Raw genomic sequence first — 46,404 nt, 5'->3', positions numbered from 1 at the left:
TCCGCAAAGTCTCGCCTGGCCCGCGGCGCCCTGCATGCGCTCCCCCAGAGGGGGGACCCCCAGCGGCGTTGTCGTCGGTCACCATGGCTCCGCCATGGCTCCCTCCTCCGCCTTGCGATCGCACGCACCGGACACCGCTACCCCCGCCCTCCGGGCGGACGCCGATACTTTGCGGACACTCCCTAGGGGGCGTCTCGCCGATCATGCCGGGCTGATCGACAAGACACCCCCAGGACCCGCCCCGGGCTCCCGGCCCCGCCCGGCTCAGTAGTAGCCCTTCCGCCCGTCGAGCAGTTCCCGCATCGCGTCCAGGTGCCCGGCGTGCCGCGCGGTCTCCTCGACCATGTGGATCAGCATCCACCGCAGGTTCGCCCTGGCGGACCGGAAGTCCGGATGGCGGCCGGTCTCGTCCAGGGCGTGGGCCGCGACGATCTCGTTCGAGACCGCGCACTGCCGCTCGTACTCCTCCACGAGGCGTGCGAGCGGCACCCCCTCGACCTTCATGTCGAGGTCTTCGTCGTCCGCGAACTGCGGCCCGACGGCGGGGCCGCCTAGGAAGAGCACCTCGAACCAGGTGTGCTCCACCCACCGCAGGTGCGACAGGACACCGGCCACCGTCATGTGGGGCGAGTGCGGCAGGACGGCCCGGTGCGCGTCCTGTTCGGCCAGTCCCTCGCACTTCCACCGGACGATCGAGCGCTGAAGGTCGAGCCACCCGACGAGCTGTGTCCGCTCGTCCGCCTCGAAGGGGGGTCTGTCACGGGGAATGGTCATGCGCGCGGACGCTAGCGGGGCGGCCCCTGCGGGCGCACCCGGTTTTCCCGGCGCGTGTCCCGGCGCGAGAGGCGGGCCACGCCGAGCAGGACCAGACCGCATCCGGCGACCAGGACCCAGCCCGGGCGGGACGCCTCCGCCAGTCCCTGCGGGGCGACGCCCGCGACGAGGCCGCCGGCGAGGGCGATGCCGAGCGCGGCGCCGAACTGGCGGGCGGTGGACGTGATCGCCCCGGCCACGCCGGCCCGGGCGGGCGGCAGGCCGCTCACCGCCGTGTTGGTGAGCGGGGCGTTCGCGAAGCCGAAGCCGGTCCCGATCAGCGCGTAGGCGAGCAGGAGGAGCGCGACGCCCGTGTCCCGGTCGAGCCCGACCAGGCACAGCCCGCCCGCCGTGAGGAAGCCGCCGGCCAGCAGGAGGGGCGGGCGCGGCCCGCCACGTCCCACCAGCCGACCGGACAGCGGGGCGCAGACCGTCGCCCCGAGGGCCATCGGAAGGGTGGCCAGACCGGCCGCCAGCGGTGTCCAGCCCCGCGTGTGCTGGAGGTAGAAGGTGTTGAGCAGCAGCGTCATGTTCAGGGCGACGAAGACCGCCACCGCGCCCAGGACGGCGCCGGTGAAGGCCGGGCTGCGGTAGAGCCGGGGGTCCATCAGCGGTTCCGGCCGGCGCGACTCGACCCGGACGAACCAGACCGCCGCCGCGCCGGCGACCGCGTAGGCGCCGAGGGCCGGCGGGGACGTCCAGCCGATGCGCGGTCCCTCGATGAGCACGCCCACCGACACCGCGATGACCAGGGTGAGCAGGGCCTGGCCCGGCAGGTCCAGCCGCTGCGCCCGGGGGGCGCGGGACTCGGGGACGAACACGGCGGTGAGCACCAGCGCGGCGACGACGACCGGCGCGTTGATCCAGAACAGCGACCGCCAGCCGAACGCGGCGATCAGGGCGCCGCCCGCCACGGGCCCGGCGGCCATGCTGAGGCCGAAGACCGAGGCCCACACGCCGATCGCCCGTGCCCGCTCCTTCGCGTCGGGCATCGCGTTCACCACGATGGCGAGGGCCACCGGGCTGAGCATCGAGGCCCCGACGCCCTGCACGGCCCGGGCGGCGACCAGCACCCCCGCCGAGGGGGCGAGCGCGCAGGCCAGCGAGGCCGCGCCGAAGACGACGAGCCCGGTGCGGAACACCCGCCGGCGGCCGAACCGGTCCGCCAGCGCGCCGGCGGAGATCAGCAGCCCGGCCAGGACGAGGGTGTACGCGTCCACGGTCCATTCGAGCCCGAGGGTCCCGATGTCCAGGGCGCGGCCGATCTCCGGCAGGCCCACGTTGACAATGGTGGTGTCCAGGCCCACGAGGAACATGCTCAGGCAGCAGACGGCCAGGACCGTCCAGCGCCTCCGCGCGCTCAACACGGGCCCCGGCTGCGGGTTTCGGGTCGTCAGGGTCACGGTCTGCCTCTCGGTTCCACGGTGCGTCCGGCCCGGCCATGCTCGGTCCGGCGGGCATCCGGAGCGCAGCGGTTTTGCGGGAACTGCAAAACTGGGGCCATGGACGCGGAACTGCGGCAGACGCTCGACGCCATCGGCCCCCGGCTGCGGACCCTCCGCCGGGACCGGGGACTGACCCTGGAGGGCCTCGCCGCCGCGACCGGCATCTCCGTGAGCACCCTGTCCCGCCTGGAGTCCGGCAAGCGGCGCCCCACCCTGGAGCTGCTGATCCCGCTCGCCCGAGCGCACCGCGTCGCCCTCGACCAACTGGTGGCCGCCCCGGCCAGCGGCGACCCCCGGGTGCACCTCAAGCCCCTGAGCAAGGGCCACGGCAACGTCCTGGTGCCCCTGACGCAGTACCCGGGCCGGGTGCAGGTCTTCAAGCAGGTGCTGTCACCGCGCGAACCGAAGCTGGTGCGGCACGACGGCTACGAGTGGCTGTACGTCCTCGCCGGCGAGCTGCGCCTTATCCTCGGCACCACGGAATGCACGCTGCGCCCCGGCGAGGTCGCCGAGTTCGACACCCGGGAACCCCACTGGTTCGGCCCGGCGAACGGCACCGCGGTCGAGATCCTCCACCTCTTCGGCCCCCGCGGCGACCAGGCCGTCGTCCGCGCCAGGCCCCCGGCCCGGGGCGCCCACGACTGACGGGCTCCGGCCTGCCGGGACGTCCGCGGGCCGCCCCTGCGCGCTCACCCGTGGACTCCGCCCGGCGTCTCTGCTGATGCCCGGGCCTTCCCCCCCCATGCCGGCCCCGGAGGCGGTCGAAGGCCCCTACTCTGGCGGTGACGAAGCTGCAGAGAGGGGCAAGGCCGTGCCGTCTGACGCTACCCCGGACCCGTACGAGGACCCCGTCCGTTTCGGGCAGAGGGTCCAGATCCTCCGGACGCGCCGGGGGATGACGCGCGAACAGCTCGCCGGACTCCTCGGACACCATCCTTCATGGGTCAAGAAGGTGGAGACCGGCAAGATGAAGATGCCTCGGCTGCCCGAGATCCTGCGCATCGCCGAGACCCTCCGTGTCCGTCGACTGAGCGACCTGGTGGGCGACATCGGCGACCGGGAAGTGCAACTCTTCGTGGGCCCGGGGCATGCGAAGCTGCCCGCCGTCGCGGCAGCGATCAATGCCGTACGGCTGCGCGACGATCGGCCCGCGCCCCGTACGGAGCATGTGCGGGCCCGTCTGGCGAGGGCATGGTCGGCACGCCACTGCGCGCCCAACCACCGGCAGGTGCTGGGGGATGTGCTCCCCGACCTCATTCGCGACGCTCAAGTGGCGGTGCGCCGGGCCGAGTCGGCCGCCGACCGGCGGGCGGCACAGGCGGTCCTGTCGGAGGTGTACTCCCTGGCCCAGTTCTTCCTGGCCTACCAGCCGGACGCGGCCCTGCTGTGGCGCGTCGCGGATCGCGGCATGGTGGCCGCCCAGGAGTCGGAGGACCCGCACGCCATCGGCGTCGCGGCGTGGCTGGCCGCACAGGCGCACCGCGACTCGGGCCCCGGTCACTTCGACGCGGCCGACGAGGTCACGCGCGAGACGCTGGCCTTCCTGGAGCCCCTCCTGCCCGAGGCGGCCGTGGAGGTGCGTGCCATCGCGGGCGCCCTCACCTTCGAGGCCGGGTACACCGCGGCTCGCCGCGCCGACACCGGGACCGCATGGGGCTGGTGGGACCGGGCGAAGCGCATGGCCGACAGTCTGCCGGCCGGGTATTCCCACCCGGTCACGTCGTTCGGGCCGGCCATCATGGGAGCCCACGCGGTGACGGTGGCCGTGGAACTCCGTACGGGTGGTGAGTCCGTGCGTCAGGCGGCCCGCGCCGAGGCGAGTGCGATCCCGTCCCGGCCGCGTCGAGCACGACACCGCATCGAGCAGGCGCGGGCGTACCACCTGGACGGTCAGGCGCAGACGGCGCTGTCCACCTTGGAACAGGCCTACGAAGCCGCGCCGGAAACCATCCGCTACAACGGCTACGCGCGCCGGATCGTGCTTGAGGAAACCGAGTCCCGCCTGCCGGAACGGCGGGAGCGGGCCGCGCGGTTGGCGGTGCGCATCGGCATGCTCGCGGCCTGAGCAAGGGGCCGGAAGTCGGCCCATGTTCCGAGTCGCACCCTCCTACCGTCGGGGCGAGCCCGATTCCACCCGACGCCGGGGAGTGACCGTGATGACGATCAAGGTGTACGTGGTACGCCCCGACGGTACGACGCGCGTCGTCCGACGGGCGCGCGAAGTGCGGCCCACCGGTGCTCCACCGCCGGTCTTCGCCTCGTACCCGCCCTGCCGGTGCCGCCGGTGCGACAGTCCGGCACCCGTTCGGTGAGCGTCGGTTGCGCCTCGTACCACCACGACCGACGGCGGAAAGCACGGCGGCGAGCCGTCCGACAAGCCGTGGACTCCGCCGCCCACCCCGCCCTCACCCGACGGCTCCGGCCCGAGCAGGACCACCGACGGGAGCTGATGTGTCGACCGCTCAGGCAGACGGGCATGCCGGACTCGTGGAAGCCCTGTACGCGCGGGGCCTGCTCGACGAGACCTGGCGGGCCGTCTGGCACGCCGTCCCCCGCGAACCCTTCATCCCCCGCCGGGCATGGCGGCAGACCCCGACCGCGTGTGTGCCCCTCACCAGCGAGGCCGACCGGCTCAACCTGATCCACTCCGACGAGCCGGTCGTCATCCAGCTCGACGACGGCGAGCCGGACGGCCCCGGCACCGCCACCTCGTCCAACTCCCAGCCGAGCATGGTCGCCCGCATGCTGCGGCTGCTGGCGGTCGAGGACGGCCACCGCGTCCTGGAGATCGGCACCGCCTCCGGCTACGTGGCGGCGCTCCTGTCCCGCCGGCTCGGCGACTCCGCCGTGTACAGCGTGGAGGTCGACCCGGGCCTCGCCCACCACGCGGTCGCCGTCCTCCGGGCGGCGGGGTACCGGCCCAACCTGGCGTGCGGGGACGGCGAACGGGGCTGGCCCGACCAGGCCCCGTTCGACCGGATCGTCGCCACCTGCGCCCTGCGGGAGGTCCCCCACGCGTTGGTGCGGCAGCTCACCCCGGGCGGCGTCCTCGTCGCCCCCATGGCCCGCGACTTCTGGAGCGGCGCGCTGGTGCGGCTCACGGCGGACGGCAGGGGTGCCGCCTCCGGACGCTTTCACGGCGGAGCCTCGTACATGCCCATGCGGTCCCACCGACCGCCCCCGCCCGCTCCGGTCGACGACACCACCGCGAGGCCCGTGGAGGCCGCCGTGGACCCGCGCGACATGCTGTCGCTCGGCTTCGCCCTGTACGCCGGCGCGCGCATGCCCGGGGTACGCATGGTCCACGCCGACCGGGGTGGTGACACCGCTCAGGTGTGGTTGCAGGACGCCGACGGCTCCGCCGCCACCGCCGTCACCGGGGAGGAGGCGTACGAGTACGGGACGCGCGGGCTGGGGCGGGAGGCCGAACGGGTCCACGAGGAGTACGTCGGCCTGGGATCGCCTGCCGCCGACAGCTTCGGGCCGACCGTGACCGCACACGGCCGGCGGGTGTGGCTGGGTGATCCGGAACAGGTCGTCCTGCCCGCCCCCGCCCGGTAGTGTCCCTGGGGCCGGTCGTCCGGAACGGCCGGCCCCCGCGCGCCCTCCCGTCCGGCGCGCGCCACGGGGCCCGCCGTGCTGCACTGGACGGAGGACCACAGCGGAGGTGCCTATGACCGGCCGCGTCGGCAAGACACGGAACATCTTCCTCGTGTGGCTCATCTGGCCGCTGATCACCTTGGGGATCTACCACCTGGTCTGGTACTACAAGGTGAACCGCGAGGCGCGTGACTTCGACGAACGCATCGACGTCCGGCCCGGCATGGCGGTGGTGGCCATCGCCCTGGGCTGGATCCTGATCGTGCCGCCGTTCATCTCGGTCTACAACACGGGTGACCGCATCGCCCGCATGCAGCGGGCGGCCGGCATGACGCCGACGTGCAACCCGTGGATCGGCCTCATCCTGGTGTTCGTGTTCAGCCTGCACACCCTGTACTACCAGCAGGAGTTGAACCGCATCTGGACGCTCTACGGCAACCGGCCGGAAGGCGAGCACGTCTCCCTGGCCGTCTGATCCCGCCCGCCCGTGGACGTCAGGCGGGCCGGGGCAGGATGGTCACCGCCCGGTAGTCGTACCCGTCCTGCCGGAAGCCGGGGGCCTCCCACTCCAGGTCGACCCGCTGCCCCGGCTCCAGCGTGCGGAACCCGTCCATACGGATGTGGGAGTAGTGCCCCCAGCAGCCGCCGGGGGTCTCCGGGGAGTCGAGCACTCCCCACCCCTCCTCCTCGCGCCACTCACGAACGGTCGCCATCACCATGCGACGAACCCTACGGGCTTTCGCCCCCGCGCCAGGGCGCGGGGCACGTTGTCAGACCAGCCGGTGATCGTCGCAGGAGAACAGCCGTCGGCTCACCAGCGCTCGAACGCGGTGAAGGCATGGTCGCCGGCCTCCCCGGCGACGATGATCCGCCCGCCGTGCTCGAAGAAGTAGCCGCTGGGCGCTTCCTCACGGAAATGACGCTCGTCGAGTTCCTCACCGTCGGCGGCGTCGTACACGAGCAGCTCGGTGATGGCGCTGGCCTGGGTCGACCACTCGCACAGCACGGTGACCCGGTCGCCTCGCACGGCCAGCCCGGCCGCAGGCTCGTCCAACTTGTTGTTCCACACCTCTTCGCCGGTTTTCAGGTCGAAGGCGATCAGCCGGTAGTGCCGTCCCTTGGAATAGGTCCATGCCAGTGCGTACATCCGCTCGCCGACGACCTCCGCCTCGTCGATCTGGCCGTAGTCGCCGCTGAGCTCGATGCCCGGCCGGGTACGCCCGTCCCGGCCGAAGGAGACGAACGTGCCCGTCGCCTCGTCCGAGTTGCTGTTCGAGGCCCGCACGACCCTCAGCACCAAGGGGTCGGCCGACTCGATGACCACGCTGGAGTCCGTCGACACGGGGCGACGGGCATCGATGGGAACGTTCCACTTCAGGGCGCCGGTGCCGCGGCCGAAGGCCGCCGCCATCATCTCGACGTCCTCGCCGCTGCCGGAGCCCGGGTCGTCCGCGTCCTCCCCGCCGCAGGCCAGGACGGCGTGGACTTCTTCCTTGCCCACGGACGTGTCCCACACCCCGCAGGTGCCGGGGACGGCCGCCGTCCAACGGACCTTACCCGTGCGGAGGTCGAGGGCGCGCAGGGAACGGTTGCCACCCGGCGCCCGCGCCTCCTGCTCGGTCCGCTCGTGTTCGACCAGGGCCAGGCCGCCCCCCGCTTCCAGGAACGTGTCGCCGGGAAAGCGGCCGTCCGAGACGGTCCGGGGGACGCGCCACAGCTCTCGCCCGTCCTTCGTGTCGAAGGCGAGGACGGTCGAGCAGCCCTTGCCCGGCGCGGCAGGCTTGCCGCTGCCGTCACTGGTGGCGCGGCTCTCCGTGCCGTACGCGACGAGGAGGACCCCCTCGTCCGCGCGAGGCGCGCTTCCGCAGATCTGGGCGCGGCCGGGCGGTACGAACTCCCAGAGCTTCTTGCCGTCCTGCCCGTCGGCGATGCCGAAGCCGGTCACCGCATCGAACCGGGCGCGGACGGCGACGTCCCCGACGACCCAGCTGTCGTTGGCCTTGTCGTCGCTGGGCCGGTCTTTCGTGGTGGCCCAGGTCCGCACCATGGCGTCGCCAGGCAGATAGCCCTCGAACGACAGGAACCAGGCGGTGATGGATCCGATCACCCCCAGCACAACGCCGATCCCCACCAGCGCCTTCATGAGCCCTGCTCTGCCTGACATCAGGCGCGCTCCCCCTGCTGTGCATGGCACAGCCCCCTGCGAGCGGCGTTCCGGAGACCCGCCCGACACATTGATCTTCGAACGACGGTCAGGCTAAGGGCAGGGCCTCCCAGCGGTCCATGCCGATCCGGCGCGGGTGGAGGACGGGTCTGCCGAGGGCGAGTCGCGAACGCCGCCGGTGGCGCGGCAGTCGGCGGGACGGGCCCCTCCGGCGTCCGGCGCGCGGGCACATTCGAAATACCCCGAGAAAACTTGCGCAGGCGCGCTCGGCGGACCGTCGACGGCGCACACAGGGCCTCCCGCGACGTCGGACGGCCCGCAGACGGCCCAGAGCGGCTGAGACGGCTCCGGGCCGACGGTCGGTGACCGTCGGCCCGGAGTGCCGTGCAGTGGTGGTACCAGGGCTGACCTGGGGTTACAGCACCGGGAGGTTCTTGCGGAGCTCGAAGGCGGTGACCTCGGAGCGGTACTCCTCCCACTCCTGCTTCTTGTTGCGGAGGAAGAAGTCGAAGACGTGCTCGCCGAGGGTCTCGGCGACCAGTTCGCTGCGCTCCATCAGGGAGATCGCCTCGCCCAGGTTCTGCGGCAGGGGCTCGATGCCCATGGCGCGGCGTTCGGCGTCGGAGAGGGCCCAGACGTCGTCGTCGGCGCCGGCCGGGAGTTCGTAGCCCTCCTCGATGCCCTTCAGGCCGGCGGCCAGCAGGACGGCGTACGTGAGGTAGGGGTTGGCGCCCGAGTCGATGGAGCGGACCTCGACGCGGGCCGAGCCGGTCTTGCCCGGCTTGTACATGGGGACGCGGATCAGGGCGGAGCGGTTGTTGTGGCCCCAGCAGATGTAGGAGGGGGCCTCGCCGCCCGAGCCGGCGGTGCGGGTGGAGCCGCCCCAGATGCGCTTGTAGGAGTTGACCCACTGGTTGGTGACGGCCGAGATCTCGGCGGCGTGCCTCAGCAGACCGGCGATGAAGGAGCGGCCCACCTTGGAGAGCTGGTACTCGGCGCCGGACTCGTAGAAGGCGTTGCGGTCGCCCTCGAAGAGGGAGAGGTGGGTGTGCATGCCCGAGCCGGGGTACTCCGAGAACGGCTTCGGCATGAAGGTGGCCTGCACGCCCTGCTCCAGCGCGACCTGCTTCATCACCAGGCGGAACGTCATGATGTTGTCGGCGGTCGACAGGGCGTCGGCGTAGCGGAGGTCGATCTCCTGCTGGCCGGGGGCGCCCTCGTGGTGGCTGAACTCGACCGAGATGCCCATCGATTCCAGCATGGTGATCGCCTGGCGGCGGAAGTCCATGCCCACGTTCTGGGGCGTGTGGTCGAAGTAGCCGGAGTTGTCCGCCGGGGTGGGGCGGGAGCCGTCCAGCGGCTTGTCCTTCAGCAGGAAGAACTCGATCTCGGGGTGGGTGTAGAAGGTGAACCCGAGGTCGGAGGTCTTGGCGAGGATCCGCTTGAGGACGTAGCGGGGGTCGGCGAAGGACGGCGAGCCGTCGGGCATCAGGATGTCGCAGAACATCCGGGCCGTGCCCGGTGCCTCCGCCCGCCACGGCAGGATCTGGAAGGTGCCCGGATCGGGCTTGGCGATCATGTCTGACTCGTACACCCGGGCGAAGCCCTCGATCGCCGAGCCGTCGAAGCCGATGCCCTCGTCGAAGGCCTGCTCGAGCTCGGCGGGGGCCACGGCGACGGACTTCAGGAAGCCGAGCACGTCCGTGAACCACAGGCGCACGAAACGGATGTCGCGCTCCTCGAGCGTACGGAGTACGAATTCCTGCTGCTTGTCCATGTCCACACCCATCCTCGCTGATCAGGCCAGCATGCCACCACACGGTTTCGTGCACGTTGCGAACCCATAGTGCACGGAGCTCTGTGGCACAGGTAACGGAGGCCTCGCAGACTGGTCCCATGGACCGTGGCACGGAGCAGCTGCCCGGCGCCGGCAAGCCGCCGATCTGGCTGCGCCTGCTGCCGTGGCTGACCATGGTGCTGCTGGTCGTCGTCCAGCTCACCACGCCACGGAGCGTTCAGCTCGGTTTCGCCTTCGCCGTGGTCCCGCCCCTGACGACGCTGCTGTACGGGATGTTCGGCACCGCCATGGTGGCGGGCACCATGTTCGCGCTGCTGCTGATGCCGTCGATCCGCGCCGACGACGTCACCTACGGCGACCTGCTGGCGTTCGGGCTGATCGGGGCGGTCAGCGTGGTGCTGGCGGGGGTACGGGTGCGGCGGGACGCGCAGCTGGTGTCGGTGCGCACGGTCGCGGAGGCGGCCCAGCTCGCCGTGCTGCCGCCGTTGCCGGAGCAGGTGGGGCCGGTGCGGTGCGGGGCGCTGTACCGGGCGGCGGAGCGGGGCACGCTGGTGGGCGGCGATCTCTACGACGTGCAGGACGGGCCGTACGGGGTGCGGGCGATCGTTGCGGACGTGAAGGGGCACGGGCTGGCGGCGGTCGGAACGGTGTCGGCGCTGCTGGGGGCGTTCCGGGAGGCGGTGCTGGACGAGCCGGAGCTGGCCGGGGTGGCGGGCCGGCTGGACCGGCGCCTGGTGGTGGACTCGGCGGGGCGGGGCGAGACGGAGGTGTTCGCGACGGCGGTGCTGGTGGAGTTCCCGCCGGACGGTGCGGCGGTACGGGTCCTCAGCTGCGGCCACCCGGCGCCGCTGCTGGTGGGCGAGGGCGGGGCGCGGGAGGTGCGGCTGACGCCGGGGGCTCCGCTGGGGCTGGGGCTGACGGAGTTCCGGGCGCCGGAGGCGGTGGCGGTGCAGGTCGGGCCCGCGGACATGCTGCTGGCGCACACGGACGGGGTGACGGAGGCGCGGGACGCCACCGGGGCCTTCTACCCGCTGGTGGACCGGCTGGGGGCGGGCGCGCGGCCCGTCTCCCCGGTGGACCTGGTGCGGTCGGTGTGGCGGGATCTGTCCTCGTACGCGGGGGAGGTGGCCGACGACGTGGCGCTGCTGGCGCTCGCTACGCCCGACGGCCGTGGCTGACCGGGTGGTCCGCCCATTAACATCAGCGCCCATGGGGGGCCACGGGCTCATACGCATCGCGCGTCCCATGGCGCTGGTGGGCGCCGTGGCGACGCTGTTCGCCGTGCTCTTCGTCTGCCTCGCCCCGCACGACGGCGGCGCCGACCGCCGGGGCGCCGGCCACGCGCGGACGGCCGCGGCGTACACGGCCTCCGGGCACACCGTCTCCGGGCACACGGTCGCCGGGCACATGGCCTCCGGGCACACGATCACCGCGTACGTGTGTCCGTACGACCGGGGGGACTGCGGGCTCTTCCCGTACCTCACGCCCGCCGTGCTCACCGCTCCGCCCCTCGACCCCCCGCCCCAGACGGACGACCTCGCGTGGGTGGGGCCGCACCGCCGTGCCGGCCCGCCCGCCGCGGCGGGGGAGCGGCCGCGCGCGCCGGACCTCCATGTGCTCCAGGTGTTGCGGACCTAGGGGGTGTCTTGCCGATCGGACCGGATCGGCGAGCGGCGTCCGGCGCCGGGCTCGTGACGCCCGGTCCGGACGAAGGAAGACCCTGGGCGGCCCGTCGCAGTTCCGGGCGCCGACACACCCACTCCACTCCCCCACGAAGGAAGGCCACCATGGCTGCCAACCGATCGTCCACCGCCGACCGCCGCGCCCGGATAGAGCAGATGCGCCGCGCCGAGCAGGCCCGCGAGCGCCGCACCCGCATCATCACCATCTCCGTCAGCGCCCTCGTCGTCGCCGGTCTGGTGGGCTTCGGCGGATACGTGCTGAACGAGGAGAACAAGGAGAAGGAGCAGCGGGAGGCGGCCGCCAAGGCTCCCATCTCGGACGAGAAGTCCTGGGACGCCAAGAAGCTGGGCCGCAACCACGTCACCAAGCCCGTGACGTACCCGATGAAGCCCCCGGTCGGCGGCGACCACGACCAGGTGTGGCTGAACTGCGACCGGGACGTCTACAAGAAGCCGGTTCCCGAGCGGAACGCCGTGCACTCGCTGGAGCACGGCGCGGTATGGGTGACGTACAACGACAAGGCCCCCGCCGCGGAGGTCAAGAAGCTGGAGGAGAAGGTCGGCAAGACCTCCTACTCCTTCATGAGCCCGGTCAAGGACCAGGCCGGCGCGATCATGCTGAGCGCGTGGGGCAAGCAGGTCACCGTCGACGGCGCCGACGACCCGCGGGTGGACGCCTTCTTCACCAAGTACGTGCAGGGCCCGCAGACGCCCGAGCCGGGCGCGGCGTGCACCAACGGGCTGGACCCGCAGTGACGCGTACGCCGGTGACGCGTACGCAGTGGGCGGCCATCACCGCGGTGGTGCTGGCGCTGCTGTTCGCCGGGGCGGCCACGGTCTCGTCGGCGGGTCCCGGGGAGACGGCCGGTGACGCCACCGCCGCGCCCGCGGTGGATTCGGCGGACGCCGGGTTCGCCCGGGACATGTCGGTGCACCACCAGCAGGCGGTGGAGATGTCGTTCATCGTGCGGGACCGCACGCAGGACGAGGAGGTGCGCCGGCTGGCGTACGACATCGCCAACACGCAGGCCAACCAGCGCGGCATGATGCTGGGCTGGCTGGACATGTGGGGCCTGCCGAAGGTGGCGCCGGGCGTCGAGCCGATGGCCTGGATGGGCATGCCGTCGCACGGCTCCGGGCACTCCGGCGCGCTGATGCCGGGCATGGCCACGGCGGCCGAGCTGGACCGGCTGCGGGCGGCGAGCGGCCGGCAGGCCGAGGTCCTGTACCTGCGGCTGATGACCGCGCACCACAAGGGCGGGGTGCACATGGCGCAGGGCTGTGTCGACGCGTGCCGGCCCGGCGTGGAGCGGGACCTGGCGCAGGGGATGGTCGACGCCCAGGAGTCGGAGATCCTGCTGATGGCCGATCTGCTGAAGGCGCGCGGCGCCACGCCGTAGCCGCCGGTGCCCGTGCCGCGTACGGCCGCCCCGGGGTCGTCCCGGGGCGGCCGTACGGCCGAGCACCGGTCGCGGGGTGGCGGGGGCGCGATGAGAATGGAGGCGCTCGGGGACCGGCGTACGGCGCTCTCAGGCGTTTTCGGAGGCAAAGAACCCCATGACCACCGCCAAGGACATCATGCACCCCGGAGCCGAATGGCTCCCCGCACACGAGACCCTCGACCGTGCCGCGCAGATGATGCGCGACCTCGACGTGGGCGCGCTGCCCATCGCGGACGAGAACGAGCGGCTCTGCGGCATCCTCACCGACCGCGACATCGTCGTCGGCTGTGTGGCCCAGGGCCACGACCCGTCGCGGGTCACGGCGGCCGACATGGCGAAGGGCACGCCGCGCTGGATCGACGCGAACGCGGACGTCGAGGAAGTGCTGCGCGAGATGAAGGACCACCGGATCCGCCGGATCCCGGTGATCGAGAACAAGCGGCTGGTCGGCATGATCAGCGAGGCCGACCTCGCCCGTCACCTGTCGGACGCGCAGGTGGCCGGCTGGGCGGAGAAGGTCTACGAGCACCGGCGCTGACGCCCGCCGGACCGGTTTCGAGGGGCGTGGCGCGCACGGCGCGTCACGCCCCTCGTGCGTGCTCCCGCCCCCTGTCCGGGGCCCACGCCCCTCGTGCGTGCTCCCGCCCCATGTCCGGGGCCCACGCCCCGGATGCCCCGGACGCCCCGGACGCCGGCCGGTCAGGCGGGGTGGGCCAGGATGGCGGCGGCCAGGGCGGCCGGGCGGTCGAGCATCATCAGGTGGCCCGACCCGGGGACGGCCTCGAAGCGGGCGTCCAGCAGGCCGGCGAGGGCCCGCTGGCGGGCCGTCCAGCGCGGTGACGCGGGCGCGGCGAGCACGGTGACCGGGAGGCCCGGCGGGAGGGGCCGGCGCTCGCGGAGGGCGAGGAGCCCGGCGGCGACGGCCAGGTAGTGGGTGTTCTCCAGGAGGGCGCCCCGCAGCACCCGGGACGTGGCGTAGCAGCGGCGTACCAGGTCCGCGGGTGCGGGGTCCGGGGCGCCGCCGGGCCGGGAGAGGCGGACCGCGGCGCGGCGGGTGAGCGGGCCGAGCGCGGCGGGCGCCCCGGTGGCGGAGAGCACGGTGGCGGCGGCGTTCGCGAGGGCGGTGCGGACGGCGGGGGCGGCGGGCGCCCGGGCGTCCTCCTCGACGGACGCGTCGACCAGGACGACACCGGCGGCGCGGTCCGGGTGGAGCCGGGCGAACGCCTCGGCGTGGAACCCGGCGATGGAGTGCCCGACGACGGTCGCGGGCGCGTCGAGCCCGAGCGCGTCGAGCACGCCCGCGATCCGGTGGGCCTCCCCCGCCGCGGTGGGCGCCCCGGCGGGCGGGCCGCTCAGCCCGTGGCCGGGCCGGTCGAAGCGGACGACGGTGCGGTGCGGGGCCAGCAGCGGGACGAGGGGGTCCCAGTCGAACCAGCTCATGGCGAGCCCGGCGCTGAGCACGCAGACCGGTCCGCCGCCCTCGACGACCACGTGGTGCGCCACTCCCCCGACGCGTACGAAGCCCGGCCGCGCGCAGCCCATCCGTTCCCCCTCGCCGCCCTGGTCCTTGGGGGCGCCAGCCTGTCATGGCCGGTGTGCGGCACACCTCAGGGGCATCGCGTCGCTCTGACGATTACACTGGCCGGGTGCCTCAACTACGCCTCGCCCTGAATCAGATCGACTCGACCGTCGGCGATCTCGCCGCGAACGCCGAGGCGGTCGTCCACTGGACCCGGCACGCCGCCGAGCAGGGAGCGCACCTGGTCGCGTTCCCCGAGATGGTGCTGACCGGCTACCCCGTCGAGGACCTGGCCCTGCGGTCGTCCTTCGTCGAGGCGTCCCGCGCCGCCCTGCGGGCGCTCGCCGCGCGTCTCGCCGAGGAGGGCTTCGGCGACCTCCCGGTCGTCGTCGGGTACCTGGACCGCTCGGAGAAGGCCCAGCCGCGCTACGGCCAGCCCGCGGGCGCGCCGCGGAACGCCGCGGCGGTGCTGCACGGCGGGGAGGTGGTGCTGTCGTTCGCCAAGCACCACCTGCCGAACTACGGCGTCTTCGACGAGTTCCGCTACTTCGTGCCCGGTGACACGCTGCCCGTCGTCCGGGTCCGCGGGGTCGACGTGGCGCTCGCCATCTGCGAGGACCTGTGGCAGGAGGGCGGCCGCGTCCCGGCCGCCCGCAGCGCGCACGCGGGTCTGCTGGTGTCGATCAACGCCTCGCCGTACGAGCGGAACAAGGACGACCTCCGCCTGGAGCTGGTCCGCAAGCGCGCCCAGGAGGCCGGCTGCACGCTGGCGTATCTGGCGATGATCGGCGGTCAGGACGAGCTGGTCTTCGACGGCGACTCGATCGTGGTGGACAAGGACGGGGAGGTCGTCGCGCGGGCGCCGCAGTTCGCCGAGGGCAGCGTGGTGCTCGACCTGGACCTGCCGGCCGCGTCGGCGGACGCGCCCGAGGGCGTGGTGGACGACGGTCTGACGATCCAGCGGGTGGTGCTGTCGGAGGAGCCGCTCCCGGCGTACGAGCCGGAGCTGACCGGCGGGTACGCGGAGCGGCTGGAGGACGACGAGGAGGTGTACACGGCGCTGGTGGTGGGTCTGCGCGCGTACGCCGCGAAGAACGGTTTCCGCTCGGTGCTGATCGGCCTGTCCGGCGGTATCGACTCGGCGCTGGTCGCGGCGATCGCCTGTGACGCGCTGGGAGCGCAGAACGTGTACGGCGTGTCGATGCCGTCCAAGTACAGCTCCGACCACTCCAAGGGGGACGCGGCGGAGCTGGCCCGCCGCACGGGGCTGAACTTCCGCACCGTGTCCATCGAGCCGATGTTCGACGCGTACATGGGGTCGCTCGGTCTGACGGGGCTGGCGGAGGAGAACCTCCAGTCGCGGCTGCGCGGCACGATGCTGATGGCGATCTCCAACCAGGAGGGCCACATCGTGCTCGCGCCGGGCAACAAGTCCGAGCTGGCGGTGGGCTACTCGACGCTGTACGGCGACTCGGTCGGCGCGTACGGGCCGATCAAGGACGTGTACAAGACGACGGTCTTCCGTCTCGCCCGGTGGCGGAACAGGGCGGCCGAGGAGCGGGGCCAGACCCCTCCGATCCCGGAGAGCTCCATCTCCAAGCCGCCGAGCGCCGAGCTGCGCCCGGGGCAGGTGGACACCGACTCGCTGCCGGACTACGACGTCCTGGACCGGATCCTGGAGCTGTACGTCGACCGCGACCAGGGCAAGGACGCGATCGTCGCCGCCGGGTTCGACGAGGAGCTGGTGGCGCGGACGCTGCGGCTGGTGGACACGGCCGAGTACAAGCGGCGCCAGTACCCGCCGGGCACGAAGATCTCGGCCAAGGGCTTCGGCAAGGACCGGCGCCTGCCGATCACGAACCGCTGGCGCGAGACGACGTCGGGCTGACGCTCGGCCCGCCGAGGGGGCTTCCCGCGACGACGCGGGAGGCCCCCTTCGCCGTACGGTCGAGGAGCCCGGCCGTGACGGCGACGGCCAGGCCGGCCACCGCCAGGGCGGCGCCGACGAGCGCGGGTGAGGACCAGCCCCAGCCGGCCGTGACGGCCGCGCCGCCGAGCCAGGCGCCGCCGGCGTTGGCGAGGTTGAACGCCGAGTGGTTGGAGGCGGAGGCCAGGGTGGGGGCGTGCCGGGCCTTGTCCATGACGAGCATCTGGAGCGGGGTGGTGGTCATGAAGCCGACCGCGCCGAGGACGACGACCAGGACCAGGGCGGCCCACGGCACGTGCAGGGTGAGGCGGAACGCGACCAGGGCGAGCGCGAGGGCGGCGAGCGACCCGTACAGGGTGGGGCGCAGGGCCCGGTCGGTGAGCGGGCCGGCGGCGAGGGCGCCGAGGGTCATGCCGATGCCGAAGAGGGCGAGGACGAGGGTGACGGAGGACTCGCCGAGGCCCATGACCTCGGTCGTCATGGACGCGAGGTAGGAGTAGACGGCGAAGACGCCCGCGAAGCCGAAGACGGCCGTGAGCAGTCCGAGCAGCACCTGCCGGTCGCCCAGCGCCCGCAGTTCGCTGCCGAGGCTCTGGCGGCCGTCGACGGGGATGTCCGGGACGAGCGCGGCGAGGGCCGCCATGGCGACCAGGCCGATCGCGGTGACGACCAGGAAGGTGGCCCGCCAGCCGAGGTGCTGGCCGAGCAGGGTCGCGGCGGGGACGCCCACGACGTTGGCGACGGTGAGGCCGAGGAACATCGTGGCGACGGCCCGCGCCTGCCGGCCCTCGCGCACCAGGCGGGCGGCGACGACCGCGCCGACGCCGAAGAACGCGCCGTGCGGCAGTCCGGCGAGGACGCGGGCGGCGACGAGGGTGCCGAAGCCGGGGGCGAGGGCGGAGGCGAGGTTGCCGACGGTGAACAGCCCCATCAGCAGCAGGAGCATCCGCCTGCGGGGGACGCGGGAGCCGAGGGCGGTGAGCAGCGGGGCGCCGACGACGACGCCGATGGCGTACGCCGAGACCAGGTACCCGGCGGTGGGGACGGAGGTGTGCAGGTCGTCCGCGACGTCGGGCAGCAGGCCCATCATCACGAACTCGGTGGTGCCGATGCCGAAGGCGGCTGTGGCCAGGGCGAGCAACGCCAGGGGCATGGGGCGGTGCCTTTCGGGACGCGTGAGGACCGGGGACTTAGTTCTCTGACTGAACAAATGGTCTCACGCCGATTGTTCCCCGAAGTGAACGGGGAATTGCCGCCCGGTCTCTTCGTTCGGAAGGTCAGAGCGTGACGCGTGCCGCGATCGGAAGGTGATCGCTGTCCGTCGCCGGGAGCGTCCACGACGCCACCGGCTCGACGCCCTTCACCATGATCTGGTCGATGCGCGCCATCGGGAACGCGGCCGGCCAGCTGAACCCCATGCCGTCGCCGGCGGCTCCCTGCGTGGAACGCATCTGGGAGGTGACGGCGTTGAGGGACCGGTCGTTCATGGTGCCGTTGAGGTCGCCGAGCAGGATCACCTTGCCCAGGTCCTCGCGGACGATCGCCTCGCCCAGCGCGTCGGCGCTGTCGTCCCGCTGGTTGGCGGTGAACCCGGCGTTCAGCTTGACCCGCACGGACGGCAGGTGGGCGACGTAGACGGCGACCTCCCCCTGCGGCGCGGTCACGGTGGCGCGCATGGCCCGCGTCCACCCCAGCCGGATGTCGACCGGGCGGCTGTCGCGCATCGGATGCTTGCTCCACAGGCCCACGGTGCCCTGGACGGAGTGGTACGGGTAGGTGTCGGCGAGCGCCTGCTCGTACACCGGGACCACGCCGGGCTTGAGCTCCTCCAGCGCCACGACGTCCGCCCCGGAGCCGGCGATCCGGCGGGCGGTGCCCTCCGGGTCCGGGTTGTCGGCGTTGACGTTGTGCGAGACGACCATGAGGTCGCCGCCGGCGCCCGACTTGTCGGTGACCAGCCCGCCGAAGAAGTTGAGCCAGATCACACCCGGCAGCAGGGCGGCGATCAGCGCGGTGGCCGAGCGGCGCAGCACCGCGGCCACGAGGATCACCGGGACGAACACGCCGAGCCACGGCAGGAACGTCTCTGTCAGGCTGCCGAGGTTGCCGATCTTGTTCGGGATCTGGGCGTGGAACACCATCAGCAGGGCGAGCAGCACGGCGCACGCCGCGAGGAGACGACCCCGGCGCCAGACGCCCGGGTCGTGGCGCCAGCGGTCGAGCACCGACCGGACCCGGGATCCGGTGCGCCGCTGCTCCCGAGCGCCGCCGTTCCCGGTCTCCGTCACGTCCACCCGCGCCATGCCGCCGTCCTCACTGCCTTGCTCGTCGTGCTTGGTCGTACGTCCCGCCCCGTCCGACCCTAGGGGATCACAGGACGGCCGTACTGCCACGAGGACGACGGGGCGCCGCGACGGGTTCCTGGGGTTGCGGGCGGGGCGCGAGCTGTGACAGAACGCGCACAAACGGTCCCCGTGGCCGACGGCCGCCGCCCCACTTCCCCCCAACCGGCACGAAGTGCCACCATGGATGCGGTCCGGGGACGCCGTGAGGGCGCCTCGAGATGACGAAGGAGCCGTTTCAATGACGCTTCAGGCTGCCCCGAAGCAGCCCGCCGACAGCGCGAAGGCGCTGTACGGCGGCAAGGGAACCCGCCGCATCACCGTGCTCGACCTCGCCGGCGCCAAGGAGCGCGGCGAGAAATGGCCGATGCTCACCGCCTACGACGCGATGACCGCCTCCGTCTTCGACGAGGCCGGCATCCCGGTGATCCTGGTCGGCGACTCGATGGGCAACTGCCACCTCGGCTACGACACCACCGTGCCCGTCACCATGGACGAGATGACCCTGCTCTCCGCCGCCGTGGTGCGCGGGACCAAGCGCGCCCTGGTCGTCGGCGACCTGCCCTTCGGGTCGTACCAGGAGGGCCCCGTGCAGGCCCTGCGCTCGGCGACCCGGCTGGTCAAGGAGGCGGGGGTCGGCGCGATCAAGCTGGAGGGCGGCGAGCGCTCGCTGCCGCAGACCGAGATGCTGGTGCAGGCCGGCATCCCGGTGATGTCGCACCTGGGCCTGACCCCGCAGTCCGTCAACACCATGGGCTACCGGGTGCAGGGCCGCGGGGACGAGGCCGCCCACCGGCTGCTGCGCGACGCCAAGGCCGCCCAGGACGCGGGCGCGTTCGCGGTGGTGCTGGAGCTGGTCCCGGCCGAGCTGGCCGCCGAGGTGACCAGGTCGCTGCACATCCCGACCATCGGCATCGGCGCGGGGCCCGACACCGACGCGCAGGTCCTCGTCTGGACCGACATGGCCGGCCTGACCGGCGGCAAGGTGCCGCGCTTCACCAAGCAGTACGCCGACCTCCGGCAGACGCTGGGTGACGCGGCGCGCGCGTTCGCCGGCGAGGTCGTCGGCGGAACGTTCCCGCAGGAGGAGCACACCTTCCACTGACCACTCCCGGTACAGACGACGGCCCGCCGACTTCCCCCATCGGCGGGCTGTCGGCTTGCCGGGCCGGGCGTAGCCTGGGAAGTGGACTCGGGGAGCCCCGTTCGCACCCGCCGGGAGGCGGTCCACATGCCCGCAATCACGCGCAAGAACTTCGACTCCGCCGACGAGGTCCGGCCCTTCGAGGACGGCAAGGGCAAACTCGACCTCGTCAACACCGACAGGGGCCCGGTCGGCCGGGCCGTCTTCGAGCCGGGCTGGCAGTGGACCAAGCACGTCAAGCCCATCGCCGGTACCGACAGCTGCCAGGCCTCGCACGCCTGCTACGTCGTCGGCGGCCGGCTGAAGATCGTCATGGACGACGGCACGGAGGACGAGGTGGGCCCCGGCGACTACTTCGCGGTCGAGCCGGGCCACGACGCCTGGGTGGTCGGGGACGAGCCCTGCGTGCTGATCGACTGGGTCGGGTTCGGCGACTACGCCGTACCCGCCGGCTCCACTTCCTGACCCGGACGGGGCCGGTGCGCCGGCCCCCCTGTGGGCGTTCTGTCGGCGCGGTGCCGGCGGTGTCGCCGCCGTGTCGGTGAGCTGTCGGTGGCGCCTGGTGCCATGGGCGCATGACACGATCCGACACCAACGCCGTCGAGGTACGAGGCCTCGTCAAGCACTACGGCGACACCAAGGCGCTGGACGGGGTGGACCTCGATGTGCGCGAAGGCACCGTCCTCGGCGTCCTCGGCCCCAACGGCGCCGGCAAGACCACCCTCGTCCGCTGCCTGTCCACCCTGATCGTCCCGGACGCCGGGACCGCCACCGTGGCCGGCTACGACGTCGTCCGCCAGCCGCGGCAGCTCCGCCGCACCATCGGGCTCACCGGCCAGTACGCGTCGGTCGACGAGAAGCTGTCCGGGTGGGAGAACCTGTACATGATCGGGCGGCTGCTCGACCTGTCCCGCAAGGACGCCCGCCGCCGCGCCGACGGGATGCTGGAGCGGTTCTCGCTGACGGACGCCGCGAAACGGCCCGTCATGACGTACTCCGGCGGCATGCGGCGCCGGCTGGACCTGGCCGCCTCCATGATCGGCAGCCCGGCCGTCCTCTACCTCGACGAGCCGACCACGGGGCTGGACCCCCGCACCCGCAACGAGGTCTGGGACGAGGTGCAGCGGATGGTCGCCGAGGGCGTCACCGTCCTGCTCACCACCCAGTACATGGAGGAGGCCGAGCAGCTCGCGCACGAGCTGACGGTCATCGACCGGGGGCGGGTCATCGCCGGCGGCGGGGTCGACGAGCTGAAGGCGAGGGTCGGCGGCCGCACCCTGCGGGTCCGGCCGGTCGACCCCGGCCAACTGCCCGCCATGGCACGGGCGCTGGACGACAGCGGACTGGCCGGCGTCGCGGGGGCGACGGTCGTCCCCGACGAGGGCCAGGTGTACGTACCGATCCTCAGCGACGAGCAACTGACCGCCGTCGTCGGCATGCTGGCGGCCCGCGGCTTCGGCCTCGCGCACATCGACACGCATCTGCCCAGCCTGGACGAGGTGTTCCTGGCCATCACCGGCGAGAAGACGTCCTCCTCGGTGACCGACACGATCCCCGAGGAGGTCGCCGCATGAGCGCGGTGCTGACGAAGGCGCCCTCCGACGGGCGCATCGGACTGCGGGCCAACGCCCGTCACATCGGCGCGCTGGTGCGCCGCAACGCCCTCCAGATCAAGCAGGACCCGGAGTCGATGTTCGACGCCGTCCTGATGCCGATCATCTTCATCCTGCTGTTCGTGTACGTCTTCGGCGGCGCCATCGCCGGCAAGGGCAACCAGGAGGACTACGTCAACTACGTCACGCCCGGCCTGATGGCGATGATGGGCCTCAACATCGCCATGGCCGTCGGCACCGGCATCAACGACGACTTCAAGAAGGGGGTGATGGACCGGTTCCGGACGATGCCGATCGCCCGGTCGTCCGTCCTCCTCGCCAAGATCGTCGTCGAGGTCGGCCGGATGCTGATCGCCACCACGATCCTGCTGGGGATGGGCTTCCTCCTCGGCATGGAGATCAGGACCTCGGTGCTCGACCTGCTGGCGGCGGTCGGCCTGTCGATCGTCTTCGGCGCCTCCCTGATGTGGATCTTCATCCTGCTGGGACTCACCATGAAGACCGCGCAGGCGGTCCAGGGGGTGGCCATGCTCGTGCTGATGCCGCTTCAGTTCGGCTCGTCGATCTTCGCCCCGCCGACGTCGATGCCCGGCTGGCTGGAGACGTTCACCGACTACAACCCGCTGTCGAACCTGGCCGACGCCGCCCGGAACCTGATCAACGGCGGGCCGGTCGCCCACTCGGTGTGGGTGACGCTGGCCTGGGCGGCGGGCATCACGCTCGTCACCGCGCCGCTCGCGGTGGCCCGCTTCCGCAGGAAGACCTGACCGGATCGGATCAGGAAGCCGCCAGGGCGGCGGCCTCGTCGAGGCCCAGGCCGCCGCCCTCGGCGTACGCGGCGCGGAAGGCGGCCTCCCCCAGCGCCGCCCGCGCCGTCGCGGTGGCCGCCGCGAGGTTGTCCCGCTCCATCGGGGTGAGCGTGTAGCCGTCGGGGAGGAGACCGGCGTGGGCGCCCAGCAGCACCGCCGCCGTCCGCGCCCCCGGGCCGCCCGCCCCGGCCAGCGCCCAGGCGGCCGTGACCAGGTGGAGGGCCGGCATGTGCGGCGCGACCATCATGGACAGCTGCTCCCGGGCGCGGGCCAGCGCCCGGACGGCCCGGTCGCGCGCGTCGGCGTACCGGCCGTCGAGGTTGTCGAGCCAGGCGAGCACCCCGAACGCGAAGCCCTCGAACAGCGACAGCGGATCGGCGGCGAAGTCGGCCAGCAGCAGCTCCACCTGCCCACGGGCCTCGCCGGTGCGGCCGGTGCGGCCGAGCAGCATCGCCAGGTACAGGCGGGCCGCGGGGACGGCCTCGTGCCCGGCGGCCCGCCCCCGCGCCAGGATGCCGCGCAGGATGGTCTCGGCCTCGGCGCCCCGGCCGGTCTCGGTGAGCGTCCCGGCGTACCGGACGCTCAGGAGCGCCACCTGCGCCTGCGCGCCGAGCCGTTCGGCGTGGCCGACGGCGCGTTCGAAGTCCTCGGCGGCCTCCGCGTACTCGCCGCGCCGCTCGCGGGCCTCGGCGCGGGCCGACAGCGCCTCGGCCACGCCCCAGGCGTCACCGAGCCGTTCGAAGAGCTTCAGGCTCTCGTCGGCGTCGCGGGCGGCGTCGCCCGCCCAGTCGCTCCGGTTCGCCAGCACGTTGGCGCGCATCTGGAGGATGGCCGCCAGCTCCCACTCGTAGTCGTGGCGGCGGCAGGCGTCGACGGTGTCGTCGAGGAGGTCGCGCAGTTCCTCCGGGCCGTCGCTGGTGAGCAGGACGGCGTACCACCACAGCATGCCCGGCATGCGGCAGGTCTGGGGCAGCCCGGGGCGGTAGGCCCGGCGCATGCGGCGCAGCCGCTCCAGGCCCTCAGGGGAGGTCCACGTCCCGGTCCGGTGGTCCATGCTGACCAGCTGGACCAGGTGGGCGCTGCGGCGCGCCTCCATCAGCTGCTCGCCGTCCATCGGCGGCGGGGCGGCGGTGCAGCGCTCGGTGAGGGCGGGCGCGGGCGCGACGGGCGGCGCGTACGGGTCGGGGCCGAGCGCGGCGGCGGCCTCGGACCAGTGCAGGGCGTCGCCGCGCAGGTCGCGCATGAGCCAGTACCAGACGAGCGACAGCACCAGGCACAGGGCCTCCTGCTCGTCGCGGGCGGCGACGGCCCGGCGCAGCGCGGTGCGGAGGTTCTCGTACTCGCGCTGGAAGCGGGCGAGCGCGGCGCGCTGGTTCGGGCCGCGCAGCTCGGGGTCGCCGGTGCGGGCGAGCTCCCGGTAGTGGACGAGGTGGCGGTGCTCCGCGCCGGCCCGGTCGCCGGCCTCGTCGAGGCGCTCGGCGGCGTACTCGCCGACCGTTTCGAGGAGCCGGTAGCGCATGTCGCCCTCGGGGGCGGGAACGGCGACGACGAGCGACTTGTCGACGAGGGACGCGAGGACGCCCAGGACGTCGGGCGTCCCCGGCCCGCCGCAGACGGCCTCGGCGGCCTCCAGGTCGCAGCCGCCGGAGAACACCGACAGCCGCCGCAGCACCGCGCGCTCCGGAGCGTCGAGGAGGTCCCACGACCAGTCGACGACGGCCCGCAGCGTCTGCTGCCGGGGCAGGACGGTGCGGCTGCCGCTGGTCAGGAGCCGGAAGCGGTCGTCGAGCCGGTCGGCGATCTGCCGGGGCGTGAGCATCCGGAGGCGGGCGGCGGCCAGCTCGATGGCGAGGGGCAGGCCGTCGAGGCGCCGGCAGATCTCGGCGCACGCCTCGGGGTCGGCCGCCGTGTCGAAGCCCGGCCGGGCGGCCGCGCCGCGCTCGGCGAACAGCCGCAGCGCCATCGGGTCGGGCAGCGGGTCGACCGGCCGCACGGTCTCGCCGGGCACGCCGAGGGGCTCGCGGCTGGTGGCCAGGACCGTCAGCCCGGGGCACTGCTCCAGGAGCCGCTCGGTGAGCGCGGCCGCGGCGGCCACCACGTGCTCGCAGTTGTCGAGCAGGAGCAGCATGCGGCGCCGCGAGCAGTGCTCGGCCAGCCGTACCAGGGCGTCGGCGGAGTCGCCGTGCCGCTCGGCCGCCCGCAGTTCCTCGGCGCCGGCGCCGCGCAGCACGGTCTGGCGGGCGCCGAGGGCGGTGAGCACGGCGTCCGGTACGGCGTCGGGGTCGTCGACCGGCGCCAGCTCGGCCAGCCAGACGCCGTCGGGCCACGCCTCCCCGCCGCGTTCGGCGGCCTCCTGCGACAGCCGGGTCTTGCCGGCGCCGCCGGGGCCGAGGAGCGTCACGAGGCGGGCCCGCCCGAGGTCGCCGAGGACGGCCGCTATGTCCTCCTCGCGCCCCACGAAGCTGGTCAGCCGCGCCCGCAGGTTCCCCGGCCGGGCCGCCGCCCCGCCCGCGTCCCCGGCGGGTCCCGTGGCCCCGGCTCCGGCCCCGTCCCGGGCTCCGGTTCCGGCATCGGCTCCGGCTCGGGCTCCGGCTCGGGCTCCGGCCCGGGCTCCGGCTCCGGCCCCGGCTCCGGCTCCGGCCGCGGACCCGGCCGGTGCGGGGTCCGGGGCCGGCGTTCCGGCGAGGAGTTCGGCGTGCAGGGCGCGCAGCGCCGGGCCCGGGTCGGTGCCCAGCCGGGCGGCGAGGTCCCGGCGTACCGCCTCGTACGCCGCGAGGGCCTCGGCCGGGCGGCCCGCCGCGCGCAGCGCCCGGACGCGCAGCGCCTGGAGCGGCTCGTCCAGCGGGAACGTGCCGCACAGGGCGGCCAGTTCGGGCAGCGCCTCCTGGGGGCGCCCCAGGTCCAGCAGGGCGGTGAGCCGGTCCCGGCGGACCTCCGCGCGGCGGGCCTCCCAGCGCGCCGCCTCGGCCGCCCGGTCGGGCAGGTCCGCGAGCGGCAGGCCCCGCCACAGCGCGAGCGCGCCGTCCAGCGCGGTCACCGCCGCCGCCGGGTCGCCCGCCTCCCGGGCCCGCGCGCCCTCGGCGGCGAGCCGCCGGAAGCGGTGCAGGTCCACGTCGTCGCCGTCGGCACCGAGCCGGTACCCGCCGGCCGCCGAGACCACCGAGGCCGGCCCGAGCGCCCGCCGCAGCCGGCCCACCAGGGCCTGGAGGGCGCCCTGCGCGTCGGCGGGCGGCCGCTCGCCGTGCCACACCTCGTCGATCAGCAGCCCGGTCGGAACGGTCCGCCCGGCGCGCAGCGCCAGCACCGTGAGCAGCGCGCGCAGCCGCGCCCCGCCTACCGGTACGGCGGAGCCGTCCGCGCGGTGGACCTGCGTGGGACCCAGTACGGAGATGCGCACCGCCCCATTCTCCCCGCCCCCGCCGTCCGCATCGCGTCCGGTACGGTCGACCGGTCCGCACCCGCCCGCGACACCACCCAGGAGCGCCGCCCATGGCCACCGCCACCTCCCGCACCGGCGACCGGAGGATCAGCCCCGTCTTCCTCGGGATCGCCGCCGTCATGGCGGTCACCGGATGGGCGGTGTGGACGGGCTTCTCGGCCAACCTCGGCCTCGCCGTCTTCCTCTTCGTGACGTCCGGCTGGATCGTCTCGCTCTGTCTGCACGAGTACGCGCACGCCCGCACCGCCCTGCACGGCGGCGACATCACGATCGGCGCGAAGGGCTACCTGACCCTCAACCCGCTGAAGTACACGCACGCGCTGCTGAGCATCGTGCTGCCGGTGGTGTTCGTCATCATGGGCGGCATCGGCCTGCCCGGCGGCGCCGTGTTCATCGAGCGCGACCGCATCCGGGGCCGGTGGAAGCACAGCCTCGTCTCGGCGGCCGGCCCGCTGACGAACGTCCTGTTCGCCGTGGTGTGCACCGCCCCGTTCTGGCTGGGCACGCTGGACGGCGTGCCGTTCGGCTTCCGGTTCGCGCTGGCGTTCCTGGCGCTGCTGCAGGTGACGGCCGCGATCCTGAACTTCCTGCCGGTGCCGGGGCTGGACGGCTACGGGGTGGTCGAGCCGTGGCTGTCGTACAAGGTGCGCCGGCAGGTGGAGCCGTTCGCCCCCTTCGGCCTGCTCGCGGTGTTCGCGCTGCTGTTCGTCCCGGAGATCAACCACGCGTTCTTCGGGCTGGTCGACACGGTGCTGCACGCGCTGGGCGTCCAGGACGCCGAGACGTACTGCGGGCAGAAGCTCTACCGCTTCTGGCAGGGGGAGGACGTCTTCTGCGGGGACATCGTCAACCGGTGACCTTCGCGCGGCGGTGGTAGTACCACGCCATGTTCGAGGAGACCCCGGCCAGCAGCACCCACACGATGCCCAGCCAGGTGCCCTGGACGAAGGAGACCACCGCGGCGGCGACGGCGAGGACGCAGACGACGAGGGCGTACAGAGCGAGGCGGGGCATGGGGGACGGCTCCTGTCCGGGTACGGCGTGAAACGTGCCCGTCCAGTGTCCCCCATGCGCCTCGGCCGTCAGACGTCGGTCACGCGCAGGCCGGCGTGGACCTTGTAGCGGCGGTTGACGGAGATCAGGTTGGCCACCAGCGACTCCACCTGGTGGGCGTTGCGGAGCCGGCCGGCGAAGACGCCCCGCATGCCGGGGACGCGGCCGGCGAGGGCCTGCACGATGTCGGTGTCGGCGCGCTTCTCGCCCAGCACCATCACGTCCGTGTCGATCTCCGCCACCGACTCGTCCTGGAGCAGGACGGCGGACAGGTGGTGGAAGGCGGCCGTGACCCGCGAGTCGGGCAGCAGGGCGGCGGCCTGCTCGGCGGCGCTGCCCTCCTCGGGCCGGAGGGCGTAGGCGCCCTGCTTGTCGAAGCCCAGCGGGTTGACGCAGTCGACGACGAGCTTGCCGGCCAGCTCCTCGCGGAGCGCGGACAGCGTCGCGGCGTGCCCGTCCCACGGCACGGCGACGATCACGATGTCGCTGCGCCGCGCGCACTCGGCGTTGTCGGTGCCCTCGACGCCCGCGCCGAGCTCGGCGGCCGCCGCCTCGGCCCGCTCGGCGGCCCGCGAACCGATGATCACCTTCTGGCCGGCGCGGGCGAAGCGGAGGGCGAGGCCGCGGCCCTGGTCGCCGGTGCCGCCGAGGACACCGACGACGAGCCCGGAGACGTCGGGGAGGTCGTACGGATCAGTAGTCATGGTCCACGACCCTACGGGGCGCACCCCCGTCCGGGTGACGCGACGCCCGTTGCCCGTGCCGGGGCCGCCGGGGAGGGGCACCATACGGCGCCATGGATGCCGTACGTGTCGCGTTGTTGCGGGAGGTCCTGGACGGTACCCGGTGGCCCGCGGCGGTCCGCCGGTTCGCCGGGGTGCTGCGGTCCTCGGTGGTGCCCCGGGGCGGCGGGCTGCTGCTGGTGGGCACCGAGCGGTACGAGCCGTGGCACCTGGCCGCGCACCTGGTGGACGAGGCGGCCTGGTCGGGACGGCCGGAGCTGGCGCCCACGCTGGTGCGGCACCGGGCGCGGGCGGCCGACCCGGCGCACCTGGCGGTGGGACTGGGGCGGCTGGAGGCGGCCGGGCGGGGCGAGACGCTGCTGGTGGTGGCGCCGGAGCGGCCGGAGCGGGCGGTGCTGGAGCGGGTGCACGACGCGCGGCTGGCGGGCGCGACGGTGCTGTCGCTGGACGGCGGCGACCGGGAGGTGCGGGGGCTGGCGCACGAGGCGCTGACGGTGACGGAGGATGACGACGTGGACCTCGACATGGTGCAGCACCTGGTGAGCGCGGCGGCCGGCGAGAACACCCCGCCGGCCGTCCGCCCGGGCCGCCGCCCCTTCCGGGACCGTCTGGCGCGCCTGACGGACCACCTGACGGCCCCGCCGCCGCAGCGCTGGTAGCCCCGGGGCGCCGGGCCCCAGGAGCGTCAGGGGCCCCGGGGGGCCTCGGCGGCCCCGGGGCCGTCCGCCAGGAGGTGCCGGGGGCCTCAGGGCCCCAGGGGCGTCAGGAGGTGTCGCCGCCGCCCTTGGGGGCGTCGTGCCACTTCGGGTCGGTCTCCCACTCCAGGTTCCGCTCACGGGCGGTCTCCATGGCGTGGGACGCCTCCTCCCGCGTCCCGTACGGCCCGAAGCGGTCCGCGGCGCGGCATTCCGGGCCCTCCTCGACCGTTCCGTGCTTCAGGCAGTAGTACCACTCGCCCGGCTTTCCTTCGGTGCGCCTCTTGAACAGGGCCATCTCGGCTCCTTCCTCTGTCGCAAGGGTGCCCCCTCGACGCCTGGTTAGACTCGCTGGCATGTCTGGCCAGTCGCTGCTCGTACCAGGGGAACTCTCCCCCACCCGTTCCGTCCCCGGATCCATCCGCCGCCCCGAGTACGTGGGCAAGCCCGCCCCGACGCCGTACACCGGCCCCGAGGTGCAGGACGCCGACACCATCGAGCGGATGCGGGTCGCGGGCCGCATCGCCGCCCGGGCGATGGAGGAGGCCGCCAAGCACATCGCGCCGGGCGTGACCACGGACGAGCTGGACCGGGTCGCGCACGAGTACATGTGCGACCACGGCGCCTACCCGTCGACGCTGGGCTACCGGGGCTTCCCGAAGTCCCTGTGCTCCTCGGTCAACGAGGTCATCTGCCACGGCATCCCCGACTCGACCGTCCTGCGCGACGGCGACATCGTGAACCTCGACGTGACGGCGTACATCGACGGCGTCCACGGCGACAACAACGCCACCTACCTGTGCGGCGACGTGGACGAGGAGTCCCGGCTGCTCGTCGAGCGGACCCGCGAGTCGCTGAACCGGGCCATCAAGGCGGTGAAGCCGGGCCGCCAGATCAACGTCATCGGCCGGGTGATCGAGTCGTACGCCAAGCGGTTCGGCTACGGGGTGGTGCGGGACTTCACCGGGCACGGCATCAACTCGTCGTTCCACTCCGGACTGATCATTCCGCACTACGACTCCCCGCACGCCACCACCGTCATCCAGCCCGGCATGACCTTCACGATCGAGCCGATGCTGACCCTCGGCACGCACGAGTACGACATGTGGGACGACGGCTGGACCGTGGTGACGAAGGACCGCAAGCGGACCGCGCAGTTCGAGCACACCCTCGTGGTCACCGAGACGGGCGCGGAGATCCTCACGCTGCCGTGACGCCGCCCGGCGGGCCGGGCGGGGGCCTTCTTACCGACAGACCGTCGGGAACCGGTTGACTCGGGGTTGCCCCGGCAGGAAGATCGGCGGTAGTGGCGGCCCACGGCCGCCACGTCCCGACCCCACCGGTCCCCGGAGGCCCGCCTTGGACGCACGCGGCACCGCCACCCCGTTCTCGACGCTCATCCGCACCGCCTCGCACCAGCAGCACACCGAGGCGGAGAACTCGACCTTCATGAGCGACCTGCTCGGCGGGCGGCTCGGCGTGGACGCCTACGCCCGCTACACCGAGCAGCTGTGGTTCGTGTACCGGGCCCTGGAAGGCGCCGCCGACGCCCTGCGGGACGACCCGGTCGCGGGGCCGTTCATCCAGCCGGAGCTGTTCCGCACCGGGGAGCTGGAGCGGGACCTCGCGCACCTGCGCGGCGCCGGGTGGCGCGCCGGCCTCGCCCCGCTGCCCGCCACCGCCGCGTACGCCGCCCGGGTCGAGGAGTGCGCCCGCACCTGGCCGGCCGGGTACGTGGCGCACCACTACACGCGGTACCTGGGCGACCTGTCCGGCGGCCAGATCATCCGTGACAAGGCCGAGCGGACGTGGGGCTTCGCCCGCAAGGGCGACGGCGTCCGGTTCTACGTCTTCGAGCGGATCGCCAACCCGGCCGCGTTCAAGCGGGGCTACCGCGAGCTGCTGGACCGGGTGGAGGCGGACGACCTGGAGAAGCAGCGGATCATCGACGAGTGCAGGCGCGCCTTCGACTTCAACGGCGCGGTCTTCCGCGAGCTGGGCGCGGAGTTCCCCCTGAGCGCGTGAGGCGCGCCGCCGGGCGCGGCCGGCCCGGCGGCCGGTGGTGGTCGGCCGGTGGCGGGCCGCCGGCCGGTGGCGGGCCGCCGGCCGGTGGCGGGCCGCCGGCCGGTGGCTGCCGGCGGTCGGTGGCTGCCGGCGGTCGGTGGCGGGCCGGCGGTCGGTCCGTGGCGGGCGGCCGGGCAGTGGGGCATCTCGCGGACCCGGCCGCCGAGTTCGATCGTGCCGTCCGGGCCGGGTGCCGTCAGCAGCTGCGAGCCCCGGCCCTGCCGGATGTTCAGCGCCCTGCCCAGCCGGGCGGTGAGCAGGAGGGCGGCGGCGCCCGTCGCCTCGTCCTCCTCGATGCCGTCGCCCCGCCCGGGGAAGGCCCGCGCCCGGACCCGGCCGGCCGCCTCGTCCTCCCACGCCCACGCGTAGATCCACTCGCCGGGCGGCGGAACGTCCAGCGCGTCCACCTCGGCGGCCGACGCGTACTGACGCAGCGTCCGGTCCGGCGCCCACTCGGCGCGGGCCGTGATCCAGGTGAACTCGCCGTCGTCGCGGGCCCACACCTCGCCGGCCGGCGGGTTCAGCACCTCCAGGTCGAGCAGCCAGGCGGTGCCCACGAGAGGGTGTCCGGCGAACGGCAGGCGCACGCCGGGCGTGTAGATGTCGACGACCCCGCGCTCGGGGTCGTCGACGAACACGGTCTCGCTGAAGCCCAGTTGCTTGGCGAACGCCTGCCGGGACGCCTCGTCGGGGTGGGACCGTCCGTCGCGCACCACGCCGAGGGGGTTGCCGTGGCGGCCGTCACCCCCGCAGAAGACGGCGACTACGTCGTATGCGGTGTTCACCCGGGCATTGAAGCACGCGCACGGCAGCGGGGCTCCGGCGTCCGGGCGAAGGGGTGCGAAGCCCCGCAAAGGGCCGCGCCCGCCCGGCGCGTGACCGTGTCGCCGGGCCCGCGCGGGCGCGGTATCCGGTCCCGGCGCCCGCGCCGTTCGCGGCCCCGGTAGGGTTCGGACGGTCAGTGGGGGTCGAGGAGCAGAAGGCAAGCGATGAGAAGGCTGGGGCCCACCTTGTGGATCAGGCCGGATCAGCGAGCGCGGTCCGGGGCGTGCAGCTGCGAGGCGGGGGAGGAAGTCGTGGCGGAGCCGTGCCGGCCGGCGACGCCGCCCCCCGGGACGCCCCCTCGGGGTGAGCGCGGGCCGGTGCGCACCGGCCGGGCGGGAGCCACCGGCCGGGCCCGCGGCGGGAGCCGGGCGCGGGGCCTCGCGGCCGTGACGGCGGCCACCGCGCTGGCGCTGACGGCGAGCGGGTGCGTGACGGTCCACGGCGAGCTGGAGGTCGTCCCGACGGCGACGAAGGCCGAGGCCGCGGAGGCCCTCGCGGCGTTCACCGACGCCTACAACAAGGCAGACAAGGCCTTCGACCCGGCTCTCGACGCGGGGCGGGTCACCGGCGCGCTGGGGGCGATCAACCAGGCGGGGCTGAAGTCCCGCAGCATCACCACCCCGGGCGGCAACCCCGCGCACCGGCCGCTGCAGCTCACCGACGCGCGGTACGTCATACCCAAGAAGGCGGGCTGGCCCCGCTGGTTCGTCGCGGACACGGACTCCAACCGCGACACCGACCGGGGCACGGACGACGACCGCTGGGTGCTGGTCTTCGTGCGCAACGGGCCCGAGCAGCTGTGGGAGGTCGCCTACCTCCAGATCCTGTCCGCGGGCGGCGTACCGGTGTTCAAGACGGACGCGGACGGCTGGGCGGAGCCGGTGGAGCCGGATTCCGCCGCGCTGGCGGTGGCGCCGAAGAACCTGAGCGAGGAGTACACCTCGTACCTCCAGACCGGCCGGCCGGACCACTTCGCGGCCGGGCCGCACACCACTGTGTGGCGCCAGGAGCGGGCGCAGGTCGCCAAGCGGCCGGGGCTCGCCACGCAGTACGTCGACCAGCCGCTGGACACCGGGGACTACGCGCCGCTGGGTCTGATGACGCGGGACGGCGGCGCCCTGGTGTTCTTCAGCACGCGCTTCTACGACCGGCAGGTGGCGGCCAAGGGCTACCGGCCGAAGGTCGGCCCGGAGGTGCGGGCCCTGATGACGGGCGAGGTCCGCAGCACCCTCACCAAGGAGTGGGTGTCCAGCCAGGCGGCGCTGGTGAAGCCGGCCGGTACGCAGTCGGGCCAGGTCACGGTGGTGGGCCGGCTCCAGGGCGTGACGTCGGCGACGGGTTCGTGAGGCCCGCGGCCGGCCGCTGACGCGGGCGACCGGGCCGTGACGCCGGTCAGCGGCTGAGCGGCCAGGCCACCGAGTGGTGGTCGTCGTGCTCGTCGTACCGGTCCGCGTGGCGGGCGCACGCGTCGGTGAGCGCCTCCAGCAGGGTCAGCGGGTCGGGCAGCGGGTGCTCCGGGCCGCGGACCCAGTCCACGCCCAGCTCACCGGGGAGGCGGGCCGGCGGTACGAGCACGTAGGAGCCGCGGCAGTGCCAGCGCAGTCCGGGGTGTTCGTCCATGGTCTCGGGGTGGCAGTCCAGCTCGCACGGCCACCACTCGTCCTCGTCCTCGGGGGTGCCGCGGGTGGCGGTGAAGAACAGCATGCGGCCGTCGCCCGACTCGGCGACCGGGCCGACGTCGACGCCCTCGCCGAGCAGCCGCTCCAACGCGGCGCGACCGGCCTCCAGCGGAACGTCGAGGACGTCGTGGACCATGCCGGTCGCGGTGATGAAGTTGGCCTGCGGCTGGCCCTCGGCCCACCGCTCGATCTGCGCGCGGTCGGTGGTGGACTGGGTCTGCCAGGCGAAGGAGAGGGGATGGCGGGCCGGAGTGGGGCAGCCGATGCGCTCGCAGGAACATCGGTAGCCGACGGGGTGGGCGGCGGGGGCGAGGGGCAGGCCCGCGGCGGCCACGGCCCGGAGCAGATCCTCGCGGCCCGGGGCCTCGACGGCGGCTTTCTTCGGGCGCCGGCGCAGCCACTGCGCGAGTTTGTTCTCCGTGCCGCGGTAGCGGCCGATCCCGTCGCCCATCTATCCCCTCACACCTCTGCCAAGCCCTGCGGTCCCTGCCATCGTCCCACCATCCTGCGCCTTCGGTGACCGCAAGTCTCCAAATCGACCGGGGCGAGCGGCGTCCCGCCACCGACGGGCGGGGCGGATTGCGGCCCTATATGGCCATTCGCCCCCCGCGGGAGGCGGTGGGGCGTGAGGAGCTCCACGCGGCGGGGGGGCAGGCCCGGCGGGTCCGCCGTGCGGCGGGGCGGCGGGGCGGCGGGGCGGCGGGGTGCCGCGAGCCGGACAGGGCCTAGCGGGGGGCGAGGCCGTGCAGGGCGTACTCGACGAGGCTGTCCGCGTAGGCGTGCGTCAGCGGCGCGGTGCGCAGCAGCCACCGGTGCGTGAGGGGGCCGACGAACAGCTCCAGGGCGATGCGCGGGTCGATCTCCGGGCGGACCTGGCCGGCCTCCCGGGCGGCGGAGAGCCGCTTGACGTACAGCTGGAGCTGCGGCTCCAGCAGCTGCTCGACGAACCGGGCGCCCAGCTCGGGGTTGACCACGCCCTCGGCGGCGAGGGCCCTGGAGGGGGCGTCGTACCTGGGGTCGTTCATCTCGTCGACCGTGGCGCGCAGTACGAGCTTGAGGTCGGCCTCGATGTCGCCGGTGTCGGGGATCTCGCTCTCCGCGTCGCCGCCGAGCGCCTCGTTGGCCTGGACGCCGAGGTCGACGAACGCTTCCAGGAGGACGGCCGCCTTGGAGGGCCACCAGCGGTAGATGGTCTGCTTGCCGACGCCGGCGCGGGCGGCGATGCCCTCGATGGTGGTCTTCGCGTAGCCGATCTCGCCGACGAGGGCGAGGGCGGCGTCGTAGATGGCACGGCGGGAGCGTTCGCTGCGGCGCGTGGAGTCGGGTGCCTTGGTCTCAGCCATGGTGTCCAATCTAGCAGCGGTGCGAGGCGAGACGTTTCGTCTCTTGACAAGACGATACGTCTCGTCCACTCTGGAACGCGTCCGAGGGACGGACGCGACCCGAACCGAAGGGAGCCCACCCATGACCCGTGGTGGAGCAGGGAACATGCTGGGCGTCGGCGGCACCCGCCGGAACCTCTCCCGGAAGGCCCTGCGCGGCAGCGGCGGCGGAGGGGCCGGCCGGGGTATCGACCCGGCGGCCCAGAAGCGGGAGTTGCTGCGGAAGCTGAAGGAGGGACGTACGGCGCACGGCGGCCGTTGAGCGCCGGCGTGAACTCACCCGTACGGTCCACTGCGCGAAGGCTCCTCACGGCGCACCATGGCATCCACGCACAGATCGTGCGCCTGCCGTCCGTGAGGAGCCTTCCTTGCCTCGTGACGCATCACCCCGCCGCTACCTGATGTGCCCACCCGCGCACTTCAGGGTGACGTACTCCATCAACCCGTGGATGGACCCCGCGAAGCCGGTGGACCTGCCGCTCGCCCTGACGCAGTGGGAGGACCTGCGCGACCGGTACGTGTCGCTCGGCCACACCGTCGAGCTGCTGGAGCCGCACGCCGACCTGCCCGACATGGTGTTCGCCGCCAACGGCGCCACCGTCATCGAGGGCCGGGTGCTCGGGGCCCGGTTCGCCTTCGCCGAGCGCGCGGCCGAGGCCGCGGTGCACCGCCGGTGGTTCCGCGCGAACGGGTTCACCGACGTGCGCGAGCCCGACCACGTCAACGAGGGCGAGGGCGACTTCGCGGTCACCTCGACGTACGTCCTGGCGGGGCGCGGCTTCCGCTCCAGCCCGCTGTCGCACGACGAGGCGCAGGAGTTCTTCGGCCGGCCGGTGATCGGCCTGGACCTGGTGGATCCCCGCTACTACCACCTGGACACGGCCCTGTGCGTCCTGGACGACGCGGCCGACGAGATCATGTACTACCCCGGCGCGTTCTCCCCCGGCAGCCGCTCGGTGCTGCGCCGGCTCTTCCCCGACGCGCTGATCGCCGAGGAGGAGGACGCCGCGGCGCTCGGGCTGAACGCGGTGAGCGACGGCAGGCACGTGCTGCTGCCGCAGGCCGCGGTGGGGCTGTTCGGGCCGCTGCGCGAGCGCGGGTTCGAGCCGATCGGCATGGACCTGGGCGAGCTGCTCAAGGGCGGCGGCAGCGTGAAGTGCTGTACGCAGGAGCTGCGCGCCTGACGGCGGCGGGGCCGGCCCGTGCGGGCCGGCCCCGGTGCGCGGGGTGCCGCGCGGTCAGTCGTCGAGCAGGATGCGGAACCGGGCGACCGGGCCGTAGAGGGTGATCTCGGCCTCGCCCTCGGCGTCCGCGTAACTGCCCGTGCCGCCGGTGACCGCCGAGCGGCCGCCGTGCGGCAGCGGGCCGTGGCGGTCGAGGCTGTCGCTCAGGCTGATGCTGCCGCCGTCGGTGCGCAGCACGCGGTGGCAGAGGGCGACGTACCCGTGGCGGTTCAGTTCGGCGACGGTGCAGTGCGACGAGACGTCACCGATCTTCTTGCCGAACCTGCCCTTCTTGTTCGTGTACAGATGGGCGTGGGTGGTCCAGTCGCTGCCGACGCGCAGGCGCTCCGGCTTGTTGTCGGTCCGCTTGTCCGCGAGCCAGTCGAGCACCTTCACCGTGTCCTTCGGTGTGTCCTTGGGCGTGGGCCCGGGCGCGGCCCCGGCGGTGGAGGTGAGGGCGGTGGTGGCGAGCATCGCGGTGGTGGCGGCCAGGACGCCGCCGGTGAGGAGCCGGGTGCGCGACATGGAGCCTCCTGGGGGTGAGGGAGCGCGGACGAGCCCACTCCAACTCCGCCGGAGCGTTCCGGGCAATTGCCAGCGGCACGGGATCACCCGCGTGGTCGCGCACCGTCACCCCGTCAGCGGGGCGGCCACTCGTCCCCCCAGGCGACGTCACGGGCGGCCTTGTAGAGGGTGCCGTGCCGCTTGGTGACCGTGTCCCGGCGCAGCCCGTCGCCCTCGGTGCACAGCTCCAGCAGGACCTGGCCCTTGCGGATCTGGGGCCTGCGGACGACCCGGGCGGGGGCGGGCGTCACGGGGAAGCGGGTCGCCGCGACGTAGGCGAACTTCTCGTCCTCGTACGCGAGTGAGCCGCCCTTGACCTGGCGGTGGAGCGAGGAGCGGCTGACCCGGGCGGCGAAGTGGCACCAGTCGGTACCCGGCTCCATGGGGCAGGTGCCGCTGTGCGGGCACGGCGCGGCGACCGTCATCCCGGCCGCGATCAGCAGGTCGCGGGCGGCGATGACGCGGGCGTAGCCGCCGGGGGTGCCGGGCTCGACGATCACGACGGCCCGCGCGGCGCGGGCGGCTTCCGTGACGACGGCGGTGCGGTCCTGCTCGGTGAGCTCGTTGAGGACGTACGACACGGTGACGAGATCGGTGCTCTCGATGCGGAGCGCCGCACTGATGCGGGAGCGCTGCCATGTCGCACCCTTCAGTGCCGCGATCCCGGACGCCGCCGCCAGCTCACGCCCGAGCGCCAGCGCCGGCTCGGCCCAGTCCAGCACCGTGGTGCGTGCCGCGGAGTCCCACGCCTCGGCGACCGCCCAGCTCGCCGCGCCGGTGCCGCCCCCGAGGTCGGTGTGGGTCGCCGGGGCCCAGTCGGGGGCGGCGTCCCGCAGCGCGTCCAGCGCCGCCCGGACCGCCTCGAACGTCGCGGGCATCCGGTACGCGGCGTAGGCGGCGACGTCCGACCGGTCCCGCAGCACGGGCACGCCGGTGGGCACCGTCCCGCGGTAGTGGGAGATGAGCCGGTCGACGGCCTGCGCCGCCTGGGTCGGCGGGAGCCCGTCGAGCAGCCCGGCGAGGGCGCCGCGCAGGGCTTCCGCGGTAGGGAGGGAGGCGTTCACCGATACATGGTAGGCGGGCGGGCCGCACGCTCCCGAACGGCCGGACCCGCTCCGGGCGTTCCCCGCGCGAACGGCCCGGCGGCGTACGCCGGTTGCTACGCTGGCCGCCCGTCGGCCGGGTGGGGGGCACCATGCGTCAGAGGTTCGCGGGCACGGCCCCGGTCGTCGGCGCGACCGTCCTGGCGCTGCTCGTCCTCCTCGCCGGCTGCGGCACCGGCGGGGGGCGTACGGCGCCGCCGGAGGACGCCCCCCGGTCCACCGCCGGGAGCGCCGCACCCGTCACGCGGCTCACCGTCCCCGACGCGTACGACACCGCGCGCGGCTGGGAGGTCACCGGGCTGTCCCCCGAGTTCGTCACCGCGGGCGGTGCCGGGCCGATCGCGTACCTGGAGCGCGTCGACGGCACCCGCCACCGCCTGCGCACCCTGGACCCGCGCACCGGCCGCCACGGCTGGGCGGGCCCCGCCTGGCGGCCGCTCGGCGACCCGGCGGCCCGGCCCGGGCTGCTCGCCCTGATCGCCGGGGACCGGCGGTACTTCGTCGCCTGGTCCTGGGGCCGGACCGGTGACGACCCGCTGACCAGGACCGACAGCTTCGTGTCCCTCGACGTGTACGACGCGGCCGCCGGCACCCGGCGGCGGGTGGAGGTGCCCTGGGCGGACGTCCCGCACGTGACCGGCACCGGCCCCGGCGTGCTGATCAGCGACGGGCGGGCGAGGAGCGCGGTCGTCGACCCGGACACCGGCGCGGTGAGCAGCGTCCCGCCCGAGCGCCTCGGCCACCCGAAGGGGTGCGCGGACTGCCGGCGGCTGACCGCCGTGCGCGGGGTGACGCCCGAGGGGCTGCTGGTGAGTGGCGCGCGGGGCTTCTGGGTGCCCGGGGCGTGGGCCGGCCGCGACCGGGCGCCCGCCGGGGCCGACCCGGCGAGCGGGGTTCCCACCGCGCTGGCCCCCGGGCACGTCCTCGCCCGGTGGCAGGGGCGGAAGGGCGCCCCGCGGGCGGCGACGCACCACATCTGGGCGGTCCACGACGCGCGCACCGGCAGGCCGCTGGTGACGGCGGAGTGCCGCCGCCCGGCGATCGAACCGGGCGAGCACCCGCAGGCGGTGGTGTCACCGGGCGGCCGTTACCTGGTCGCCGGGAGCCTCGCCTTCGACCTGGACGCCCGGACCGGCCGCTGCTTCGAGGAGCCGGACGGCACCATGCCGCTCACGCTCACCACCGTCACCGACACGGGCACGGCGTACGGCGCGAGCGGGGCGCGCGGCGCGGCGGACGCCCTGGCCGGCGGGGGCAGCCCGGTCGCGGTGGACCTGGCGACCGGGGTGCCCGGGGCGCTGCCGCCGAACGTCCGGCTCCCGGTGGCGGAGGTGGCCGGGGTGGGTTTCTTCCGCTGGACGGACGCGCGGGACCGCGTCCACCTGACCGGTCACCCGCGACGCGGCTGACCGCCCTGCTCCCGCTGCTCCCCCTGCTCCCGCGGCTGCCACGGCCGGCACAGGCCCAGGAAGCAGGCGACGGCTCCCAGCGCGCACACCAGCTGCACCACGGCCATGGGGACCGCCGTCGCCTCGCCCGCGATGCCGACGAGCGGCGAGGCCACCGCGCCGACCAGGAACGAGGACGTGCCCAGCAGCGCGGAGGCGGAACCGGCCGCGTGCGGGGTGCGCATCAGGGCCTGGGCGTTGGTGTTGGGCATCGCCAGCCCCATCGCCGACATCAGCACGAACAGCCCGGCGGCCACCGGCAGGAGCCCCACCTCGCCGAGGGCCCCGCTCGTCATCAGCAGCAGCGCACCGGCCGCCAGGGTGATCACCGCGAGGCCGAAGCCGAGGACCTTGTCCAGGCTGACGCGCCCCACCAGCAGCTTGCCGTTGATCTGGCCGACCGCGACGAGCCCGACCGAGTTGACGCCGAACAGCAGGCTGAAGGTCTGCGGCGAGGCGCCGTAGATCTCCTGGACCACGAACGGGCTGGCCGAGATGTACGCGAAGAGGGCGGCGAAGGCGAGCCCGCCCGCGAGCATGTAGCCGGAGAACACCCGGTCGGCGAGGAGTCCGCGCATGGTGCGCAGCGCCTCGCCGACCCCGCCGCCGTGGCGCCGGGCCGGCGGCAGTGTCTCGCCGAGCCACTTCCAGACGACGAGGGTGAGCAGGACGCCGACCACCGTCAGGGCGTGGAAGACGCCGCGCCAGTCGGTGACCCGGAGGATCTGGCCGCCGATGAGCGGGGCGATGATCGGGGCGGCCCCGGAGATCAGCATGAGGGTGGAGAAGAACCGGGCCATCTCGACGCCGTCGTACAGGTCGCGCACCACCGCCCGGGCGATGACGATGCCGGCGGCGCCGGCGAGTCCCTGGAGCAGCCGGAAGGCGATGAGCAGCTCCGGGCCGGGCGCCAGGGCGCAGACGGCGGTGGCGGCGACGTACACGAGCATGCCGACGAGCAGGGGGCGGCGGCGGCCGAACCTGTCGCTCATCGGACCGACCACCAGCTGGCCGAGTGCCATGCCGGCGAGGCAGGCGGTCAGGGTCAGCTGGACGGTGGCGGCGGGCGCGTGGAGCGCCCGGGTGACCTCCGGCAGGGCCGGGAGGTACATGTCCATGGACAGCGGCGGGAGGGCGGTGAGTCCGCCGAGCACCAGCGTGACCAGCAGTCCGGCCCGCCGCGCGGCGGGGGCGGGAGCGGGGGGCGCGGTCCTCGGGGGCTCGGTCGGTATGTGTCCTGGTGTGCTCGGGCCGCTTTCCGGCATCTCGTCTCCTGGTGGTGGGGGCCGCGCCTATGCTCTCAGCTCGTCAACAGTGGTTGAAACCTCAATTGGGGGCTGGGTATGGGCGGGACCGTGCGGTGGGGCGTGCTGGCGACCGGCGGGATGGCGGCTGCCTTCACGACCGATCTGCTGGGGATGCCGGACGCCGAGGTGGTGGCCGTCGCGTCCCGCAGCGCCGCGCCGGCACAGGCGTTCGCCGAGCGGTTCGGGATACCGAGGGCGTACGGGAGCTGGGCGGAGCTGGCCGCCGACGACGGCGTGGACGTCGTGTACGTGGCGACGCCGCACTCGGCGCACCGGGAGGCGGCCGGGCTGTGCCTGGAGGCGGGCCGGGCGGTGCTGTGCGAGAAGCCGTTCACGCTGAACGTGCGCGAGGCGCAGGAGCTGGTGGCGCTCGCCCGGGGGCGCGGGCTGTTCCTGATGGAGGCCATGTGGATGTACTGCGGGCCCGTCGTCCGGCGGCTGGTGGAGCTGGTGCGGGACGGCGCGGTCGGGGAGATCCGCGCGGTCCACGCGGACTTCGGACTGGTGGGGCCGGCCGACCCGGGGCACCGGTTGCGGGACCCGGCGGTGGGCGGCGGCGCGCTGCTCGACCTGGGGGTCTACCCGGTGGCGTTCGCGCAGCTGCTGCTGGGCGAGCCGGACCGCGTACAGGCGGACGCGCTGCTGTCGCCGGAGGGCGTGGACCTGAACACGGGGATGCTGCTCGGCTGGGACTCGGGTGCGACGGCGGCGCTGTCCTGCTCGATCGTGGCGGACACGCCGCTGACCGCGTCGGTGTCCGGGACGAAGGGGCGGATCGAGTTCTCGCGCGGCTTCTTCCACCCGGAGGGGTTCGTGCTGCACCGCGAGGGGCGCGAGCCGGAGGAGTTCACGGTGGCCGGGCGGCGCGACAGCCTCCAGCACGAGGCGGCGGAGGTGATGCGCTGCCTGCGGGCGGGTGAGACGGAGTCGCCGCTGGTGCCGCTGGACGGCACGCTGGCGGTGATGCGGACGCTCGACGCGGTACGGGACCGCATCGGCGTCCGCTACCCGGCCGACGACGCCGCACCCGACCGGGCCGGCGGCCACCGCCCTGCGGGTGGCACCGCGCCGGACGGCACCGGCGTCCGCCGCCCGGCCGGCGCGCGGGTCACACCGGCTTGAGGCCCGGGTCGCCGGCCTCGGTCACGAACGAGGCGGCCGTGGTGACCGGCGCGCCGGGTGTCGTCACGGCGGCCACCGTCCGGAAGTCGGCGCGGGCCCGCTCGCCGGTCAGGGTGACCGTCACGTAGCCGCGGCGGCCGTTGTAGAACTTCAGGTGGGGGTTGGCGGCGGTGATGTCGGCCCAGTTGGCGGGCCGGTCGGCGCCGTCCTTGCCGCTGGCGACGGACGTCGCGACGATCTCGGTGCCGACGGTCCTCGACGCCGGGTCGTCGAAGTCGGCCTTGAGGTCGAAGGCGTACCCGACGTGGACGTCCCCGGTCAGGACGACGAGGTTCTCGATCCCGGCGGCCGCCGCGCCGTCCAGGAGCCGGGCGCGGGCGGCGGGGTAGCCGTCCCAGGCGTCCATGGAGAGCTTGTACGCGGGGGTCGGCACGTTGCGCCGCCGGGCGAAGGTGACCTGCTGCGGGACGACGTTCCAGGTGGTGTCCGCGGCTCTCCAGCCGTCCAGCAGCCAGCGTTCCTGCGTGGTGCCGAGCATCGTGCGGGAGGGGTCCTCGGAGGCGGGGCCGGGGGTCTGCCAGCCGTCCCCGTATGCCTGGTCGGAGCGGTACTGGCGGGTGTCGAGGATGTCGAACCGGGCGAGCCGGCCGAACCTCAGCCGCCGGTACAGCCGCATGTCCGGGCCGGTCGGGCGCTGCGGGGCGCGCAGCGGCTGGTTCTCCCAGTAGGCGCGGTACGCGGCGGCGCGGCGCAGCAGGAACTCCTCGGGCGGTACGTCGTTCTCCGGGGTGCCGCCCGCGTAGTTGTTCTCGGTCTCGTGGTCGTCCCAGGTGACGACGAAGGGGTGGGCGGCGTGCGCGGCCATCAGGTCCGGGTCGGACTTGTACAGGCCGTAGCGCAGCCGGTAGTCCTCCAGCGTGACGGTCTCGCGGTTGAAGTGGGCGGGGAGCCTGCGGTCGGTGTAGGCGCGGGCGCCGCCGGTGGCGTTGACGGCGTACTCGTAGAGGTAGTCGCCGAGGTGGAAGACGGCGTCGAGGTCCTCGTCGGCGAGATGCCGGTAGGCGGTGAAGTACCCGTCGTGGTAGGCCTGGCAGGAGACGGCGGCCAGTCTCAGCTCGCCGGGGCGGGCACCGGGGCGGGGCGCGGTGCGGGTGCGGCCGGCGGGGCTGATCCAGGTGCCGGCGCGGAAGCGGTAGTGGTAGACGCGGTCCGCGTCGAGGCCGGTCACCTCGGCGTGCACGCTGTGGTCGAGCTCCGGGTGGGCGGTGGCCTGCCCGCGTCTGACGATCCGGGTGAACCGGGCGTCGTGGGCGAGCTCCCAGCGGACCTGGACGCGGGCGCGGGGCATGCCGCTGCCGGGTTCGTACGGGCGGGGCGCGAGGCGGGTCCAGAGCAGGACGGAGCCGGGGAGCGGGTCGCCCGAGGCCACGCCGAGGGTGAACGGGTCCTCGGTGATCCGGCGGGGGTCGGCCTCGGCGGCGTGGGCGGTGCCCGGCAGGCCGGCCGAGAAGGCGAGCGCGGCCGCGGCGCCGGTGACGGTGAGGAAGCCGCGGCGGCCGAAGTGACGGGCGGCCGCCCGGAGTTCGGGCGAGTGATCGGCTTCCCGCGGGCTGCCGGCGCGGTGTGCGGGCGTCATGGACCCTCCCCTGGTGATGTGTGTCGGGAGCATCCCAGCGGCGTCGGTTGTCGGGTACACAACATCCACATGTCGGCCGCATGAGTTCCGCGTGCCGGACTCTCCCGTACCCTGCGGCCCCATGAGCGCTGTACCGAGGATCGCGGTGGTGACGGGGGCCGGTTCGGGCATCGGCCGGAGCGTGGCGCTCGCGCTGGCGGAGGACGGCTGGTCCCTCGCCCTCGCGGGCCGGCGCGCCGAGCCCCTGCGGGAGACGGCCGCCCTGGCCGGCACGGACGCCCTCTGCGTCCCCACCGACGTGACGTCGCCGGACGCGGTGACGGCCCTGTTCGCGGCCGCCCGGGACCGGTTCGGCCGCGTCGACCTGCTGTTCAACAACGCGGGCACGTTCGCGGGCGGGGGTACGCCGGTCGAGGACCTGGACCACGAGACGTGGCGCGCGGTCGTGGACGTGAACCTGACCGGCGCGTTCCTGTGCGCGCAGGCGGCCTACCGGCAGATGAAGGAGCAGTCGCCGCAGGGCGGCCGGATCATCAACAACGGCTCCGTCTCGGCGCACGTGCCGAGGCCGCACTCGGTCGCGTACACGGCGACCAAGCACGCCATGACGGGCCTGACCAAGTCGCTCTCCCTGGACGGCCGCCCCTACCGCATCGCCTGCGGCCAGATCGACGTCGGCAACGCGGCGACGGACATGACGCGCCGCATGGAGACCGGCATCCTCCAGGCGAACGGCGACCTCGCCGTCGAGCCGGTGATGGACGCGGCGGACGTGGCCCGCACGGTCGCGCACATGGCGGCGCTGCCGCTGGAGGCGAACGTCCAGTTCGCGACGGTCATGGCCACGGCGATGCCGTACATCGGCCGCGGCTGACCCGAAAGGCGCGGGGGCGCCACTCCGGGGCCCGGGACGTCAGGGCCTCGGGGCCCGGGGCGTCGATGGGCCCGGGAAGTCAGGGGCCTCGACGGCCCGGGGGCCCGGCCCCGCGGACTCAGATCCTCCCGGTTGTCGGAGGCCCCGGCGCCTCGGGAGCTCGGGAGCTCGGGACCTCACGGGCCGAAGACGGCCGACAGGTGACCGGCCAGGGCCTCCGGCGCGGGCGGGGAGAGCCGGGCGCCCACATGGCCGTCGGGGCGGACGACGAACGCCGTCGTGGTGCCCGTGCCGGCCGTCCCGTAGAGCCGCCCGAACTCGCCCCGGCCGTCGCGGTACACCGGCAGCCGCCCCGCGCCGGCCGGCGTGCCGTCGGCGAGCACCATGAAGGCGTCCATCCGGCCCCCCGACGCCTCCCGCGCCACCGTCGCGAGGGCGTCGCACCGCTCGTCCACCTCCCCGTCCGCGTACAGCACCAGCACGTGGTCCCGGCCGCGCAGGAGGTCGTACAGCCGCAGCGGGTAGGCGGCGATCTCCCGGAGCAGGCCGCCGCAGTCCGGAGCCCGGTCCCCCGGCCGGGGGACGGAGCCGTCGCCCGCGCGGGGCCCGGGGCCGGGGGCCGTCACGATCGGGCTGTCCCGGTAGCCGACCAGCAGTTGCGCCTCGCGCAGCAGCAGGGTCGCGGGGTCCTCCGGGTCGGCCGGGACGCTCTGGCGGGCGTGCCGGACGGTACGCCCGACCACCTCCTCCCCCACCGGCCGGCGCTCGGCGTCGTAACTGGCGAGCAGCCGCGCGGCGGCACCGCCACGGACCGCGAGGGCCAGCTTCCACGCCAGGTTGTACGCGTCCTGGATGCCGGTGTTCATGCCCTGCGCACCGGTCGGCGGGTGGATGTGCGCCGCGTCGCCCGCCACGAACACCCGCCCCTCGCCGTACCGGTCGACCAGCCGGTGACTGATCCGGAACACCGAGGACCAGCGCATGGCGGACACCGTGGCCGCCCGCGGCGCGAGCCGGTCCACCACGGCCTGGACGTGCGCCGTCGTCGGCGCCCTGCCGCCCTCCAGGCCGTGCGCCACGGCCCCGCCGCCCGCCGCGCCGGGGGCGGCCGACAGCTCCGGGGGCACGAGCATCGACATCCGGTACCGGCCCGTGCCGGGCAGCGGGATGCAGACCAGCAGGTCGTCCACGGCCCCGTCGGCCCCCCGGTGCAGGGACCGCACGCCGTAGCCCGGCGGCAGGTCCCAGTCGACCTCCACGTCGGCGAGCATGTACTCCTCGGGGAAGGCGCCGCCCTGGAAGGCGAGCCCCAGTGCCTTGCGGACCGTGCTGTGCGCGCCGTCGCACCCCACCAGGTACCGGGTGCGCACCTCCTCCTCGGCGCCGGACGCGGTCACCAGCCGGGCGGTCACCCCGCCGGCGTCCTGGGTGAGGGACCGCAGTTCGGTACCGCGCTCGATGCGGGTGCCGAAGCGCGCCAGGAACTCCTCCAGCACGCGCTCGGTCTCGTACTGCGGCAGGGCGGCGAACCCGTACGGGACCTCCTTCGGCAGGGTCAGCCGGATGCGCGCCTCCTCGGCGCCGTCGACGTACACCAGCTGCCCGCGCATGGGGACGGCCGCCTCCAGCGCGTCCCGCACCAGGCCCATGCGGTCCCAGACCTCCAGGGTGCGGGGCTGGATGCCCACAGCCTTGGCGTACGGCAGCCTCGCCGGGAGCCGGTCCACGAGCCGGCAGCCGACGCCCCGGCGCCTCAGCTCGGCGGCGGCGGTGAGCCCGACGGGCCCGGCTCCCACGACCAGCACGTCCGGTGCGTCACTGAACTGCACGGGGAGCCTCCCGGTGGACGGACGCCCCCCTCAGGTGCGGACCACCTCCCATGCTCGCCCGCCTCGCGGACGCGAGCCACCGGGGGCGGCCTCGCCTAGGCGGCCTGCCCCGTCTCGAAGCGGCTCACCTTCCCGTCGTCGCCCACCACGAACCGCCACGCCGTCCGCATCTCGCCCCAGGTGTCGTTGCGGTAGCGCACGACGAGGGCGCGGCCGTCCGCCTGCTCCGACTCCACGTCCATGTGGCCGCCCGAGGAGAAGATCTCCTTCTCGGCCCACTGCTCCAGGTCCCGGTCGGAACCGTCGTCGGCCATGGTGGCGCCGGGCGTGAGCGCGGCGGCGAACGCCGCCCGGTCGCCCGCGTTGACGGCGGCGACGAAGGCGCGCACGGCGGGGTCGGCGAGCTGGTCGACGGGGATGGTCACGGTGTCTCCTCCGGTACGGGTACGGGAACTGCGGCCCCCCAGCCGTACACCCCCCTGCCCCGCCCACCGCACACCTTGCGCCACCCGTGGCGCGTCGGCGCGCCGCTGCGGCGGCCGGGGCCGCTCCGTCCCGAACGGGTGAAGGGGCCGTGTCCGGGCTCGCGTCGACGGCTGCGTGGGCGACCATCGGCCGCATGAACGCCGTCAGCCAGGTCTTCGCCCTGATCGCCGCAGCGGTGCACGTCTTCGTCTGGCCGCTGGAGAGCTTCCTCTACGGCCGGCCGTGGGTGCGCGTCTTCCTGACCGGCAGCACCGCGGACGCGCCGGAGGTACGGCTGTGGCGGTTCAACGTCGGGTTCTACAACCTGTTCCTGGCGCTCGGGCTGATCGCCGGCTTCGTCGCCCTGCGCCTGGGGCACGTGACGACCGGCCGCTCGCTGACCGTCTACGTCTGCGCCTTCATGATCGGCGGCGGGATCATGCTCCTCGTCTCCGACCCCCGGCTGTGGCGCGGGTCCCTGGGGCAGGCGGCTCCGCCACTGGTGGTGCTCGCCGCCGACCTGGCCGCCTAGGGAGTGTCCGCAAAGTATCGGCGTCCGCCCGGAGGGCGGGGGTCGCGGTGTCCGGTGCGTGCGATCGCAAGGCGGAGGAGGGAGACATGGCGGAGCCATGGTGACCGACGACAACGCCGCTGG

Annotated in this window: 44 protein-coding genes and 2 pseudogenes; 25 read left to right on the top strand and 21 right to left on the bottom strand. The window is 74.1% G+C overall.

What is annotated here, in order from left to right:
* Window positions 1-264 precede the first annotated feature (264 nt).
* Together A4V12_RS16930 and A4V12_RS16925 are read right to left on the bottom strand one after the other, a co-directional pair.
* Entirely contained in the window at window positions 265-774 is a 510-nt protein-coding gene (locus A4V12_RS16930) for a DinB family protein (RefSeq protein WP_064070191.1), read from the bottom strand.
* 11 nt (window positions 775-785) lie between these two features.
* A complete protein-coding gene (locus A4V12_RS16925) occupies window positions 786-2,216 on the bottom strand; it encodes an MFS transporter (RefSeq protein ID WP_064070190.1) in 1,431 nt (476 codons plus the stop codon).
* A gap of 99 nt (window positions 2,217-2,315) precedes the next feature.
* Here A4V12_RS16925 and A4V12_RS16920 point away from each other — a divergent pair, with 99 nt between their 5' ends.
* The 4 genes from A4V12_RS16920 (at window position 2,316) to A4V12_RS16905 (ending at window position 6,333) form a co-directional block, all read left to right on the top strand.
* Window positions 2,316-2,903, top strand: coding sequence for a helix-turn-helix domain-containing protein (locus A4V12_RS16920; protein WP_064070189.1), 588 nt, complete (start codon window positions 2,316-2,318; stop codon window positions 2,901-2,903).
* Between the two features lie 166 nt (window positions 2,904-3,069).
* Window positions 3,070-4,323 (top strand): helix-turn-helix domain-containing protein, encoded by a 1,254-nt coding sequence (locus A4V12_RS16915; RefSeq protein ID WP_064070188.1) that lies wholly within the window; start codon window positions 3,070-3,072, stop codon window positions 4,321-4,323.
* 422 nt (window positions 4,324-4,745) lie between these two features.
* Window positions 4,746-5,819 carry a methyltransferase domain-containing protein gene (locus tag A4V12_RS16910; protein WP_350498012.1) on the top strand — a complete coding sequence of 358 codons (1,074 nt, stop codon included), beginning with the start codon at window positions 4,746-4,748 and terminating at the stop codon, window positions 5,817-5,819.
* Window positions 5,820-5,931: 112 nt separating this feature from the next.
* Window positions 5,932-6,333 carry a DUF4234 domain-containing protein gene (locus A4V12_RS16905; RefSeq protein WP_064070186.1) on the top strand — a complete coding sequence of 134 codons (402 nt, stop codon included), beginning with the start codon at window positions 5,932-5,934 and terminating at the stop codon, window positions 6,331-6,333.
* Between the two features lie 19 nt (window positions 6,334-6,352).
* Here A4V12_RS16905 and A4V12_RS16900 read toward each other — a convergent pair whose 3' ends face one another.
* The 3 genes from A4V12_RS16900 to A4V12_RS16890 all read right to left on the bottom strand — a co-directional run bounded on the left by A4V12_RS16900 (window position 6,353) and on the right by A4V12_RS16890 (window position 9,799).
* The gene (locus A4V12_RS16900) at window positions 6,353-6,577 is read right to left on the bottom strand and encodes a cold-shock protein (RefSeq protein WP_064070185.1); all 225 of its coding nucleotides are present in this window, start codon (window positions 6,575-6,577) and stop codon (window positions 6,353-6,355) included.
* A gap of 92 nt (window positions 6,578-6,669) precedes the next feature.
* A complete protein-coding gene (locus A4V12_RS16895; RefSeq protein ID WP_079137088.1) occupies window positions 6,670-8,022 on the bottom strand; it encodes a PQQ-binding-like beta-propeller repeat protein in 1,353 nt (450 codons plus the stop codon).
* Window positions 8,023-8,437: 415 nt separating this feature from the next.
* Window positions 8,438-9,799 (bottom strand): glutamine synthetase family protein, encoded by a 1,362-nt coding sequence (locus tag A4V12_RS16890; RefSeq protein WP_064070183.1) that lies wholly within the window; start codon window positions 9,797-9,799, stop codon window positions 8,438-8,440.
* A 119-nt stretch (window positions 9,800-9,918) separates the two neighbouring features.
* On the opposite strand from A4V12_RS16890, the gene A4V12_RS16885 reads away from it, so the two are divergent.
* The 5 genes from A4V12_RS16885 to A4V12_RS16865 all read left to right on the top strand — a co-directional run bounded on the left by A4V12_RS16885 (window position 9,919) and on the right by A4V12_RS16865 (window position 13,482).
* Complete coding sequence (locus A4V12_RS16885) at window positions 9,919-10,998, top strand: PP2C family protein-serine/threonine phosphatase (RefSeq protein WP_064070182.1); 1,080 nt, start codon at window positions 9,919-9,921, stop codon at window positions 10,996-10,998.
* Between the two features lie 31 nt (window positions 10,999-11,029).
* Window positions 11,030-11,458, top strand: a complete 429-nt coding sequence (locus A4V12_RS16880; RefSeq protein WP_064070181.1) for a hypothetical protein — start codon at window positions 11,030-11,032, stop codon at window positions 11,456-11,458.
* Window positions 11,459-11,607: 149 nt separating this feature from the next.
* A complete protein-coding gene (locus A4V12_RS16875; protein ID WP_064070180.1) occupies window positions 11,608-12,258 on the top strand; it encodes a DUF3105 domain-containing protein in 651 nt (216 codons plus the stop codon).
* Window positions 12,255-12,902, top strand: a complete 648-nt coding sequence (locus tag A4V12_RS16870) for a DUF305 domain-containing protein (protein WP_064070179.1) — start codon at window positions 12,255-12,257, stop codon at window positions 12,900-12,902. Before A4V12_RS16875 ends, A4V12_RS16870 begins: the two co-directional genes overlap by 4 nt.
* Before the next feature lie 157 nt (window positions 12,903-13,059).
* Window positions 13,060-13,482, top strand: a complete 423-nt coding sequence (locus A4V12_RS16865) for a CBS domain-containing protein (protein ID WP_064070178.1) — start codon at window positions 13,060-13,062, stop codon at window positions 13,480-13,482.
* A gap of 161 nt (window positions 13,483-13,643) precedes the next feature.
* On the opposite strand, the gene A4V12_RS16860 is transcribed toward A4V12_RS16865, so the two are convergent.
* Complete coding sequence (locus A4V12_RS16860; protein WP_064070177.1) at window positions 13,644-14,486, bottom strand: alpha/beta fold hydrolase; 843 nt, start codon at window positions 14,484-14,486, stop codon at window positions 13,644-13,646.
* Between the two features lie 104 nt (window positions 14,487-14,590).
* On the opposite strand from A4V12_RS16860, the gene A4V12_RS16855 reads away from it, so the two are divergent.
* The gene (locus tag A4V12_RS16855) at window positions 14,591-16,351 is read left to right on the top strand and encodes an NAD+ synthase (protein ID WP_064070176.1); all 1,761 of its coding nucleotides are present in this window, start codon (window positions 14,591-14,593) and stop codon (window positions 16,349-16,351) included.
* Here the strand turns inward: A4V12_RS16855 and A4V12_RS16850 are convergent.
* Together A4V12_RS16850 and A4V12_RS16845 are read right to left on the bottom strand one after the other, a co-directional pair.
* Window positions 16,317-17,543: an MFS transporter gene (locus A4V12_RS16850; protein WP_064070175.1), complete on the bottom strand. Its 1,227-nt coding sequence runs from the start codon at window positions 17,541-17,543 to the stop codon at window positions 16,317-16,319. The two genes, A4V12_RS16855 and A4V12_RS16850, sit on opposite strands and share 35 nt — an antisense overlap.
* A 124-nt stretch (window positions 17,544-17,667) precedes the next feature.
* Window positions 17,668-18,693, bottom strand: a complete 1,026-nt coding sequence (locus A4V12_RS16845; protein WP_079137087.1) for an endonuclease/exonuclease/phosphatase family protein — start codon at window positions 18,691-18,693, stop codon at window positions 17,668-17,670.
* 280 nt (window positions 18,694-18,973) lie between these two features.
* Between A4V12_RS16845 and panB the strand changes: the two genes are divergently transcribed.
* From panB to A4V12_RS16825, 4 genes are all read left to right on the top strand, one after another.
* A complete protein-coding gene (gene panB / locus A4V12_RS16840; protein ID WP_064070174.1) occupies window positions 18,974-19,837 on the top strand; it encodes a 3-methyl-2-oxobutanoate hydroxymethyltransferase in 864 nt (287 codons plus the stop codon).
* 126 nt (window positions 19,838-19,963) lie between these two features.
* Window positions 19,964-20,341, top strand: coding sequence for a cupin domain-containing protein (locus A4V12_RS16835; protein WP_064070173.1), 378 nt, complete (start codon window positions 19,964-19,966; stop codon window positions 20,339-20,341).
* 110 nt (window positions 20,342-20,451) lie between these two features.
* Window positions 20,452-21,450, top strand: coding sequence for an ATP-binding cassette domain-containing protein (locus tag A4V12_RS16830; RefSeq protein ID WP_064070172.1), 999 nt, complete (start codon window positions 20,452-20,454; stop codon window positions 21,448-21,450).
* On the top strand, window positions 21,447-22,256 hold the full coding sequence (locus A4V12_RS16825; RefSeq protein WP_064070171.1) for an ABC transporter permease: 810 nt from the start codon (window positions 21,447-21,449) through the stop codon (window positions 22,254-22,256). The genes A4V12_RS16830 and A4V12_RS16825 overlap by 4 nt, the downstream gene beginning before the upstream one ends.
* A 10-nt stretch (window positions 22,257-22,266) precedes the next feature.
* Here the strand turns inward: A4V12_RS16825 and A4V12_RS16820 are convergent, their stop codons facing one another.
* Window positions 22,267-25,695, bottom strand: coding sequence for an AfsR/SARP family transcriptional regulator (locus A4V12_RS16820; RefSeq protein ID WP_064070170.1), 3,429 nt, complete (start codon window positions 25,693-25,695; stop codon window positions 22,267-22,269).
* 92 nt (window positions 25,696-25,787) lie between these two features.
* On the opposite strand from A4V12_RS16820, the gene A4V12_RS16815 reads away from it, so the two are divergent.
* Window positions 25,788-26,594, top strand: coding sequence for a site-2 protease family protein (locus A4V12_RS16815; protein WP_064070169.1), 807 nt, complete (start codon window positions 25,788-25,790; stop codon window positions 26,592-26,594).
* Here A4V12_RS16815 and A4V12_RS38040 read toward each other — a convergent pair.
* Both A4V12_RS38040 and npdG read right to left on the bottom strand, forming a co-directional pair.
* Complete coding sequence (locus A4V12_RS38040; protein ID WP_199831306.1) at window positions 26,584-26,751, bottom strand: hypothetical protein; 168 nt, start codon at window positions 26,749-26,751, stop codon at window positions 26,584-26,586. The two genes, A4V12_RS16815 and A4V12_RS38040, sit on opposite strands and share 11 nt — an antisense overlap.
* A 68-nt stretch (window positions 26,752-26,819) precedes the next feature.
* Window positions 26,820-27,494, bottom strand: coding sequence for an NADPH-dependent F420 reductase (npdG, locus tag A4V12_RS16810; protein ID WP_064070168.1), 675 nt, complete (start codon window positions 27,492-27,494; stop codon window positions 26,820-26,822).
* A 92-nt stretch (window positions 27,495-27,586) separates the two neighbouring features.
* Between npdG and A4V12_RS16805 the strand changes: the two genes are divergently transcribed.
* Window positions 27,587-28,192 carry a hypothetical protein gene (locus A4V12_RS16805; protein WP_064070167.1) on the top strand — a complete coding sequence of 202 codons (606 nt, stop codon included), beginning with the start codon at window positions 27,587-27,589 and terminating at the stop codon, window positions 28,190-28,192.
* Window positions 28,193-28,295: 103 nt separating this feature from the next.
* On the opposite strand, the gene A4V12_RS16800 is transcribed toward A4V12_RS16805, so the two are convergent.
* Window positions 28,296-28,526 (bottom strand): hypothetical protein, encoded by a 231-nt coding sequence (locus A4V12_RS16800; RefSeq protein WP_064070166.1) that lies wholly within the window; start codon window positions 28,524-28,526, stop codon window positions 28,296-28,298.
* A 58-nt stretch (window positions 28,527-28,584) separates the two neighbouring features.
* Here A4V12_RS16800 and map point away from each other — a divergent pair, with 58 nt between their 5' ends.
* Both map and A4V12_RS16790 read left to right on the top strand, forming a co-directional pair.
* Window positions 28,585-29,442 (top strand): type I methionyl aminopeptidase, encoded by an 858-nt coding sequence (map, locus tag A4V12_RS16795; protein WP_064070165.1) that lies wholly within the window; start codon window positions 28,585-28,587, stop codon window positions 29,440-29,442.
* A 145-nt stretch (window positions 29,443-29,587) separates the two neighbouring features.
* Window positions 29,588-30,253, top strand: a complete 666-nt coding sequence (locus A4V12_RS16790) for a heme oxygenase (biliverdin-producing) (RefSeq protein WP_064070164.1) — start codon at window positions 29,588-29,590, stop codon at window positions 30,251-30,253.
* A gap of 191 nt (window positions 30,254-30,444) precedes the next feature.
* Here the strand turns inward: A4V12_RS16790 and A4V12_RS34980 are convergent.
* Window positions 30,445-31,077 (bottom strand): annotated as a pseudogene (locus A4V12_RS34980) (PhzF family phenazine biosynthesis protein); the annotation flags it as partial.
* A gap of 357 nt (window positions 31,078-31,434) precedes the next feature.
* Here A4V12_RS34980 and A4V12_RS16785 point away from each other — a divergent pair.
* A complete protein-coding gene (locus A4V12_RS16785; protein ID WP_423549523.1) occupies window positions 31,435-32,463 on the top strand; it encodes a hypothetical protein in 1,029 nt (342 codons plus the stop codon).
* 46 nt (window positions 32,464-32,509) lie between these two features.
* On the opposite strand, the gene A4V12_RS16780 is transcribed toward A4V12_RS16785, so the two are convergent.
* Together A4V12_RS16780 and A4V12_RS16775 are read right to left on the bottom strand one after the other, a co-directional pair.
* Window positions 32,510-33,247, bottom strand: a complete 738-nt coding sequence (locus A4V12_RS16780; protein WP_064070163.1) for a bifunctional DNA primase/polymerase — start codon at window positions 33,245-33,247, stop codon at window positions 32,510-32,512.
* A gap of 274 nt (window positions 33,248-33,521) precedes the next feature.
* Window positions 33,522-34,139, bottom strand: a complete 618-nt coding sequence (locus A4V12_RS16775; RefSeq protein WP_064070198.1) for a TetR/AcrR family transcriptional regulator — start codon at window positions 34,137-34,139, stop codon at window positions 33,522-33,524.
* A gap of 121 nt (window positions 34,140-34,260) precedes the next feature.
* Between A4V12_RS16775 and A4V12_RS37535 the strand changes: the two genes are divergently transcribed.
* Both A4V12_RS37535 and ddaH read left to right on the top strand, forming a co-directional pair.
* Window positions 34,261-34,440, top strand: coding sequence for a DUF6243 family protein (locus A4V12_RS37535; protein WP_159028876.1), 180 nt, complete (start codon window positions 34,261-34,263; stop codon window positions 34,438-34,440).
* Window positions 34,441-34,522: 82 nt separating this feature from the next.
* Window positions 34,523-35,362, top strand: a pseudogene (gene ddaH, locus A4V12_RS16770) (dimethylargininase); the annotation flags it as partial.
* A 54-nt stretch (window positions 35,363-35,416) separates the two neighbouring features.
* On the opposite strand, the gene A4V12_RS16765 reads toward ddaH, so the two are convergent.
* Together A4V12_RS16765 and A4V12_RS16760 are read right to left on the bottom strand one after the other, a co-directional pair.
* Window positions 35,417-35,926 (bottom strand): hypothetical protein, encoded by a 510-nt coding sequence (locus tag A4V12_RS16765; protein ID WP_064070161.1) that lies wholly within the window; start codon window positions 35,924-35,926, stop codon window positions 35,417-35,419.
* A gap of 113 nt (window positions 35,927-36,039) precedes the next feature.
* A complete protein-coding gene (locus A4V12_RS16760) occupies window positions 36,040-37,029 on the bottom strand; it encodes a small ribosomal subunit Rsm22 family protein (RefSeq protein ID WP_064070160.1) in 990 nt (329 codons plus the stop codon).
* Between the two features lie 131 nt (window positions 37,030-37,160).
* On the opposite strand from A4V12_RS16760, the gene A4V12_RS16755 reads away from it, so the two are divergent.
* Window positions 37,161-38,477, top strand: coding sequence for a hypothetical protein (locus A4V12_RS16755; RefSeq protein ID WP_064070159.1), 1,317 nt, complete (start codon window positions 37,161-37,163; stop codon window positions 38,475-38,477).
* On the opposite strand, the gene A4V12_RS16750 is transcribed toward A4V12_RS16755, so the two are convergent.
* Complete coding sequence (locus A4V12_RS16750; protein ID WP_064070158.1) at window positions 38,459-39,781, bottom strand: multidrug effflux MFS transporter; 1,323 nt, start codon at window positions 39,779-39,781, stop codon at window positions 38,459-38,461. The two genes, A4V12_RS16755 and A4V12_RS16750, sit on opposite strands and share 19 nt — an antisense overlap.
* A gap of 78 nt (window positions 39,782-39,859) precedes the next feature.
* On the opposite strand from A4V12_RS16750, the gene A4V12_RS16745 reads away from it, so the two are divergent.
* Entirely contained in the window at window positions 39,860-40,945 is a 1,086-nt protein-coding gene (locus A4V12_RS16745; RefSeq protein WP_064070157.1) for a Gfo/Idh/MocA family protein, read from the top strand.
* Here A4V12_RS16745 and A4V12_RS16740 read toward each other — a convergent pair.
* Window positions 40,932-42,581 (bottom strand): alkaline phosphatase D family protein, encoded by a 1,650-nt coding sequence (locus A4V12_RS16740; RefSeq protein ID WP_064070156.1) that lies wholly within the window; start codon window positions 42,579-42,581, stop codon window positions 40,932-40,934. The genes A4V12_RS16745 and A4V12_RS16740 overlap by 14 nt on opposite strands.
* A gap of 121 nt (window positions 42,582-42,702) precedes the next feature.
* Between A4V12_RS16740 and A4V12_RS16735 the strand changes: the two genes are divergently transcribed.
* Window positions 42,703-43,455: an SDR family oxidoreductase gene (locus A4V12_RS16735; RefSeq protein ID WP_064070155.1), complete on the top strand. Its 753-nt coding sequence runs from the start codon at window positions 42,703-42,705 to the stop codon at window positions 43,453-43,455.
* A gap of 176 nt (window positions 43,456-43,631) precedes the next feature.
* On the opposite strand, the gene A4V12_RS16730 is transcribed toward A4V12_RS16735, so the two are convergent.
* Window positions 43,632-45,284, bottom strand: a complete 1,653-nt coding sequence (locus A4V12_RS16730; RefSeq protein WP_064070154.1) for an FAD-dependent monooxygenase — start codon at window positions 45,282-45,284, stop codon at window positions 43,632-43,634.
* A 95-nt stretch (window positions 45,285-45,379) separates the two neighbouring features.
* Window positions 45,380-45,709 carry a hypothetical protein gene (locus A4V12_RS16725; protein WP_064070153.1) on the bottom strand — a complete coding sequence of 110 codons (330 nt, stop codon included), beginning with the start codon at window positions 45,707-45,709 and terminating at the stop codon, window positions 45,380-45,382.
* Window positions 45,710-45,903: 194 nt separating this feature from the next.
* Between A4V12_RS16725 and A4V12_RS16720 the strand changes: the two genes are divergently transcribed.
* Complete coding sequence (locus A4V12_RS16720) at window positions 45,904-46,281, top strand: DUF1304 domain-containing protein (protein ID WP_064070197.1); 378 nt, start codon at window positions 45,904-45,906, stop codon at window positions 46,279-46,281.
* Window positions 46,282-46,404 lie beyond the last annotated feature (123 nt).

It is taken from the genome of Streptomyces noursei, from assembly GCF_001646665.1.
Lineage (GTDB): Bacteria > Actinomycetota > Actinomycetes > Streptomycetales > Streptomycetaceae > Streptomyces > Streptomyces lavendulocolor.
The sequence above is the reverse complement of the archived record's forward strand: the minus strand, read 5'-3'. Positions and strand labels throughout refer to the sequence as shown.

What these genes read in the sequence shown, in the direction of transcription:
- A4V12_RS16880 (WP_064070181.1), top strand. Translation starts at nt 11,030, where the DNA reads ATGGGGGGCCACGGGCTCATACGCATCGCGCGTCCCATGGCGCTGGTG.
- A4V12_RS16920 (WP_064070189.1), top strand. Translation starts at nt 2,316, where the DNA reads ATGGACGCGGAACTGCGGCAGACGCTCGACGCCATCGGCCCCCGGCTG.
- A4V12_RS16755 (WP_064070159.1), top strand. Translation starts at nt 37,161, where the DNA reads ATGCGTCAGAGGTTCGCGGGCACGGCCCCGGTCGTCGGCGCGACCGTC.
- A4V12_RS16825 (WP_064070171.1), top strand. Translation starts at nt 21,447, where the DNA reads ATGAGCGCGGTGCTGACGAAGGCGCCCTCCGACGGGCGCATCGGACTG.
- A4V12_RS37535 (WP_159028876.1), top strand. Translation starts at nt 34,261, where the DNA reads ATGACCCGTGGTGGAGCAGGGAACATGCTGGGCGTCGGCGGCACCCGC.
- A4V12_RS38040 (WP_199831306.1), bottom strand. Translation starts at nt 26,751, where the DNA reads ATGCCCCGCCTCGCTCTGTACGCCCTCGTCGTCTGCGTCCTCGCCGTC.
- npdG (WP_064070168.1), bottom strand. Translation starts at nt 27,494, where the DNA reads ATGACTACTGATCCGTACGACCTCCCCGACGTCTCCGGGCTCGTCGTC.
- A4V12_RS16775 (WP_064070198.1), bottom strand. Translation starts at nt 34,139, where the DNA reads ATGGCTGAGACCAAGGCACCCGACTCCACGCGCCGCAGCGAACGCTCC.
- A4V12_RS16865 (WP_064070178.1), top strand. Translation starts at nt 13,060, where the DNA reads ATGACCACCGCCAAGGACATCATGCACCCCGGAGCCGAATGGCTCCCC.
- A4V12_RS16735 (WP_064070155.1), top strand. Translation starts at nt 42,703, where the DNA reads ATGAGCGCTGTACCGAGGATCGCGGTGGTGACGGGGGCCGGTTCGGGC.
- A4V12_RS16815 (WP_064070169.1), top strand. Translation starts at nt 25,788, where the DNA reads ATGGCCACCGCCACCTCCCGCACCGGCGACCGGAGGATCAGCCCCGTC.
- A4V12_RS16860 (WP_064070177.1), bottom strand. Translation starts at nt 14,486, where the DNA reads ATGGGCTGCGCGCGGCCGGGCTTCGTACGCGTCGGGGGAGTGGCGCAC.
- A4V12_RS16750 (WP_064070158.1), bottom strand. Translation starts at nt 39,781, where the DNA reads ATGCCGGAAAGCGGCCCGAGCACACCAGGACACATACCGACCGAGCCC.
- A4V12_RS16930 (WP_064070191.1), bottom strand. Translation starts at nt 774, where the DNA reads ATGACCATTCCCCGTGACAGACCCCCCTTCGAGGCGGACGAGCGGACA.
- A4V12_RS16885 (WP_064070182.1), top strand. Translation starts at nt 9,919, where the DNA reads ATGGACCGTGGCACGGAGCAGCTGCCCGGCGCCGGCAAGCCGCCGATC.
- A4V12_RS16745 (WP_064070157.1), top strand. Translation starts at nt 39,860, where the DNA reads ATGGGCGGGACCGTGCGGTGGGGCGTGCTGGCGACCGGCGGGATGGCG.
- A4V12_RS16805 (WP_064070167.1), top strand. Translation starts at nt 27,587, where the DNA reads ATGGATGCCGTACGTGTCGCGTTGTTGCGGGAGGTCCTGGACGGTACC.
- A4V12_RS16765 (WP_064070161.1), bottom strand. Translation starts at nt 35,926, where the DNA reads ATGTCGCGCACCCGGCTCCTCACCGGCGGCGTCCTGGCCGCCACCACC.
- A4V12_RS16850 (WP_064070175.1), bottom strand. Translation starts at nt 17,543, where the DNA reads ATGCCCCTGGCGTTGCTCGCCCTGGCCACAGCCGCCTTCGGCATCGGC.
- A4V12_RS16900 (WP_064070185.1), bottom strand. Translation starts at nt 6,577, where the DNA reads ATGGTGATGGCGACCGTTCGTGAGTGGCGCGAGGAGGAGGGGTGGGGA.
- A4V12_RS16835 (WP_064070173.1), top strand. Translation starts at nt 19,964, where the DNA reads ATGCCCGCAATCACGCGCAAGAACTTCGACTCCGCCGACGAGGTCCGG.
- panB (WP_064070174.1), top strand. Translation starts at nt 18,974, where the DNA reads ATGACGCTTCAGGCTGCCCCGAAGCAGCCCGCCGACAGCGCGAAGGCG.
- A4V12_RS16780 (WP_064070163.1), bottom strand. Translation starts at nt 33,247, where the DNA reads ATGGGCGACGGGATCGGCCGCTACCGCGGCACGGAGAACAAACTCGCG.
- A4V12_RS16800 (WP_064070166.1), bottom strand. Translation starts at nt 28,526, where the DNA reads ATGGCCCTGTTCAAGAGGCGCACCGAAGGAAAGCCGGGCGAGTGGTAC.
- A4V12_RS16740 (WP_064070156.1), bottom strand. Translation starts at nt 42,581, where the DNA reads ATGACGCCCGCACACCGCGCCGGCAGCCCGCGGGAAGCCGATCACTCG.
- A4V12_RS16845 (WP_079137087.1), bottom strand. Translation starts at nt 18,693, where the DNA reads ATGGCGCGGGTGGACGTGACGGAGACCGGGAACGGCGGCGCTCGGGAG.
- A4V12_RS16890 (WP_064070183.1), bottom strand. Translation starts at nt 9,799, where the DNA reads ATGGACAAGCAGCAGGAATTCGTACTCCGTACGCTCGAGGAGCGCGAC.
- map (WP_064070165.1), top strand. Translation starts at nt 28,585, where the DNA reads ATGTCTGGCCAGTCGCTGCTCGTACCAGGGGAACTCTCCCCCACCCGT.
- A4V12_RS16875 (WP_064070180.1), top strand. Translation starts at nt 11,608, where the DNA reads ATGGCTGCCAACCGATCGTCCACCGCCGACCGCCGCGCCCGGATAGAG.
- A4V12_RS16720 (WP_064070197.1), top strand. Translation starts at nt 45,904, where the DNA reads ATGAACGCCGTCAGCCAGGTCTTCGCCCTGATCGCCGCAGCGGTGCAC.
- A4V12_RS16895 (WP_079137088.1), bottom strand. Translation starts at nt 8,022, where the DNA reads ATGTCAGGCAGAGCAGGGCTCATGAAGGCGCTGGTGGGGATCGGCGTT.
- A4V12_RS16905 (WP_064070186.1), top strand. Translation starts at nt 5,932, where the DNA reads ATGACCGGCCGCGTCGGCAAGACACGGAACATCTTCCTCGTGTGGCTC.
- A4V12_RS16830 (WP_064070172.1), top strand. Translation starts at nt 20,452, where the DNA reads ATGACACGATCCGACACCAACGCCGTCGAGGTACGAGGCCTCGTCAAG.